The following is a 50,743-nucleotide window of genomic DNA, read 5'->3' as shown; positions in this document are numbered from 1 at the left end:
CCCCGGGTGGGTGCCCCGGGGGGTATTTTTTTTTTTATTTTTTTTTTTGCCCCCGGGCCCCCCCCCCACGGGGTGACACGGTATATGTAATCATGATAGTACTTGGGATTGATCCGGCACTTGGGAGTCTTGGATGGGCGGTGGTTGCAAGGCAGTCGACAAAACTGAAATATTTAGCTAGCGGTCTTATGAAAACAAATAGTAAAGATGAAATTCATAATAGACTTGCCTTTATTAACAGTACATTAGAAAAAGTAATATTAGAATATCAACCAAATATGGCAGCGATTGAAGAAACATTTGTTAATACTAATAGCATGACTTCGTTAAAGCTCGGCTATGCTAGAGGTGCGATAATGTCGCTGTTCGGTAGGTATAATTTGGACATGCGGGAATTTAAACCAAATACGGTAAAAAAAACTGTGACCGGTTATGGGCATGCAGAGAAAGACCAAATTTTGCATATGATAAAGCTTTTGCTGCCCGGCACTTCCTTAATTACTAATTCCGATGAAGCTGACGCTATAGCAATCGCTTATACTTGTCATGTTATGAGAGTTTAAATGAATCCGGTTATAATATTAGTTGTCCCGCAAATGGGTGAGAATATCGGTGCTACTGCAAGAGCAATGAAGAATTTTGGCTTAAGTGAGCTTAGAATCGTAGCTCCAAGAGATGGCTGGCCAAATGAGCAAGCACGTAGTAATGCAGTCGGAGCGGTTAATATTATAGATAATGCAAAAATTTATGATAACCTAGAGGATAGCGTTCAAGACCTTGAATATTTATACGCTACTACTTGTATTAAAAGGGCTATGAATAAAGATTACGTATTTTCACAAAATTTGCCTTTAGATTATCCAAATTCTGAAAAAGTTGGGATAATGTTTGGGCGGGAAAATAATGGTCTTAGCAATGAAGAAGTCGCACTCGCCAATAAGATTATCACTATTAACACAACCGAATTTAGCTCGTTAAATATCGCTCAAGCAGTTATTATTATCTGCTATGAATTGTTCCGTAATTCTAAGCCTAGAGAGGAGATACATAATATTCAAAAATTAGCTACTAAAGAAGAAATGGAGCATTTTTTAATAAATTTATTCGGCAAACTCGATAAAGCCAGATTCTTCAAAGCTCCTGACAAAAAGCCTGCCATGCAGCAAAATATCACTAATATATTTACACGTATCAATAGCCTCTCTTCCCCTGAAGTTCAAACACTGCAAGGTATCATAAAGTCTTTGTATACTCGATGAACTTAAAAAATTGGCGTCGTCGTTCTACAAGAGCTGTGGTACTCACTATTAAGTATACGCTGCGTTCCTCGCCTAGTGAACTCCTTGCTCTTTTTGAAGTTGATTTTCGTCTACCAACTTTTTATTTACTTTAGGTATATTTAGTAATTTCTTAAATTCAGGAACATAATTTCTGATTCGGCTATATATTGGGCAAGCTTTGTATAGTAAGTATGAGATGTCATATTGCGATCAGTAAGCATATAAATCCATAAATCTTCATCATTTATAATTCCAGCTGAGTAAGCTTCTTTAATAACTGCTTTAGGATAGTGAAGAATTGTGCTTTTTTGAGAAAAATATTCTTTTAAAAACTTCCAAGCAAGTTCAAAAGTAAATTCAAATCTTTGAATTGTTGTGTCAATATAAGCTCTATCTCCTATCACCGGTTTTAAATAGATATCTTCAAGCGTCATAAAAGCTTTACGAAACTTTTCAAGTTTAAGGTTTATTTTTGACATATATAATTTTTTTCTCTTTTAATATATTGTCATAAAGTTCAGGACTTATTTTAGTACTTTCAAACCTTACACAATCTATTTTTAAAAGCGTGTCTGCATTCTCTATAATATCCATAACTTTTAGCCATTTTTGATCTGTAATATTAGAGCAGATAATTGCAATATCAATATCGGAACGCTCCTAGTTATCTCCTCTAGTATGAGAGCCGAAAATCCATATTGCGTCGACAAACGGCAAAGATTGTAGCTTCTTCATGAATATATATGATTGTATATCTTTATCCATATAATTACCAGCTTTTGGTTAAAGATTTAATAATTTCAGCTACTCTTTCTGCTTCATTTAAAGGTTTATAGTTATATTCTTCTAGAGAAATAACTGACTCATCAAAAATTCTTGCTATTTTTTGTTCTACTAATTGCTTTACAAAAATCTTATGTTTTGAGGAATTAAAGTTTGGTGGGCAGAATATATAAAGAGGTTTGCCGCTTGATGCTGCTTCACTGCACATTGAAATCGAGTCGACTGTAGAGATTATATATTTTGCATTAGCCAGCATAGCTATATAAGGATTATAGTCCGCTTCTTCATTCGGGTCATAAATAATTGTAGAAGCCGGCATATTATTTTTAATAATTGATTTTACGGCTTGTGGTGTACGTCTGCTGAAACTAATGAAAAACGGTATTTGTTGATTAGTGTATATTTTATTTAATAATGAAGCAAATAAATTTGCTTCATCTTCGTTGAAATTGAATTTTTGATTATTCCCACCGATTATCACGGCAATAAATTGTTTAAGATTGGGATAATGTTTTTGGAGTTCCAAGTTTGCCGCAGCGAACTTTTCGGTTACGTTATTGATAGCTCCGTTGATGGGGATTGTCATTCCACGACTTGATCGCGGAATCCAGTCTTCTTTAATTTTTTTTTGGATCCTGTGGTCAAGCCATGGGACGACATTTTGGCTATTACTTGAATCATGATAAGGCAGAATAACGGCATCAAATGTATTATAGGGAAGATTAGGCTGCATTATTTGTATTAGCTTGATATCTTTAATTAGACCTCTTGCATCACTTGCTTCTAAGGGTAATTTGTGCGTCGATCCGGTGCTCGCATCCTCACGTACTAAAATGTACGCTGCGGTGCTGCGTTCCGTGTATCCTACAAATTCCTCCTTATTAGCTACGTTATGCAAGAGGTCTAATTTCTTTTTTAAATAAAATGCTAAAACTGCTGTTCTTCTTCCGGCAGTAATTATTATGTCAGGCTGGGACTTAGCCAAAATATCCTGTAACAATTCACTTTTTATATGAAGAGGATAATATTTTAGTAAAAAATTCGGTAGTTTAGCTAAGCAATTATATTCAAGCCTAATTGTTGTATATTCTTCTGTTAATTTTTTGGCAAGTGCAATAGCCTGATTTGTGTTGCCTGTTCTATCATCTGCAATAACCCATATTTTCATAATAAATATTCTTTTAAAGGTAATGTTAATAAATTTGTTAGAGGTAGTGATGTATCGCAAGCATCGGCTATTTGCGGCATAATCGGGATTTGAGCGATTAGGGGAATATTATATTTTTGCGATAAATGCCCGCCGCTATTATTTTCAAACATATAACTCATATTCTCAATTATTCCCAAAATAGGTAAGTTAAGTTTTTGATATAAATCTATAGAACGTATTACATCTATCTCTGATATTTTTTGCGGTGTTGTTATGATTATTACGCCATCTAAATGATAATTCTCTAAAAGGCTTAAATGAATATCGCCTGTTCCCGGCGGCATATCGATAATGAGATAATCTAAATTATCCCATTTTGTTACTGATAATAATTGATAAATGGTCTTACTAGCCATAGGACCACGCCAAATAATTGCCGAATGGTCTTTAACAAAAAAGCCTATAGAAACAACTTGGATGTTTTTTACTGTTATCGGTATTATGCGTCCATCTGTTGTTTTCGGTACTTCGTTAATGCCGACTATATGTGGAATTGACGGACCGTAAATATCGGCATCCACTATTCCTACTCGGTATTTTTCTAGACTCAATTGCTGCGCAATAAGAGCCGATATTGTAGATTTTCCGACTCCGCCTTTACCTGATGCTACTAAGATAATTTTTTTTACATTTTCTACAATATGCTTTGGTTTTTGAGTTTTTTGCTCTATCGGTTTACTTTCGGTAAAAACAATTGTTATTTTATTTACTTCCGAAATCTCGCTAAGTTTATTGATTGCCTTAAGTCTGATTTCTTCGGCTTCTAACTTGTTTTTACCTGATATATCTATGGAAAAACCTATATTATTACCCTTCATTATAATATCTGATATAACTTTATTTAAAAAAGTACCGTCTTTAAAGGTAATATGCTGAAGTTTATCAATAATTTGCTTTTGGTGTAAATCTGCCATAATTAAATTTCCTTTTTAAGGCTGTTTAAGTTCGTAACTTGACGTTATATGCTATAATATATATAATCACTTAATCCTTAAAATAATATAAAAAAGCAAATGCTTAGTAAAAAATATAGTTCGATTTTAAAAAAATCCCCATGGAAAGATTTTGATTCTAATAAAGACGATAACATATTCACAAGACCGCGTAAAAATCAATTTAATTTTGATAAATTTCAGTTCCAGTTTAATTTCAATGCTAAAACAATAATTTTAGCTGTTGTCGCAGTGATTGCTTTATGGCTTGCTTCGGGTATTTATGAAATAAAAGAAGGTGAAGAAGCAGCGGTAATAAGATTTGGGCGTTTTGTACGTAAGGGCTACCCCGGGCTTAATTATCATTTACCTGCCCCTTTTGAAAAGATAATAGTTGAGAAAGTTAAACAATCACGCCGAATTGAGATTGGTTATCGTACAAATAGCTCGCGTAGCGGTGGCGATAATATTAAAAATATTGCCAGTGAAAGTATAATGCTTACCGGTGATGAAAATATTGTTGCTTTAAATTGTGATGTAATGTGGCATATTAATAACCTTGAAGATTTTATTTTTAACGTACAAAGACCTGAAGAAACAGTAAAAGCAACAGTAGAAAGTGCTGTTAGAGAAATAATAGGCAATACTCCTATTTCTTGGGTATTATCTGATCAAAAGCAAGAAATTACTTACAAAATAGAAAAATTAGCACAAAAGATACTGGATAGTTATAATGCCGGTGTTATGATTGAGAAAGTACAATTATTAAAAGCCGAGCCGCCTGCCGAAGTAATAGACGCTTATAGAGACGTGCAAACTTCAAAAGCAGATAAAGAAAAAGAAATAAATCAAGCTCAAGCCTATAATAATAAGATTTTGCCGGAAGCTAGAGGAGCGGCCGCAAAGATTATACAAGAAGCAGAAGGTTATAGAGAAGAAGTTATATCAAAAGCAGAAGGTGATAGCCAAAGATTTAATGCTATTTATAAACAATATACTATAGGTAGGCAAGTAACTAGAGATAGGTTATATTTAGAAGTAGTCGAAGAGATATTAGGCGGTGCAAATAAAACTATTATTAATAATGCACTACTACCGCACATGGTTATAAAATAAAGGCGGTTATCACGTCATTGCGAGCAGCCGTAGGCTGCGTAGCAATCTCATGCAATAATAACAAACTCCTGAGATTACCACGTCGATGCATTACCTCTCCTCGCAATGACGGAGCTAATAAAAACACAACAAGGAATATTAAATGCAACAAAAGATTTATTATATAATTTTTACAATTGTTTTTGGGATGATACTGATTTTTAGCTCCTTATTTTCAGTTGATCAACGCCAGTCTGCTGTGGTATTCCAGTTTGGTGAGGCAGTGAGAACTATAGAAAATCCAGGATTAAATATTAAAATCCCATTTATTCAAAATATTGAATTTTTCGATAAGCGTCTTTTAGATGTTGAGGTTGAGGCAAAAGAATTAACGGCTGCCGACGGTAAACGAGTTATTGTTGATGCTTATGCCAAATTCCAAATTAATAATCCCGTAATGTTTTATAAAACGGTACATGATTATCAAGGTGTGAAAATCAGGTTGACTCGTAATCTTGAATCGTCAATGCGTAAAGTGATAGGTAAAATTTCGTTAAGTAATCTTTTAAGTCAGGAACGTAGTAACGTAATGCTAAATATCTTAAATCAAGTAGACGGAGAAGCTAAAAGCTTTGGAATTGACGTTGTAGATGTTAGAATTTTAAGAGCAGACTTACCGAAAGAAAACAGTGCAGCTATTTATCGTCGTATGCAAACGGCACGTGAAAAAGAAGCGACCCAAATTAGAGCCGAAGGACAAGAAGAGAGCGTATGTATTCGTTCAAAAGCAGATAAAGAAAGTAAAATAATACTCGCCAAAGCTTATAGAGATGCACAAATTATTAAAGGTGACGGCGATGAAAAAGCAGCAAAAATATATAATTCCGCTTATTCTGTCGATCCGGAATTTTACAAATTTTATAAATCACTGTTAGTATATAAAAATTCTTTAAAGCAAGAAGATACTAATTTTGTGATTTCACCGGATGCTGAAGTTTTAAAATACCTTAATTTAACTAAGTAGTATGATGACTCTGAAAATAGTGCTTGTTATAATAATTTTAATATCAAGTAACGTTATTCTAGCAAAAGAAAATAATAAGTCTTTAAAATTAGCAGATCAAGAAGAGAATGCATTTACGGCAATCAATTCCGTACCTTTAAAAGTAAGTGAAGCTGCTCGTTATAGTTTTGCTGATATAGTTGAGCCGTTAATTCCCGCAGTTGTTAATATTTCAACAATAGAATATGTTAATAGTAAGTCGGAAAATGCTGAGAAAGATCCGCTGCAAGCAAAAAATCCTTTAGACTTTATTAATGATTTTTTAGAAAAGTTAAATATTCCATTGAGTTTGGAAGAAATCGATCAAACTCCAAAAAGCGTTCCGCTTGGTTCAGGATTTATTATTGAGCCTAACGGTTTAATAGTCACTAACTATCATGTAATTGCAAATGTTGATAAAATTAATATAAAGCTTGCAGATAATGCTGAATTACCTGCTAAGCTAATAGGTAGCGATACTAAAACCGATTTAGCTCTCTTAAAAATAGATAGTGAGGAGCCTTTACCTTTTGTTGAGTTTGGAGATTCAAATGATGCAAGAGTAGGAGATTGGGTTATTGCAATCGGTAATCCGTTCGGTAATCTAGGTGGTACGGTGACAAGCGGTATTATATCCTCTAAAGGGCGGGATATTGATATAGATACAGAAAATATAGTCGATAATTTTATTCAAACGGATGCTGCAATTAATAACGGTAATTCCGGCGGTCCTATGTTTAATTTGGATCAGAAAGTAATCGGCGTAAATACGGCAATTTTTTCACCACTCGGTACTAATATAGGTATAGGTTTTGCTATCCCCTCAAATACTGCAAAGCCTATAATCGAACGTCTTAAGAAAGATGGAAAAGTAAGTAGAGGACGCCTTGGAGTAACAATACAAGATTTAACTGAGGAAATTTCTGAAGGGCTAGGACTGAAAGACACTAACGGTGTGTTAGTAGTTAAAGTACAAGAAGACGGTCCAGGTGATAAAGCAGGTATTAAAACGGGTGATATCATAATAGAGTTTGGAGATATACCGGTTAAAAACACTAAAAAATTACGTGTAATTATTGCAGATACTCTTATTAATCAAGAAGTAAAATTAAAAATACTGCGTGATAAAAAAGAGCTTGAATTGCCTATTAAGATTACTTCAGATAATGAAGAAGTTACCAAGGATTCTACAGAAGAGACCAATAAAGAAGAAATAACAAACAAAGAAGAAAATAGTTTATCTATTACTAAAAATAATATTACTTTTAGTAATATGACTGAAGAACTAAGAAAAAAATATACTATTCCTCAAGATAAAACGGGAATAGTTATAACCAATATTGATGAAGAAGAAAGTAGCTTCAAAATTGGCGATCTGATAACCAATATTAATCAGGAAAGCATAGGCGATATAAGTAAGCTAGAAGAATTATATGAAAATGCTAAAAAATCAAATAAGCAAAATATTTTGCTCTTGATTGAAAGGGGTGATACAAGTGTGTTCGTGCCGTTATCGGTGGTGTAGAGTCCTGTAGTCATTGCGAGGAGCCGTAGGCGACGCGGCAATCCAGTAAAAAATTCTGATTTACAGAATTTTTTACTGGATTGCTTCATCAAAACTTATAGTTTTTCTGCGCAATGACGTTAACAATAATAATACCTAAATAATTTATGAATGAAAAAATAGCAATTTTAAGTGCGTATAGTTTTGTTAATATAGAAGAACCGGCGAATTTGATACCAAAGCTTTTGCTTATCGGTAAAAGAAAATATGTTAGAGGTACTATTTTATTAGCTAATGAAGGCTTTAACGGTTCTTTTTCAGGTTCATACGAAAATGTAAATCTTGTACTTGAAGAACTAATAAAGCTGACAGGTCCCAAAGATGTTAACGTGAAAATAAATTATAGTGATGTTCATCCTTTTCAAAAGTGGAAGGTAAGGCTTAAGAAAGAGATCGTAGCGATGAATGTTGAAGATTTGAATGTTGATTTGTTTAAAGGCGAATATATAGAGCCGAAAGATTGGGACGAATTTATCACAAAACAAAATGTTATAGTAATAGATACCCGTAATGATTATGAAGTAGAGGTCGGTACATTTAAATCGGCAATTAATCCTAATACTAAAACATTTAAGCAGTTTCCTGCTTGGGTTCAGAAGAATCAAGAATTGCTCAAAGGTAAAAAAATTGCTATGGTTTGTACAGGTGGTATTAGGTGTGAAAAATCCACCAGCTTACTTAAAAGCATAGGTTATGATGAGGTGTATCATTTGAAAGGTGGTATATTGCAATATTTAGAAGATACGCAAAATAAGAATAATTTATGGCAAGGTGCATGTTTCGTCTTTGATGATAGAAGAGCAGTAGCGGATGATTTATCGCCCGCAGAAGGGTATTGGTTACAGAGATAGATGTCAGTGACCTAGTGGTGTATGAATGTATAGGATGTCATTCCATACCTAATCGTCATTGCAAGCAGCCATAGGCTGCGTGGCAATCTCATGAAATAATAACAAACTCCTGAGATTGCTTCGTCAAAACTTGCAGTTTTTTCTCGCAATGACGTTATATAAGTTTTATTATTAATATTATGACTAAAACCAAACAAGAAATTTATAATAAGCGTCCGATTTCGCCGCATTTAACTATATATAAGCCGCAAATAAGCTCTACTTTGTCGATTTTGCATCGTATGACCGGCGTAGCTTTGTTTTTTGCAGTGTCAATCTTGGCGTGGTGGTTGATTCTTAGTAAATATGATAATAATTATTTACAACTTGCTAAATGCTGTATTATAAAAATATGCTTAGTAGCAGTAAGCTACGCTTGGTTTTATCATTTATGTAATGGTATTCGTCATTTATTTTGGGATATCGGTTACGGCTTTTCTATAAAAACAGTGAATATCACCGGTTGGTGTGTAGTGGTAGGATCTGTATTATTAACTATGTTACTATGGGTATGAAAGTATACTTGGTGAATTTCAAAAATTAGCTACGTCGTTCTCAAAGAGCTGTGGTACTCACGTATTAAGTATACGTTCCGCTCCTCGCCTTGTGAACTCCTTGCTCTTTGTGAAATTGACCTTCGTCTACCGATGCTTCATTTACTCGGAGTATATAGATGTGATTGTACGGTTTTAAAAAGTTTTTGGTGTCATTCCCGCGAAAGCGGGAATCCAGTAAAACCTAAAAAAACTTGTTTTGTGAGGTTTATTTTGTCAATATTTAATACTATTCTTTAGGATTACCGCTTTCGCGGGAATGACACCAATACAAAATATGTTTAGAGAAAATTAATGGTATATGATTTTAAAGTAGAAATTGTAAAAGCAAAAAATAGCGGTTCTGCTAAAAGTGGTTCTCATCATTGGTTATCGCAAAGAGTAACAGGGATTATATTAGCTTTATGTTCTATATGGTTAATATATTTTACGCTAACTAACAAAAATAATGACATAAATATTATTATGTGGGAGCTTAAAAAGCCTTTTAACGTAGTAGCATTGTTAATTACGGTGGCTATTTCGCTGTATCATGCAATGCTTGGTATGCGTGTAGTGATTGAGGATTATATAAGTTGTCACACATTACATAATATATTGATTATAATAGTGCAATTATTTTGCATTGTGACTATTACTACTTTTGTAGTAGCGATGTTTTATAGGGGATGAATTATAAGGTAATTTATTATGGATATAAACTTAACTCAATAATCTAGAAGAATTAGTAATCGCAAAAGTTAATTCAGGAATGTATAGTAATGCGAGTGAGGTAGTAGCGGAAGCTTTAAGATTGTTAGATAAATTTGCAAAAGCACAAAGTATTAAATTAGACTTGCTGTGTCAAGCTGTAGGTGTAGGAATATATCAAGCAGAGAATAATATATTTAGTGAGCAATCAATTTTAGATTTGATGGATGATGAGTAAGATAATGTCTTACAAATTAACTAAAATTGCTGAAAATGATTTGCTGCAAATAAAGTATTATAGTGAAGAAGTATGGGAGCAAGAGATAGCCAGAAAATATTTAACTCAAATACATAATAAATGTATAGAAATTTGTAATTTTCCAAATATAGGGATAAATCGTCTGGAAATTTTTAAAAATATAAAATCAATAATTTTTAATAGCCATATAATACTTTATTGCTTGATTGAAAATGAAATTAGTATACTTAGAGTGTTGCATAAAAATATGGATATAACTGAAATATATAGTAAAAAATTAATTTAATGACCAAAGCGTATAATATCATACATCATAAATTTGACGTAGTAGTTGTAGGTGCAGGCGGAGCTGGTCTTCGTTCTGCATTTGGTATGGCTAAAGAAGGGCTAAACACCGCCTGTATAACTAAGCTATTCCCGACTCGTAGTCATACTGTGGCTGCTCAGGGCGGAATCAGTGCAGCTCTTGGGAATATGGGCGAAGATGATTGGCGTTGGCATATGTATGATACAGTGAAAGGTTCAGACTGGTTAGGTGATCAGGATGTCATCGAGTATATGTGCAAGAATGCTCCCGATGCGATTTTAGAGCTTGAGCATTACGGAGTACCTTTTTCAAGAACTAAAGAGGGAAAAATTTATCAGCGTCCTTTTGGCGGTATGACAACAGAGTACGGTAAAGGAAAAGCGGCTCAGCGTACATGTGCTGCGGCAGATCGTACAGGGCATGCCATACTTCATACGTTATATCAGCAGTCACTAAAGCATAAAGTGCAGTTTTTTGTTGAGTATTTTGCTATTGACCTATTGATGGAAGACGGCAAATGTAGAGGCGTAGTTGCTTGGAATTTAGATGATGGGAGACTGCATTGTTTTAAAGCTCATAATGTAGTGCTTGCAACGGGAGGATACGGGCGTGCTTATTTTTCAGCAACGTCTGCTCATACTTGTACGGGCGACGGGGGCGGTATGGCGATTAGAGCAGGTTTGCCGCTGCAAGATATGGAGTTTGTACAGTTCCATCCGACAGGCATATATTCGGTGGGCTGTCTTATTACCGAGGGAGCTAGAGGTGAAGGGGGATATCTCGTTAATGCAAACGGAGAGCGTTTTATGGAGCGTTACGCTCCTGCTGCAAAGGATTTAGCTTCAAGAGACGTGGTGTCAAGAGCGATGACTATCGAGATTCGTGAAGGGCGAGGAGTCGGCGAGCATAAAGATCATGTATTCCTGCATTTAAATCATTTATCGCCTGAGATTTTACATAGCCGTTTGCCAGGTATTTCTGAGACGGCTAAAATTTTTGCTGGTGTTGATGTCACTAAAGAGCCGATACCGGTACTTCCTACAGTTCATTATAATATGGGCGGGATACCGACTAATTACCACGGTCAAGTCATAATCAAAGACGGTAAAAATCACAATAGCGTAGTAAAAGGACTTATGGCAATCGGTGAAGCAGCTTGTGTATCGGTACACGGTGCTAACAGGCTTGGTTCAAATTCTTTGCTTGATTTAGTGGTATTTGGTAGAAGCTCTGCATTAAAAGCAGCTGAACTTATCAAACCAGCAAGTCCCCATAAGCCGTTAAAAGAAGAAAGCCTTGAAAAAATTATAAATAGATTTGATAAAATGCGTTATAATAACGGTAATATTTTAACTGCAGATTTAAGGCTTCAAATGCAAAGAACTATGCAAAGCCACGCTTCGGTATTTAGAACTCAAGAGGTACTAGACGCAGGAGCAGGAATGATTAGTGAGATAAGAAGCAGCTATAAAGATATAAAAATTAACGATAAATCTTTAATTTGGAATAGTGATTTAGTAGAAGCCTTAGAGCTAGATAATCTACTTGATCAAGCTTTGGTTACGGTATATTCGGCAGCTGCAAGGAAAGAAAGCAGAGGAGCTCATGCTAGGGAAGATTATCCTGATCGTAATGATGGAGATTGGATGAAACATACTCTTAGCTCTATCGATGAAGCAGGTAAAGTAGTTCTTGATTATAAACCTGTAACGCTAACCACTTTAACCGATGAGATAAGTGCAATTCCACCAGCAAAAAGAGTGTATTAATGTATATACTCGGTGAATTTCAAAAATTGGCGTCGTTGTTGCGTAGATACCAAATCGTTATTGTGAGGAGGTATTGTTGCGTAGACTCCCAGTCGTCATTGCCAAGAAGAATTACGTAGTAATTCGACGAAGCAATCCAGTTAAAAAATACTAATTTATAGCATTTTTTGTTTTTTCCTAGATTTCCATGTTGCTTCGCTCCTCGCAATGACGATAAGGCTGATGCGTATGGGAATAAATCTATAATAATTTATGTTTGAGTATTTAATAAAATTTTATCCAAAAATCCTTTTTATTGTAGAGGGGACTCTAGTAACTTTAAAATATAGCATTATTGCCGTTATATTCGGTTTAGTGATAGGGATGCTGCTCGCTATTTGTAAGGTAAATAAGAATCGTGCTTTAAGGCTTTGTGCAAATTTCTATACTTCTATTTTCAGAGGTACTCCTTTATTAATTCAATTAAGTATTATTTATTTTGCTTCACCTTATATCATAGGCGTTAAATTTAGTGTGTTTATGGCGGGAGCTGTTTCTTTTTCCCTTAATTCGGGAGCATATGTTTCCGAAGTAATCAGGGCGGGTATTAATGCAGTTGATAAAGGGCAATTTGAAGCGGCTGAAGCTCTTGCTATTCCAAAGTTTTTAATAATGAAAGATATAATTCTGCCGCAAGCAGTTAAAAATATCTTGCCGTCATTAGTAAATGAGCTTGTAAATTTGATTAAAGAATCAGCCATTATTTCTATGCTTGGAGAAATGGATTTAATGCGTAGAGCACAAATTGTATCAATTGAAACATATAATTATTTTTTTCCAATGTCTATTGCTGCTTGCTGTTATTATATTTTAGTGATGTTAATCAGCTTTATAGCAAAAATAATTGAGAAAAAAATGATTGTTAATTAAAACATACTTGCTTTTATAGCAAAAGTCATTATAATTTAAATTTAGTGTAATTTACAAATTCTTATAATTTGTATTTAGAAATGATTTAAAATAAAGGGTGGAAGTATTTTACACCCTTTAATTATCGTATATATAAGTTTTTTGGAGTATTTTTTAATGCCGACATATAATCAATTAGTACGTTTTGGGAGAAGGTCAAAAACTCGTAAGACCAAATCTCCTGCCTTAGAATCTAATCCTTTTAAAAGCGGTGTTTGCCTAGTTGTAAAAACCGTTACCCCTAAAAAGCCTAACTCTGCACTTCGTAAGATTGCAACGGTGCGTTTAAGTAATACAAGAACAGTAAATGCATATATTCCCGGTGAAAAGCATAGTGTAAAGGAGCATGATAGGGTATTAGTAAGAGGCGGTCAGGTTCCTGATCTTCCGGGGGTGAAATATCATATCGTACTCGGTGCATATGATATTGCTGGAGTTAAAGGGCGTAAGCAAGGTCGTTCACGTTATGGTGCTCCTCGTAAACAAATTGCAGTTACAAAAAAATAAATTATTAAGTTAGAGAGAAAAAATAAAATGTCACGTCGTCACGCCGCTGAAAAGCGAGTAATTTTACCTGATATGAAATATAACAGTATTTTACTGTCAAGATTTATCAATAATGTTATGAAAGAAGGGAAGAAAGCCCTTGCAGAGAAAATTGTTTATTCAGCCTTTAATAAAATTGAAAAGAAGCATAGAGTCGATCCGTATCAAACCTTTAATAATGCTATGCATAACGTGAAGCCACATTTAGAGGTAACTTCGGTTAGGGTTGGAGGCGCTAATTATCAAGTTCCGACGCATGTTGATGAAAGAAGAGGGTACGCTCTTGCTAGCCGTTGGATTATTAATGCTGCGTCAAAACGTTCTGAAAAAATGATGATTGATAAACTGGCCGAAGAGCTGTTTGAAGCTTCTAATAATAGAGGCATCGCCATTAAGAAGAAAGAAGATACTCATAAAATGGCTGAAGCTAATAAAGCTTTCTCTCATTTTAGCCCTAAAAAAATGAAATAATGTAGGGTATATAATGAGTAAAATAAATAAACTTGAGCATATTCGTAATATAGGAATATGTGCTCACATTGATGCCGGTAAAACCACAACTACCGAGCGTATTTTATATTATACAGGTAAATCACATAAAATAGGTGAAGTTCATGAGGGCGCTGCTACCATGGACTGGATGGAGCAGGAGCAAGAACGCGGTATAACCATTACCTCAGCTGCTACTACTTGTAGATGGCAAGATAAGATAATTAATATTATCGATACTCCCGGACACGTTGATTTTACTATCGAAGTAGAGCGTTCGCTTCGTGTTCTTGACGGTGCGGTTGCAGTATTTGACGGTGTGGCAGGTGTTGAACCTCAGTCTGAAACGGTTTGGAGGCAAGCAGATAAATATAATGTTCCTAGGATGTGTTTTGTCAATAAAATGGACAGAATGGGCGTAGATTTTTATAGATGCGTTGAAATAATCAAAGATCGTTTAGGAGCAAAACCGCTTGTTATTCAGTTGCCTGTAGGGATTGAAGGAGATTTTAAAGGTATAATTGATCTTGTTAAAATGAAAGCAGTGATTTGGCAAGATGAATCACTTGGTGCTGAGTATTGTGAAGAAGATATACCTGCAGATATGAAAGACAAGGCTGAAGAATATCGTGCTAAATTACTTGATATGGTTGTTGAGTTAGATGACGCAATTATGGAAAAATATTTATCAGGTGAAGAAGTAACAGCAGAAGAGATTAAAAGACTAATCAGAAAAGGTACTATTTCAGCAGCATTTTATCCGGTTTTATGCGGTAGTGCTTTTAAAAATAAAGGAGTACAGCCTTTACTTGATGCTGTAGTAGATTTCCTACCTTCGCCTATTGATATAGGTATAGTAAAAGGTATAGAAGTAAATACCGGTGAAGAAAAAGATTTTCCTATTTCGGTAACTGGGCCTTTTGCAGCTTTAGCATTTAAAATTATGAATGACCCGTTTGTCGGTTCATTAACTTTTATTAGAATATATTCAGGTAAAATTGCTTCAGGAACCACTGTTATTAATACCATAAAGAATAAAAGAGAAAAAATCGGTAGAATGCTATTAATGCATGCTAATAATCGTGAAGACGTAAAAGAAGCATCAGCAGGTGATATAGTAGCTTTAGCAGGTCTTAAAGATACTACTACCGGTGATACGTTGTCTGATGTGGATAAGCAAGTAATCTTAGAAAGAATGGAATTTCCGGAGCCGGTTATTGAGCTTGCGGTAGAACCTAAATCAACAGCCGATCAAGAAAAAATGGGTCTCGCACTTTCTCGTTTAGCAGCTGAAGATCCATCATTTAGAGTTTCAACGGATCATGAAACAGGACAAACAGTGATAAAAGGAATGGGAGAACTCCATTTAGAAATTATCATTGATCGTATGAGAAGAGAGTTTAAGGTTGAAGCAAATATTGGAGCTCCTCAAGTAGCATATCGTGAAACTATAACAAAAGCTTGCGAAATCGATTATACCCATAAGAAACAATCCGGCGGTGCAGGACAATTTGCTCGTGTAAAAATTATTTTTGAGCCTCTAAAAGATCTAAAAGATGAATATAAAAATACAACTTTTGTCTTTGAAAGTAAAATCGTTGGTGGTGCCGTGCCTAAAGAATATATACCGGGTGTTGAAAAAGGTTTAAATAATATTAGAGAAACCGGTGTTATTGCCGGTTATCCTATGATTGACTTTAAAGCGACTTTAGTTGACGGTGCGTTTCATGATGTAGATTCTAGTGTACTTGCGTTTGAAATTGCAGCAAAAGCAGCGTTTAGAGAGGGGATGCCGAAAGGTAATCCTAAATTACTTGAGCCGCTTATGAAAGTTGAAGTTATCACTCCTGATGAATATATAGGTGATATTATAGGTGACTTAAATAGTCGTAGAGGACAAATTCAAAACATGGATCCAAGAGGAAACGCTCAAGTAGTTACTGCGAATGTTCCTTTAGCAGAAATGTTTGGTTATGTTAATACGCTTAGGTCTTTATCTCAAGGTAGAGCTCAGTTTAGTATGATATTCTCTCATTATGATCAAGTGCCGAGTCAGGTAGCTGATATTATTAAAGCTAAAAAATAATTGATGGGTCTAATTAGATATAATTAATGTCATATCTTGCAAAGGTAAATGTTGTTTTACTGTGACAGCTTATAAATTAGAAATACTGATTATTATAGTAGTTTTTTAATAATAACAAATATTTTTAATAAATTCATTGATTTTTTATTAAAAATATGATAGGAGTGTAGCTCAATTGGTAGAGCGCCGGTCTCCAAAACCGGAGGTTGCGGGTTCGATGCCTGTCGCTCCTGCCATTATAGGTTTAGAGCTTTTTTGCTATAAAATATAGAATTTTTACAAAATTTGCTTATAGAGAAACATTTGCAAGAGATACTTCACCTAGAATCGCAGCGTACATGCTAGTATGTGAGAATTCCAGTGTTGGATCATTGTCTCTAGAAGTAGAATGTTGTAAGAAGTCTAATAAATTACCTAATAAAAATATGTTTAAAGAATATAAAATTTATAAGTTTTGTGAACAAGTTAAACAAGAAACTTATAAGGTAGTTTGGCCAACTAGAAAAGAGCTTGTTGCTTCAACATTAGTAGTAGTAGCAGCAGTTTTTATTTTTAGCCTAATTTGTTTGGTACTTGATTATAGTATACATAACATAATGCAGCTTTTGCTTAATATCGGCAAACAAATAGTATAAGGAATAAATTGTGACAGAACAGAGTATAGATAATATATTGCCTTCTTCTGAAAAAAATGTAAAGCAGTGGTATGTAGTACATACGGCATCAGGAGCAGAGAAACGTATTAAAGAAGAAATGATGAGAAAAATCGCTAAACAGAAAATGACAGATTTTTTTGAAGATGTATTAATACCTGTTTTTGGAGTTTCTGAAGTTAAACGCGGTAAAAATGTCAAGGTAGAAAAAAAACTAATGCCGAGTTATATCTTGATAAAGATGAATATGACTGATAAATCTTGGCATTTAGTAAAAAATATATCTGGGGTAACCGGCTTTTTAGGAAGTAAAACCACACCAAAAGCTCTTACGGAAAGCGAAATACAGAATATTTTTAACAATCTGGAAGCAGAAGCTAAAGAAGCAAAGAATTCTAAATTATATGAAGTTGGTGAAAGAGTGGCTGTTACAGACGGTCCTTTTGAAACTTTCACCGGTACGGTAGAAGAAATAGATCAAGAAAAAAATAGGTTAAAAGTTTCAGTATCAATATTTGGTAAAGCCACTCCAATAGAATTAAATTTTAACCAAGTAAAGAAAAATGATTAAAAGTAATTAGATTTTTGTACTAATCAGTATATTGTGTTGTATGTTGTTGCTATTGGTCTAATAAAGATCACTGATGTCATTCCTGTGAAAGCAGGAATCCAGCACAACTTATAAAACACTTGTTTTTAAGATATATTTTATTTTAGATTCCTGCTTTCGCAGGCATGACAAATTTATACACTATTAATTTAAGAGAAAAATAAGGATATTTATAAATGTCTCAAAAAGCAATAAAAGGTTATATTAACTTGATAATTCCGGCCGGAGGAGCTACTCCTGCTCCTCCTATAGGACCGGCTCTTGGGCAAAGAAAAGTTAATATTAAAACATTTTGTGATGAATTTAATAATGGTACAAAAGATACGGAAAAAGGAGTACCTTTGCCGACTTTAATTACTGTTTATGAAGATAGGAGTTTTTCTTTTAAAATAAAAACTCCTCCTGCCTCTTATTTTTTAAAGAAATATGCTAAAATTACTAAAGGTGCTAGTGCTACTAAGAAAGAAGCCATAGTAGGTAAAGTTACCATGGATGATTGTCGTGAAATTGCAAAGTTAAAAATGCCTGATTTAAATACACAAGATATTGAAGCAGCAACAAAAATGATTTGTGGTAGTGCTGAATCTATGGGACTTGAAGTGGTAGGGAATTAATTATTATGTTAAATAAGAAAGATGTTGCCGTAAAAATTAGTGGCGGTAAAAAAATCAGAGAAGCTAGAGAAAAAGTAAAATCAGACACTTTATATAATTTAACAAATGCAGTTGAGCAATTAAAATCAGCATCATATGTTAAATTTGATCCAACCTTAGAAATAGTTATGAAGCTTGGAATTGATCCTAGGCATTCCGATCAAATGGTACGTGGTGTAGTTAATTTACCTGCCGGTACAGGTAAAACCATAAGAGTTGCTGTTATTTGTAAAGAAGAAAGAGAAGAAGAAGCTAAAAGTGCCGGGGCAGATTTAGTAGGTTCAACAAATATTATTGATGAAATTAAATCAGGGAACATTAATTTCGATGTATGTATAGCTACTCCTGATATGATGGCAGCTATAGGTTCAGTGGCAAGAATTTTAGGACCAAAAGGTTTAATGCCTAACCCTAAACTTGGTACCGTAACTTTGGATATTAAAAATGCTATTAAAAATGCTAAAAGCGGTCAGGTAGAATATAGAGCAGAGAAAGCAGGTATAATTCATGCAGGGCTTGGAAAATTATCTTTTTCAGACCAAGATTTATTAAAAAATTTAAATGCGTTTATTGAGGCAGTAATTAAAGCGAAACCTGCCGGATTAAAAGGAAGTTATTTCAAAGCAATGTATTTATCTTCTACTATGGGAGCATCGGTACAAATAGATTTAACTAGTATAGCATAATTTTTATAGACGTTTAACGGTAGTAATTAATAATAATAAAAATTTTGTTATTTTAAGCATTTGTATCAGTTTAAATATATCAAACTGTGTTATAAAAGGAGAATTAAAAGGTGTTAAGATCAGAAAAACCGGTAGCAGTAGAGGATATTGTAAATATTTATAAAGAATCGCTCTCCGTAATTGTTACTCATTATCATGGGTTAACCGTTAGTCAACTGAATTCACTTAGAGAATCACTTAAATCTAAAGAAGCAGGTTTTAAAGTAGTGAAAAATACTTTAGCAAAAATAGCTGCAAATCAAACAGGGCTTGATAGTATTGCTAATTTATTTACAGGCCCTACTGCTATTGTTTATTCTAAAAAACCGGTTGAGATGGCAAAATTAGTAGTTAATTTTGCTAAGGCTAATGATAATCTTAAAATTATTGGTGGAATAGTCGATAATCACGTATTAGATGAACATTCAATAAAAGAACTTTCTAAGCTACCTGCACTTAATGAGCTTAGAGGTAAAATTGTTGGGTTATTACAAGCACCGGCTACTAAGGTTGTAGGTGTTTTGCAAGCCCTGTCTTCGAGTATGGCGAGAGTAATACAAGCACATGCTAGTAAAAATTAACTTAAAGGGTTACTGCACTAGGGATTTTAATTGATAATTAAAGAGCTTTTATAGTGAAAATTAATAAGGTTTTTATAGGAAATTGTTCCTTATTTAAAAAAAATCTTATAATTTGCAGCAAAAAAGAATTTAATTAACTTTGAAATACCTAGATGCAGTAATCTCTCAACATAAAAAAAGTAAAAAGGAAAAAATTATGGCAGATTTAGCTAAAATTGAAGAACAATTATCATCATTAACATTAATGCAAGCAGCTGAGCTTGTGAAAATGCTAGAAGAAAAATGGGGCGTATCTGCGGCAGCACCTGTAGCTGTAGCAGCTGCCGGTGCAGCAGCTCCTGCGGCTGAAGCAGCTGCTGAAAAAACTGAGTTTGAGATAGTTTTAATGGCTGCAGGTGATAAGAAAGTTGAAGTAATTAAAGTCGTAAAAGATATTACGGGTCTTGGTTTAATTGAAGCTAAGAAATTAGTTGATGAAGCTCCAAAGCCTATGAAAAGCAATGTGAAAAAAGCAGAAGCTGAAGAAATCAAAGGTAAGTTAGAAGCTGCCGGAGCAAAAGTTGAATTAAAATAATTATTTCTACACTAGGTTCTGTAAAGAAAAATTAAATGATTCGTATTTTTAGATATTTTTAAGTAAAAATTAATAAGCTTCTTGTTGGCACAGTTATCTTTATTCCAAAAAAAATCTTGTGGTTTTCAATCAAAAATAACTAAATATAGATTAATTTTTTACAGGACCTAATATTTTTTGCATTACATGATAAAATATTTTATAGCTTTAAATTAACTTCTTAAACTCTAAAAAGCCTTATTTTAGTAATTAAATTTGAATAAGGCTTTTTTGTTTAAAAATTATTTTAAAACTAATGTAAGTGATTTTTTTGAAATAGGTTAAAGCTATTACATTGAAAATCTTATTGATTAAAATAATTTTGTTAACGTGTACCATACGTCTAGAAATTTAAATATATTGAAATTTTCTAGGTTCTATGAACATTTATAATTGATTTTTAATAAAAATTAATGAGATTGTTGAAGGAATAGTACCTAATTTTAAAAATTTTATAATTTTTTGTAACAAACAAATAACCAAAATCGAATCTTGTGGGAAATGTTCGCAGAGCCTACACAAGATCTAAATAGGAAACTTACTAGGTTTCTTTAATTTAAGTGCTGTATAAAAAAATTTAAAACAGTATATTTTATTTTACTGCAAATTATAAGCATTTTATTGAAATAGGGAGCTATTACAATAAAAATTTTACCGTTTAAAATATAAATAATTTAAATTTTATATACAGAACCTAGGTTTTGAACACTTGTGATTAATGATTATAATTAGGAAATATTTTAAAGCAAAAATTAATAAGATTTTTGAAAGGAGAGTTTATTACTATTTCAAAAAGACCTTATGATTTACAGCTAAAAAGAGCCATAATTATAATTGTTCTATTAAAAATGCATAGGACCTAATCACCTTCAATACGGGCAGTAATTTTATCAGTCAGGAGATTATATGGTTTCATTAAGGGATAATATAGAAGCACAACCCTTGTCACATAATAGAAGAATAAGAAAAAATTTCGGTCACATAAATTTAGTAGCAGATATACCGAATTTGATTGAAATTCAAAAAAATTCATATGAAAAACACTTTTTACAGTTAAATATTAAATATTCTGAAAGAAAAAATAAAGGTTTACAATCTATATTAAACTCAATTTTTCCTATTTCAGATTCTTCCAATATTGCTAATTTAGAATTTGTAAAATATGAATTCGATACTCCAAAATATGATGTAGAAGAATGTAGTCAAAGAAGTTTAAATTATGCTGCTCCTCTTAAAGTGACTTTAAGGTTAAGTATTTGGGATATAGATGAGGATACCGGTACTAGAGAAATTAAAGGGATTAAAGAGCAAGAAGTATATATGGGTGATATCCCATTAATGACTAAAAACGGTACTTTTATCATTAATGGTACAGAAAGAGTAGTTGTATCGCAAATGCATCGCTCACCTGGCGTATTCTTTTATCATGATGAAGGAAAAGTCCACTCTTCCGGCAAGCTTTTATATTCTGCTCGTGTTATTCCATATAGAGGATCTTGGCTTGATTTAGAATTCGACGCTAAAGATGTTATTTATTTTAGGATTGATAGAAAAAGAAAGCTTTATGCTACTACTTTGCTTAGAGCGATAGGTATGAGTACTGAAGAAATTATAAAATTTTATTATAATTCAGTAACTTATAAGCTTGTTAAAAATAAAGGTTGGGTGGTTAAATTTATACCTCAGCATATTACTGCTCATCGTTTAACAAGTGATTTAGTAGATGCAGATACTGGAAATGTTCTACTGAAGGCAGGACAAAAAATTACCCCGAGTTTAGCTCAAAAATATTTTGGTGAAGGTCTTAATAATATTTTGGTAGCTCATGAAACTTTAATCGGCAAATATCTATCCGAAGATTTAAGAGATCCTGCAAGCGATGAAGTATTAGCAAAAATCGGTGAAATGATAACTAGCGATATGCTAAATGTTATTAATGATCTTAAAATTAAAAATGTTAACGTATTAGTAATCAACCCTCAATCCGGTTCATATATAAGAAATACCTTATTTGCTGATAAGAATCAGGACCGTGAGGCAGCATTATGTGATATTTTGAGAGTTTTAAGACCCGGTGAACCTACTAATATAGAAGCGGCTGAAAGCCTGTTTTATAATTTATTTTTTGATGCGGAAAGATATGATCTTTCAGAAGTCGGACGAATAAAAATAAATTCTAGGTTAGAGCTAAATATTTCTGAAGAAGTTACGGTTTTAACAATTGATGATATTAAAAATATCGTAAGAGTTTTAGTAGAGCTTAAAGACGGTAAAGGTATAATAGACGATATTGATCATTTAGGTAATAGAAGGGTTAGATCGGTAGGTGAATTGATAGAAAATCAATTTAGAATAGGTTTAGTCCGAATGGAAAAATCTGTAATTGAAAGGATGTCGGCAGGTGATATTGATACCGTAATGCCTCATGATTTAGTAAATTCCAAGATTTTAGTTTCAGTCGTAAAAGAATTTTTTAGTACCTCCCAATTATCCCAATTTATGGATCAAACAAATCCATTATCGGAAATAACTCATAAAAGAAGGCTGTCGGCACTCGGTCCTGGAGGTCTTAGTCGAGAGCGAGCAGGTTTTGAGGTGCGTGACGTGCATCCGACTCATTACGGGCGTATTTGTCCTATTGAAACACCTGAAGGTCAGAATATCGGGTTAATTAACTCTATGGCTACTTACGCTAGGATAAATAAACACGGTTTTATAGAGAGTCCGTATAGAAAAGTTAAAGATGGGCGTGTAACCGATGAAGTGGTATATCTTTCTGCTATTGAAGAAGGTAAATACAAAGTCGGACAAGCAAATTCTAAAGTTGATAAAGATGGAAAGCTGCAAGGAGAGTTTATTAATTGCCGTGTTGAAGGCGGTAATTTTGTAATGGTAGAACCACATGAGGTAGATTTTATTGATGTGACTCCTATGCAGGTAGTATCGGTTGCGGCTTCTCTTATACCTTTCTTAGAAAACGATGATGCTAACCGTGCTTTGATGGGTTCAAACATGCAAAGACAAGCTGTTCCTTTAATTAAAACGGATGCACCTTTTGTAGGTACCGGAGTTGAAGGGGTAGTAGCTAAAGATTCTGGCGCGTCGGTGCTTGCATTACATGACGGTATTGTTGAGCAGGTAGATTCAAATAGAATCGTGATTAGAACTCTAGAACAAAAGATTGACGGTTCTCCTTCTGTTGATATTTATAATTTATTAAAATTCCAAAAGTCCAATCATAATACTTGTATAAATCAAAAGCCTTTAGTGCAGGTTGGTCATTATGTTAAGAAAAACGATATTATAGCTGACGGTCCTAGTACGGATAACGGTGAGATTGCTTTGGGTAGAAACGTGCTTGTGGCTTTCTTATCTTGGAACGGTGATAATTTTGAAGATTCAATTTTAATATCTGAACGTATAGTCAAAGATGATGTATTTACATCGATTCATATTGAAGAATTTGAAGTAATAGCTAGAGATACACGCCTTGGTCCTGAAGAAATTACCCGTGATATACCGAATGTAAGTGAAGAAGCGTTGCGTCATCTTGATGAAGTCGGAATAATTTATGTAGGTGCAGAAGTAAAAGCCGGTGATATTTTAGTCGGAAAAGTAACACCGAAAAGTGAATCGCCTATTACTCCTGAAGAGAAGCTACTACGTGCTATTTTCGGGGAGAAAGCTTTTGACGTAAAAGATTCATCGCTGCATGTACCTTCTGGAGTTAGCGGAACTGTAGTAGAAGTAAGGGTATTTTCTCGTAGGGGTGTAGAAAAAGACCAGCGCGCTATTGCTATTGAAAAACAACAAATTGAAAAATTAGCAAAAGACAGAGACGATGAATTAGAAATTATTGAGCATTTTGTGTTTAGTGGGCTTGAAAAGCTTTTAGTAGGGCAGGTGATTATTAACGGTCCTAAGCAAGTAAAAGCAGGACAAACTATTACTACTGAAATGCTAAAAGGTTTATCTAAAGGGCAGTGTTGGCAGCTTACCGTGGAAGATGCAAATGTAATGAATGAAATAGAGCAGATAAAGACTCATTATGATGAGAAAAAAGATGCCCTCGATAAAAGATTTGTTACTAAGGTAGAGAAATTGCAAAGCGGTGATGATTTACCTCAGGGAGCTTTAAAAGTAGTAAAAGTATTTGTCGCAACTAAGCATAAATTACAGCCTGGGGATAAGATGGCAGGAAGGCACGGAAATAAAGGTGTTATTTCACGTATCGTACCTGAAGAAGATATGCCATTTTTAGAAGATGGAACTGTGGTAGATATCGTTCTTAATCCTCTAGGTCTTCCGTCACGTATGAATATAGGACAGATTTTAGAAACGCATCTTGGGTGGGCATCAATAAATTTAGCAAAAAAAATATCTACCTTAGTAAAGGAATATAAAAATAAACATGTAGGTATTGAGCAAATTAAGAAATTCTTACTTGAGCTATACGGAGAGAATATTAATTATATACTTGAAAGATCGGAAGAAGAGATTATCTCCTTCTGTAATAAAGTAAGTAAAGGCGTACATTTTGCAACTCCTGTATTTGACGGAGCAAAAGTTCAGGACGTTAAAGATATGTTAAAACTTGCCGATCAAGATCCTTCAGGACAAGTAAAATTAATTGACGGTAGAACCGGTGAATATTTTGACCGTCTAGTGACCGTTGGACAGAAATATTTGCTGAAGCTGCATCACTTAGTCGATAATAAAATTCACTCTCGTTCTATAGGACCTTATAGCTTAGTAACGCAGCAACCGCTTGGAGGTAAGTCTCATTTCGGTGGACAGCGTTTCGGAGAAATGGAATGCTGGGCATTACAAGCTTACGGTGCGGCTTATACGTTACAGGAAATGTTAACGGTTAAGTCGGATGACGTAAACGGTAGGATCAAAACTTATGATTCTATAGTACGTGGTGAAAATAATTTTGAATCAGGCATTCCTGAATCATTTAATGTTATGATAAAAGAATTTAGATCTTTATGTCTTAACGTAAAGCTTGAAGTAACTTCGAGTTAAATGTATACTCGGTGAATTTCAAAAATTGGCTACGTCGTCTAGCAAATTCTGTGGTGCTCACGTATTAAGTATACGCTCCGCTCCTCGTCTTGCGGACTCCTTGCTCTTTTTGAAATTGACCTTCGTATACTTACTATTTATTTACTCAAAGTATATTGTTTTGCATAGTATTGGTCTTGTGTTGCATGACTCGAAAATCGTCATTGCGAGCGAACGAAGTGGGTGTGGCAATCCAGAAAAATAAATTAATGTTATCCTGTGGTCAAGCCACGGAGTGACATTTTAGAGTACGAGTAATTTTTAAGGACAAGTATTTATGAACGTAGTAAATTTTTATGGACAATTAAGTAATACTCAACAATTTGATCAAATAAGGATTAATATAGCAAGTCCTGATCAAGTACGTTCGTGGTCTTTCGGTGAAGTAACAAAACCTGAAACAATTAACTATCGAACTTTTAAACCTGAGAAAGATGGTTTATTTTGTGCAAGAATTTTTGGTCCGGTAAAAGATTACGAATGTCTCTGCGGTAAATATAAGCGGATGAAAAACCGTGGAATTACGTGTGAGAAATGCGGTGTTGAAGTTACGGTTTCTAGAGTAAGACGTGAAAGAATGGGGCATATTGAACTTGCGGCTCCCATTGCTCATATTTGGTTTTTAAAGTCACTACCTTCAAGAATTAGTACGCTTCTTGATATGACAATGCGAGATGTAGAGAAGATTCTTTATTTTGAAAATTATGTAGTAGTTGATCCAGGGTTATCGATTTTACAAAAAGGCGAACTTTTAACAGAGGAAGAATTACAGAAAGCAAAAGATAAGTACGGTGAAGATGCATTTACTGCCTCTATAGGTGCAGAAGTAATACAACAAATGCTTAAAGAGCTTAATTTTTCAAAGTTAAAGCAAGAATTATACGAGGAATTACAAACTACTTCTTCAGAAGTCAAAAAGAAAAAATTAGTAAAGCGTTTAAAATTAGTAGAGGATTTTTTAGAGTCGGAAAACAAGCCGGAATGGATGATTATGGATGTTTTACCGGTTATTCCTCCTGAAATTAGACCGCTTGTTATGCTTGACGGCGGAAGATTTGCTACTTCAGATTTAAATGAACTCTATAGAAGAGTAATTAATAGAAATAATCGTTTAAAGAAATTAATAGAGTCAAAAGCTCCTGATATAATAGTCAGAAACGAAAAAAGAATGTTACAAGAAGCGGTGGATGCATTATTTGATAACGGTCGTCGCGGTAGAGCAGCGAAAAATGCTAATAAGCGTCCATTTAAGTCATTAAGTGACATGCTTAAAGGTAAGCAGGGTCGTTTCCGTCAGAACCTACTTGGTAAAAGGGTTGACTATTCAGGACGTTCGGTTATCGTGGTCGGGCCTGAGCTTAAGCTCCATCAGTGCGGTTTACCTAAAAAAATGGCATTGGAACTATTTAAGCCGTTTATTTATTCTAAGCTTGAGTTGTACGGTATTGCTACGACTATTAAAGCCGCAAAAAGAATGGTGGAAGCTGAAAAGCCTGAAGTTTGGGATGTGCTTGAAGAAGTCATAAGAGAGCATCCGGTTTTACTTAATAGAGCTCCGACATTGCATAGATTAGGTATTCAAGCATTTGAACCACTATTAATCGAAGGTAAAGCGATTCAGCTTCATCCGCTTGTTTGTGCTGCGTTTAATGCAGACTTTGACGGTGATCAGATGGCGGTACATATTCCGTTATCGATTGAAGCACAGCTTGAAGCTAGGGTATTTATGATGTCTACAAATAATATCTTAAGCCCTGCAAACGGACGTCCCATTATTGTACCGGATAAAGATATAGTACTTGGTTTATATTATCTAACCCTTGCATTTGATAATGAAGTAGGCACAGGGATGATGTTCTCAGATTTAGCTGAGATGGAACATGCTTTATATAATAAATTTATAACTATTCATACAAAGATAAAATATCGTAGAAATCAACTAAATGCCGAAGGTAAAATGGTTCCTGTTATCATTGATACTACTTACGGTAGGTTAATGGTCGGTGAATTATTGCCTTCTAATTCTAATATAGAATTCAAGTTTATTAATAAACAACTAACTAAAAAAGATATATCATTAGTTATAGATTTAGTTTATCGCCACTGCGGTCAAAAAGCTACAGTAATTTTTGCCGATCAGCTAATGAAACTAGGTTTTAAATATGCTTGTTCTTCAGGTATTTCTTTTGGAATGGACGATATGGTAGTACCGGAATCTAAGAGTACTCATATCAATGAAACTCAGCTTGAAATAAAAGAATTTGAACAACAATATTCAAACGGTTTAATTACTTATGGAGAGAAATACAATAAAGTAGTTGATGCTTGGTCAAGGTGTACCGATAGAGTAGCAAATGACATGATGAAAGAGATTGCTACGCCGCCGGTTAGTGATGATCCGAATCATCAAAAAATAAATGCTATATATATGATGGCTATCTCCGGAGCAAGAGGTTCTTTCCAGCAAATTAAGCAATTAGGCGGTATGCGAGGTTTAATGACCAAATCAAACGGTCAAATTATACAAACTCCTATTATCTCTAACTTTAAAGAAGGATTAACTGAATTTGAGTGTTTTAATTCTGCTAACGGAATGCGTAAAGGGCAAATAGATACGGCTTTAAAAACGGCAAGCTCAGGTTACTTAACAAGAAAATTAGTAGACGTTGCACAAGATTGTATTATTACCGAAAAAGATTGTGGAACTGATAAAGGGATTGAAGTTAAGAGTGTTATTGAAGGGGGAGAAGTTATAGTACCTTTAGCTGAAAAGATTTTAGGTCGTACTGCTGCTATCAATATATTTCATCCTGTAACTAATGCTCTAATTCTCAATAAAGGCGAGCTTATTAATGAAGCAAAGTTAGAGCAGATTGAGTCGGCTGGACTCGACAGAATTATGATAAAATCCGTATTAACCTGTGAAAGTACTACTGGTATATGTAGCATATGTTACGGTAGGGATCTTGCTACCGGTACGTTGGTGTCGGAGGGTGAGGCAATCGGGGTTATTGCTGCTCAATCTATCGGTGAACCAGGTACGCAGCTTACAATGAGAACTTTCCATATCGGAGGAGCGGCAACAAAAGGTGCTGAAGTTTCTTCCGTAGAAGCTTCCTATAGCGCAAAAGTAAAAATTATAAGTCGTAATGTTGTTATGAATTCCGAAGAACGCAAAATTGTTATGAGCCGAAATTGTGAATTATTATTACTTGATAATAATGATAATGAAAAGGCTCGTCATAAAATTCCATACGGTGCTAGATTACTTGTTGATGACGGTGATATGGTTATTAAAACTCAAAAACTAGCGGAGTGGGATCCTTATACTATACCGATTATCACGGAGAAATCAGGTAAAGTTTTATTCAAAGATATGGTTGATGGTATTTCTATTCGTGACGTAACTGACGAAGCTACTGGAATATCGAGTAAAGTTATTATTGAATCAAAGCAGTATTCACACGGTGCAGAATTACGTCCGCGTATACAGCTTTTAGATGCTAAAGGTGAAGTTATAACCTTATCAAACGGTTTAGAAGCTAGATATTACTTGCCGGTTGGAGCAGTTTTAAGTGTAGAAGACGGAGTACAAATATCTGTAGGTGATATTATTGCACGTATACCGAAAGAATCAACCACTACTAAAGATATTACCGGTGGTTTACCGAGAGTTGCCGAGCTTGTAGAAGCAAGACGCCCTAAAGATCACGCAGTTATTGCTGAGGTTGACGGTAGAGTAGAATTCGGTAAAGACTATAAATCTAAGAGACGTATTATTATACATCCGATTGATGAAACAATGGCTATTGAGTATATGGTACCTAAAGGTAAGCATGTTGTAGTTAACGAAGGTGACTTTGTTAAAAAAGGCGATTTATTGATTGACGGTAATCCAGTACTTCAAGATATTTTAAAAGTAATGGGTGTAGAGGTTCTTGCAAATTATATTGTTAAAGAGGTTCAAGCCGTTTATCGTCTACAAGGTGTAAAGATTGATGATAAGCACATAGAAGTTATTATTCGTCAGATGTTACAAAAAGTAGAAATCACGGATTCAGGTGGAACTACCTTATTAGCAGGTGAAAAAATAGATAGACATGAATTCGAGGAGATAAATGAAAAAGCTATTAAAAACGGTTTAAAACCTGCTGAAGCACAATTAATATTACAAGGTATTACTAAAGCTTCTCTGCAAACTAGATCGTTTATTTCTGCAGCATCATTCCAAGAGACTACTAGAGTTTTAACGGAAGCAGCTATTGCTGGTAAAATAGATAAGTTACGAGGATTAAAAGAAAACGTGATAGTTGGACGATTAGTACCTGCCGGAACCGGTTACTTTATGAATAAAATGCGTAAAGCAGCCGTAAAGCTTGATGAAGGAGAAAATGTATAAATATACTTGATACTTGTAAGGCTTTATTGTGTGTATACTGAAAGTCGTCGTTGCGAACGACCTAAACTGTTGTTGTATGGCTCAATTTCACCACTATCATCCTGTGGCTTGACCATGGGATGATAGTGAAAAGTTCTGATTTACAGAATTTTTTTATTATTTTCTAAATTTGCCACATCGCTTCGCTCTTTGCAATGACGATCTTTAGTATCAACGAGGGGATAACTATAACACAGGACAATTTTTATTCTATGTCATTCCCCATGAAGGCGGGGATGACATAGAGGGCATTTATTAGTTCACGCAATAATGCTTTCCTAGCTAGAAGTGGGAACCCAGAAAAATCACCTTACGCATTATTGACAAAAAAGCCTACAAAAAACTAAGTTTTTATAGGCTTTTTCTTATTTCGTAGGAACGATTTTTTAATAACAAGCAATCGCTGCTGTTAAATGCTCGTAGGTGTGACCTAAACAAGATACTGGTTGTTCAAAGGTATACGTATTATTGTTATCATAGTTATAATTACCGTATAATTGTAATCTTGCTAAAGAATCTTCATATCGGAAGTTTTCAAGTATTGTAGATATCTGAATTTCTGCTACACAATGTGCAACATAAGTTTTTAGTGCCTCTTGACAAATTCCATCATGTAAAGCTTTTAACATGAGTAAGTGTACTAATGGGTTAATACCATTATTTGCATTAGTAGTAATCGTAGCTTCCTCGTGTTTTTGATCAATAGACATCTTCCCAAACGTCGCTTCTAGAGGTAATTTAGACGTCGAGCCTAGACTTGTATCCTCTATATACGCTGCGATGCTGCGTTCCGTATCTCCTTTAAATTCCTCTATATAAGCTGGTTTAAAAAGAGATCTAATAGGCACTTCAGAAATGAAAGGCTCTTCATTGCTTACTTCTACTTTCTCTATTTCAAGCTTTTCTGAATTGATGTTGTCTTCAAAATTTATCTCTGGGAAAAGTGCTTTCACATCCGTTATTTCAAGCTTTTCTCCTTTTTTACCTACTTCATAAGCTTTAGAAACAATTTGTTTATAAATAAAGTCAATTAATGCTCGTTTTGTTTGTATTTCATCAGAATAATTAATTCCTCCTTCATTCCAAAACTTTACTATTTTAGCAAAAGCAGGAATATATTTACCGGTCTTTGCTAAAAATTTTTGTATAAATGTAGGTTCAATAAGAGGGGTTAATTCAGGGTTTTCTTCATATTGTTTAAATACATACTCGACAATTTTAGGTATATTTTGATTTTCTTCTATTTCGTCAGGTAAGCCGTGTAATATTTTTGTGGCTATTGCTTGATCCATCTTCTTGTACAAAATATTAACCCCTATCCATTTCCATACAGGATTAGCCGTAAAACAAAGCTTTGCTACATAAAATGTTAGCGATATAGGTAGAGAAAATAACTGTAAATAGTTAAGGCAAGTATATCGCACTGGATGAGGCGTGAGGCTATAAATCTCATTCATACCTTGGTTTAGTTCACATGATGTTTTAATCATTGTATACTTTTGCTTAATTAAATGAGGAGTGATGTCATGTACTGTCATACTTATTACTTAAATTTAACTAACTCGTCAGCAGGATATAAAAAATATTAACATTTGTCAAATGCTATTTAATAAAAATTTTTATTTTAAATCAATTAATAATACTTGCAAAGTTTTATCAAGATAAATAGAATTATCCAAAGTCAAAAGTAATATAAGGGATAAGTATGCTTAACATAAACTTTGTGAATGAAGAATCATCTACTAATCAAGGTCTAGTAGTTTTTATTGATGAACAGTTAAAGCTTGATAGTAATTTAATAGGACTTGATCAACAACATCATGGATTAATTTCTAAAACTATTCAGAATAAACTGCAATTTACTGGTCAATATGGACAAATCAAGGTGATTCCATCTGTCATTAAATCAGGTAAGGTTAAATATTTGATAATAGCAGGCCTTGGGAATGAAGAAAAATTAACTGAAGCAAAAATCGAAGAGTTAGGCGGCACAATCTTACAGCATGCAACCGGTTGTAAAATTTCTACTATCGGCTTAAAACTTACAAATAAAATTAGTAGATTTACATCTCACATATTTGCATCTTTAGTTGCTAGCGGGGCGTTTCTTGCTTCTTACAGATTTGATAAATATAGAACTACCTTAAAAGAAGCAGAGAAGTTTGCAGTAGAGTCAATTGAAATTTTTACCGATAATAGCACTGAAACAGCAAAATTATTTAAAGTTAAAAAATTAATTGCTGAGGCAGTATTTTTTACAAGAGATATATGTAATGAACCGTCAAATATTAAAACTCCGCAAGTTTATGCTGAAAGAATAGTTGATATACTTGAACCGTTGGGAGTAGATGTTGACGTTATCGGTGAACGTGAGATGAAAAACCTTGGTATGGGTGCATTACTTGGGGTTGGTCAAGGTTCACAAAACGAGTCAAAATTAGTAGTGATGGAATATAAAGGCGGCAGTAAAGAGGCTCCGACTATTGCTTTGGTTGGTAAAGGAGTGATTTTTGATACCGGTGGCATTTCATTAAAACCGTCAAGTAATATGCATTTAATGAGATACGATATGGGAGGTTCTGCAGCGGTCGCGGGTGCTATGATTGCGGTTGCCGGTCAAAAATTACCTGTAAATATAATCGGTGTTGTAGGGCTTGTAGAAAATATGCCGTCCGGTAATGCACAGCGTCCAGGGGATGTGGTAACTACTATGTCAGGGCAAACTGCCGAAGTTTTAAATACCGATGCAGAAGGGCGTTTAGTACTTGCCGATGCAGTTTGGTATGCACAAGAAAAATTTAAGCCTAAATGTGTAATTGACGTTGCAACTCTAACAGGAGCAATAACTGTAGCACTCGGTAGTACATATGCCGGTTGTTTTTCCAATAATGATGAGTTAGCTGATAAGTTAATAAAAGTAGGGAAAGAAGTTAATGAAAAACTTTGGAGAATGCCTCTTCATGATGAGTACGACGCAATGATTAACTCCGACATAGCCGATATGGCAAATATAGGGAACGTACCGGGAGCTGCCGGAAGCTGTACGGCTGCACATTTCATTAAACGTTTCATTAAAGAGGGAGTATATTGGGCTCATTTAGATATAGCAGGTGTTGCAAATAGTAGTAAAGCTTCAGCACTCGGTCCGAAAGGGGCAGTGGGGTATGGTGTTAGATTACTTGAAAAGTTTATCAAAGAATATATTTAACGTTATTCTTGCTTTTAGTGGCGTTGTTGCATGGCTTGTTTTTTTGTTGTCATACAGTGGCTTGACCACGGGATCCAATAATAATTAAGAATTTTATTAGTATTTTTAGTTGTTTTCTGGATACTGTGGTCAAGCCAGGGTATGACACCGAGCAGATTTTGTTTATTCTGAATATAATTATGAACACAATAAATAAACCTTATGTATTTGTTATAGGTAATGAAAAAGGCGGGGCAGGTAAAACTACTTGCTGCATGCATCTGATAATAGCTCTGCTTTATCAAAATTGCTCTGTAGTAAGTATTGATATCGATTCAAGGCAAGGTTCTTTAACAAGCTATTTAAAAAATCGCGATTTATATAATCAACAAAATCCTGATAAAGCCGTATTAGTACCAAAACATTTTCATATATCTGAAGGAGAGATAGAAGAGCAAGCCAAGCATTTTGAGCAGGTACTCACAAATAATCCGGATGCCGATTATATAGTGATTGATACCCCAGGTAGTCATACTCCTTTATCAAGAGTTGCTCATTCTTACGCCGATACAATTATTACACCGATTAATGATAGTTTTCTAGATTTAGACGTAATAGCAACAATTGATAGCAAGGATGAAATTATTAGCCCATCAATATATAGTCAAATGATTTGGGAACAGAAAATGGAGCGTGCTAGTCGTGATAAAATTAGTATAGATTGGGTAATACTTCGTAATCGTTTAAGTAATCTTGATGCATTAAATAAAAGACGCGTAGGGAATGTATTAGCTAAACTTGCTAAAAGAATTAACTTTAAACTCGCAGAAGGATTTAGTGAACGTGTAATATATAGGGAGCTATTTTTACAAGGTCTAACATTATTTGATCTAAAAACTGCAAAATATGATAGAGCATTTAATAGCTCACACGTGCTTGCACGTCAAGAATTACGAAATTTTTTAGCCTTTCTAGGTATTAATGCTACGTTCAAAGGGTAATTTCTATACAAGTTTTTCTTGTATAAAGTTTAAAAAATATATATAATGGGCAAAATTAATATGTTTTAACTTGATAAAAGAAACAAATGCCAAATATTGCTGAAAATATTTCAAAACTACCGGAAGAACAAGAAAAAGTTAATAAGCTTGTTGATCAATACAAAAATTTAACTCCGGAAGAACAAAAAATTGTTGATAGAAAACTTAAGTTGCATTTTACAAAAGAAGAGCTAGAACAAGATGAGCTTAAATCAAGAATGAATAACATACGTAGTAATTTGTCCAATAAAGACCAAGAAAAACTACAAGCAGGTAATAATTCTATAGGTGAAATAGCAAAAGATGTATTATCGTTAGTTAAAGGAATAATAAATCTAGTAGAAAATGTTGCAGAGATAATTAAAAACCCTAAGAAAGCAATATATGACTGGATTAAAGGTGAGTTAAATCAAGTAAAACCTCAACAACAACATTATCCGCAACTCCCATCAAAGCCAAAAGCTGCTGCAATATCAAGATAAAACTTTAGTTTTTATTTGCAAAAATTTGCGATTTTATGTATATAATATAGGGGAAATCGTAATAAAGAAATAAAAATGCATAAATACAGAACTCATAATTGTAGCGAATTACAAATATCTGATGTTGGGAAAGAAGTTAAATTATCTGGCTGGGTACATAGAAGAAGAGATCATGGGCATCTGGTTTTCATAGATTTACGTGATCATTACGGTATAATTCAAATCGTATTTACCGATCAAAATCCACAGCTTATGGAGGATGCTAGCCGTTTGCGTTATGAGTCGGTAATTACGGTAAGGGGTACAGTTGTAGCAAGGTCAGATGACACAATTAATAATACGCTTCCGACAGGTCATGTTGAAGTGCTAGCTGTAGAATTTATTGTTGAGTCAGCTGCAGACACTCTACCTTTTGTTATTAATACTGAAAAAGACGCTCCGGAAGATTCAAGGCTTAAACATCGTTGTTTAGATCTTAGACGTGAGAAATTGCATAATAATATAATACTCCGCTCACAAATTATTTCTCATATTCGTCACTTGATGACGGCAAGAGGTTTTACCGAATTTCAAACGCCAATCCTAACTGCTAGCTCTCCTGAAGGTGCTAGGGATTTCTTAGTACCGAGTAGAATGCATCCTGGTAAGTTCTATGCATTACCGCAAGCACCTCAGCAATTCAAGCAACTCTTGATGGTTTCAGGTTTTGATCGTTATTTCCAAATTGCTCCTTGCTTTCGGGATGAAGATGCAAGAGCCGATAGATCACCAGGCGAGTTTTATCAGCTAGATTTAGAAATGTCGTTTGTTACACAGGAAGATGTATTTAGCACTATTGAGCCTGTGATATATGATTTATTTACTAAATTTACGGATAAGAAAGTATCAGAGACTCCTTTCGTTCGTATTCCATATAATGAATCTATGCTAAAATACGGCTCTGATAAACCTGACTTACGTAACCCTATTATAATTGCCGATGTAACTGAGATATTTAGAGATTCCGATTTTACGATTTTCAGGGAAAATATTAAAAAAGGAAGCATAGTGCGTGCAATTCCTGCCCCTAAGGCAGCTACACTGCCTCGTAGTTTCTTCGATAAAATGATAGAGTTTGCGATATCAGAAGGAGCAGGTGGACTTGGCTATATTCAGTTTAGTGAAACCGGTGAAGCAAAAGGACCGGTAGCAAAATTCTTAAGCCCGCAGCAATTAGAGAGTCTAAAAGCTACAGCTAGTATTAGTAACGGTGATGCTGTATTTTTTGCTAGCGCTAAAAAAGAAAAAGCTACAAAGCTTGCAGGTAAGGTTAGAATAAGACTTGGTGAAGAGCTGGATTTACTTGAAAAAGATTGCTTTAAATTCTGTTGGATTACTGATTTTCCATTTTATGAATTAAATGAAGAAACAGGTAAGATTGATTTTAGCCATAATCCATTTTCTATGCCACAAGGTGGTTTGGAAGCCTTAGACAATGCTAAAACAACTGAAGAACTACTTGAACTTAATGCATACCAGTATGATATTGTTTGTAACGGTATTGAGCTTTCCAGCGGTGCTATTAGAAACCATAAGCCGGAAATTATGTATAAAGCATTTTCCATAGCAGGTTATAGTGAGGAGGAAGTTGATAAGATATTTGGTGGTATGATTAGAGCGTTTAAGTTTGGTGCTCCACCACATGGCGGAATAGCTCCCGGTATTGACAGAATCGTTATGCTACTTGCAGAAGCTACTAATATAAGAGAAATAATTGCATTTCCTTTAAATCAGCAAGCTGAAGATTTACTAATGAACGCTCCAAGATATGTAGAAGATAAAGCTCTAAAAGCGCTAAGCATTATGCGATCACCGTCAGCTAGAAAAAATGCAGAGAAAGAATAAGAATTTATAATTATTGCTTAGGGATATGACATTGTTGATGGCTATCTCAATCGTCATTGCAAGCAGGTGTTGTTGCGTGGACCGGTAAAACCCACTGTGTCACCCCGTGGCTTGCTAACTAGGTCCATAAAAATAATAAACAAATACTAATGATTTTAGTATTTTAACTGGATCCCGTGGTCAAGCCACGGGGTGACAGAGATGAAATTGATCAACGCCTCCTCGCAATGACTTTTAAGGCATATCCTTAACATCTTTGTTTCTTTTGTTTCTGATTTTCACTTTTAGCTTGTAATTTAGAGAATGCAATTTCTTTTACTGCTTCTACTCTTTTTGGCTGAATGCCTTGATTTTCTTTTTGTTTTAATATGTTGCCAATTTTTATACTTTTTGCTATCAGCTTCTGTGTATCATGAATTTTATTTAAATTTTCAGGAGAAATTTTTTTCATAAAATAGTTTGAAATGTTAGATAAACCTATCTGTTCACAAAAATTTCCTACCTTGTAATATATAGTATCTTTGGCATTTAATTTGAAAGCTTTAGCATTTAATAAGTTGGTTGTATTTTCGATATTATCCTGATATTTTAAATCTTTCTTTATACCATCAACATCCTGCTCAGTAAGATAATTTGCTTTTTTTAGCTCTTTCATTATATTGTCGTAGAATTGTGTTACTTTTTTATCGGTTACGTTTTTAGTTATTGCCTGCTTTGTAAAATCAACGATTAGTGACTCCAACTTTTCGCCTGTAGATTTATCTTGTGTACGCATTGATTGTACAGGATCAAAAGTTTCTACTTCTACTTTATCTTTTTTAACCTCAACTTCTTTTTCTTTCCATTTTCCTTCTAAATCTTTGCTCCATTGTTGTTCCTTGATTATTTCTTGTTTCAAGCCTATAGCAGTTTTAATTTGGTAATTATTTTTATACGCCCACTCTTTAGCATCTATGCCTTCAATTTTAATGTGATTATTTATTGCATAGAGTACCGGGTCTTTTACAGGTGAATTAGCGAAAGCCTCTAACCAACCCCCATTGTTAAATTTAGGTAAAACATTACTGAATTTTGTTACTATCTCAGCTCCTTTGGCAACTTCTTGCATATTAATAAGATTTGCTTTTATACTGCCTTTATAGTGTTTCCGCAAATCATCAAAATTTTTAATATTAGTGGATAATGCAATATTTTTTGGATCAAACCCAGCTTTTTTTAATTCATCAATTTTTTGATCAACTATTGCTTCCATCTGTTTCTCATCAAATTGACTTATCATTTGATTTAACGATTCACTATATTTATCAATACTAAATGAGAAATTACCTGCTTTAATAGCAGCACTGTAGCCGACTCCAGGATGTGCAAACATTTCATTTGTTGATTGGATCATACTGCCAAAATCCTTATGAAATGCTAAAAAAGAGCGGCCATGATCAATTTTGGTTATTGTTTTACCATCCTGCACCATTAAATTACCAGCATGATAATCTACTTCCCCTAGCATATGACAAGCAGCTATGGCTTTTTCAAATCCTTCCAGCTTTTTTAAATTTTGATCATTAGCTCTGACTCTAGTTTGACCTGATAAACCGGAAAACTCTGTGAGTGTTACAGCATTATCAAAAAATTTAGAACGTACATAAAGTGAATCAGGGTGTTTTTCATCCGCTTTTACCAGCCCTTCTTTTGGTGCTCGATCATGTAATAAAAATTGATACATGGTGGATCCTATGAATTCTTGTACCCCGTCTCTTCGGTCAGAAATAGCCTGTTTTCGTGCATTATTATCTTGTATTTTTTGGCATGCAGCATGAGTTTTATAAAAATGTTTTAAAATAAAAGTATTTCCTAGTTCATCTTTAGCGACATAACCAGCAGAAACTCCTGCTGCCTTTTTTCCTTTCTCCTCAAACTCAGCTTGCTGTGCCACTCTCTTATCACGTAGCATAGCATCAATTGCTTTTTTAGGATCATTAGGATTTCTTATTTCTTCAAGTTTTCTGTAATCTGCGTCATATCGGCTATCCTCTAATCCAACTTGTCGTTTAATTGCCTCTTCCATAACTACATGTTGTAAAAGAGGTGCATCGATTATTTCTCTGAATTCCCTGTATTTATCTCCTGGAAATGCATTTTTTATTATTGTTGTGACTTTAGCCAAACCACGACCATCCAAATCGGCTAATGCCATTTGATTAACATATGGACCTGCAGTAGTAGGGGATTGGTCCTTAGAAAGATCAATAGCAGATGAGGCAATGGCCTCGCAGGATCTAGATATTTTGGCATTCAATGCTGTATCTTCTGTTCTCAAGGCTTCAAAAAGTTGCTCTTGTAATAATAATTCCTGTTGAGTTTTCAAAATAACCTGCTATATTAATTAATCCCTTCTATTGCCTAAAAATCTTATTAGATATAGGAAAAGATTTATAAACTCTAAGTATAAAGTAAAGGCTGCCATAATAGAAAGCTTTTGTCCTACTTCATCGTTTCCTGCCATGTAATACATAGACTTAATCTTTTGTGTGTCCCAAGCAATTAATCCCATAAATACTACTATTCCAATAAGAGAAGTAGCAAAAGAAAGAGCTGAGCTTTTCAGAAACAAGTTGACTAATGAAGCAATGATAAGACCTATAAGACCCATTGCAAAAAATGAACCCATAGATGTTAAATCTCTACTTGTACTATAACCGTACAAACTCATTGCTCCAAAAACGGAAGAGCAAATAAAGAAAGTACGAGCTATTGAGGTACCGGTATAAATAAGAGCTAAATATGCAAGCGACATACCGGTTAAACCGGCATAAACCCAAAATAATATTTGTGCTGTTTTCAGGTGCATTCGTCCGAAGCCCATAAAGAAATATAAAGCAATACCGAGCGGAGCAAACATTATAATAGTACCGAAACCTGTTTGAAACATTAAATTATAAATAGGTTCAACTGATATAGTCGTTATGGCCGCTACACCGGTTAGTAAAAGTGCCAAAGCCATATAATTATATACTTTAAGCATGTATTTTCTTAAGCCTTCATCAAAAGTTTTATTCTTTGAGGTGGCAGTTAAAGTTTTTGTATAATCGATCATAAGTAACCTTAGGATTATGTTATTTACATTATATAATAAAATATAGTCTGTTAGAGCTGTTTTTGCAAGCTATAATTATAAATATCTTGCATTGAATATAAAGCTGGTGATTTATCTTGTAGCCAAATAGCGGCTTTAATTGCACCAATGACAAAAGAATTTTTATTCAGAGCTTCGTGTTTTAAAGTGATTATTTCATCGTCACCTAGTAAAGATATTTCGTGTATACCGTGAACATTGCCACCACGAAGCGAGGAAATACCTATTTCTTTTTCGCTTCTTGGTCTGTTACCACGATTAAATGCTATATTTAATCCTTTTTCGCTTGCAATCGTTTCAGCAAGCATAATAGCAGTTCCTGAGGGTGAATCTTTTTTATTACGGTGATGGGTTTCTAGAATTTCAATATCGTAATCATCTAGTATTTTTGTTGCCTTTCTTGCTAAATAGCTTAGCAAATTAGCCCCGATACTCATATTTGCAGAATATAAAATAGGTAAAGTTTGAGCTGCTTTTTCTAAAAGCTTAAAATGTTGAGGCTGCAGTCCTGTGGTTCCGATTACTAATTTTGTATTATGTTTGCATGCATAATTAATTAATTTTTCTAATATTTCAGGAGTGGAAAAATCGATGATTACATCAGAATTTTTACAAAAATTATTTAAATCATCTAAATTATTAGTACTATTAAATTTTGCTAAAATTTTGCAATCTTTAAATTTATCTATTCTCTCTAGAATAGTTTTTCCCATTTTACCGGTAGAACCGCTAAGACCGATATTTATCATATTGGTAATAATATATTTCTAATAAATGAAACAAGTATACAATTTATGAAAATATAATAGAGGCTTTAAGTCATTTTTAATAGTAGTATTTATTACTTCACCGATAAATAAAACATGATCACCGGCATCGTAAGAATCATATTTATTACATTCTATATGACAAGTTGCACCGTTTATTAAAGGACAATCAGTTTTATTACCAAGCTCATAAGCAATTTTTGTAAATTTATTAGGTTGTGATTTAGCAAAATGTCTTGAGATATCAATTTGATTCTCTGCTAAAATACTAACTGCAAACTTATCACTTTTTTGAAAACTGTTTATACTAAAAGAATTTTTATTAAGGCAAAATAATATTAACGGCGGTTTTAAAGATACAGAAGTAAAAGAACTAGCAGTAAAGCCAAAAAGCTTGTTGTTACAATTTGTTGTTATAATAGTCACTCCTTGAGGGAATCGGCTCATAGCGTCTTTAAATTGACTTTCTGTTACTGTCCCAGCCATTTTTTTATAATTTTATTAATGGTTCCATCTTTTTTTAATAAATCTATTGCTTCATTAATTTCATTAATTAGTCCTGAGTTTTTAGACATACCTATAGCAAAATCGGATGACAATTCTTCTAAAGTACTGCTTTCTAAATTTGAATTATTTTCTTTTAATTTTTTGCCTTGAAATTCCTCAGAAATAATAGCATCTATGACTCTAGCTTTTAATTCTTCAACTAACATTAAATGATTTGCTAAAGAATGAACTTTAATATTCATCGTCTGTGATAAATCTTGTGCTTTTTTTTCTAAAACACTACCGAGCTGTACTCCTACTATTTTATTCTCTAGATCTTTGCTATTTTGTATATTATCACCTGTTCTATATATTATAGCAAATCTTGCAGTAGCGTAATGATTGGAAAAGCTGATATATTCGGCACGCTCAGGTGTTACGGAAAGCGCCGCCACCGCAACGTCAATATTTTCACTAACTAGAGCTGCAAGTAAACCGTTAAAGTCAAAGTTTTTTATAATAACTTTTTTATTTAGACGTTTGCTTATTGCTTTGATAATATCAATATCAATCCCGACAATCTCTCCATCTTGGATGAATTCATAAGGAGGATTATCTGCGGCAGTACCGACTATTAAAGTTTTTTCAGTTGCTGTTTTTTCACAAGAAACTAATAAGAAAGATAGTAAAAATATTTTCAGAAATTTCATAAAATAATGTTTTAAGTTTGAGTATGTCCTCTAGCGAGGCATTGGTCTTGTTGTATGGCTTAAAAAACCCGTTCGGTGTCATCCGGTGGCTTGACCACGGTATGACATAGGCGAAATTGATCCACGCTGGCAACGCCTTCTCGCAATGACGGTTCCGATATCCGTATCCGTGCAACATTACCAACAAACATCAAGAACTCAATTTCTCCTTTAAAAGCTGATTCACAAGCGTCGGATTAGCCTTACCGCCGGTTTTTTTCATTACTTGCCCTACAAAGAAACCGAATAATTTATCCTTACCGTTTCTATAACACTCTACTGATTCAGGATTTTCAGCTATCACCTCGTCAATTACCGTGTTTAGCACGTTATTATCCGAAACTTGTACAAGTCCTTTTTCCTCTACTATTTTATCAGCTGCTTTACCGGTTTCAAACATAATTTCAAAAACGGTTTTTGCAATTTTACCGGAAATAGTATCATTTTCTATTAATTTTATTAGTTTTGCAAAGTCACTAGGAGTAATTTTGCATTCATTTATTCCGATCGATGTTTTGTTTAATTGTCCGAACAACTCACTGGTTAGCCAATTAGTAAGCATTTTAGGGTTACATTCATTTACTGCTTTCTCAAAATAGTCAGCAACTGATTCATCAGCTACTATTACTTCAGCATCATATTTACTTAAGCCAAATTCCTTCGTATATTTTTCAATCTTTTGATCAGGTAGCTCAGGTAAATTTGTTTTTAGCTCGTCTATTAACTTATCGGAAATAACAAGCGGTAATAAATCAGGATCAGGAAAATATCTATAATCAAGTGCTTCTTCTTTTAAACGCATAGTTCTTGTTTCACCGCTATCGGCATTAAATAAGCGTGTTTCTTGAATTATTGCTTCACCGCTTTCAAGCAAGTCTACTTGTCTTTTAGCTTCAAATTCTATTGCTTTAATAATATTACGAATTGAATTAATATTTTTAATTTCGCATCTTGTGCCGAGTGGTTCACCGCTACGTCGTACTGAAATATTAGCATCACAACGCATTGAGCCTTTTTCCATATCACCGTCGCAGCTGCCAATATAACGTAACAAATTTCTCAGCTTTTTTACAAATTCAGCCGCTTCGTCCGGTGATGATATATCAGGTTCGGTCACAATTTCCATAAGCCCAATACCGGCACGGTTTAAATCGATAAAGCTGTAATGTGGTGATTGATCATGCATAGATTTACCAGCATCTTGCTCTAAATGCAAACGGTTAATACGAATAGTTTTCAGATCGCCGGTACTAGTCGGTATTTCCATAGTGCCGTTTTGTACTATAGGATAGTAAAATTGTGAAATTTGGTAACCTTGCGGCAGATCGGCATAAAAATAATTTTTACGATCAAATACCGAATATTTATTTATTTTAGCTTTAAGCCCAAGTCCTGTTTTAATTGCTTGGTGTACACAGTGCTTATTTAATACCGGTAACATCCCAGGCATTGCTGCATCAACATAGGAAACCTGCGAATTTGGACTTGCTACAAAAATAGTACTACTTCCTGAAAAAATCTTAGATTTTGAAGAAATTTGAGCATGGATTTCAAGTCCTATTACATATTCCCATTTTCCCGTATTACCTTCAATATATGCCATAATTAAAAACCCATATGAATGCCCAGTGAGCAATTACTAAAGTCATTACTAACTGAATAAAATATTTTAGGAATCAAGCTTGGAACACTCCTACGCTTGATTTTAAAATAAAAAATTAATATATAGTAAAATACATTAAATTACTAAAACTTTATAAAATCAATTACTAGCTTTGGTTAAAACCCTGCCGGCTCAAATTTAATATGTTTTACACCTGACTCAATTGTCGATGCTATTTTCAAAACATTATATTCGTCTAATTGTTTACCTATAATCTGCATCCCAAGAGGTAAACCTCGTGCCGATAATCCGGCAGGAACTGATGCACAAGGTAAACCGGCTAAACTTGCAGGAATAGTAAATAAATCGTTTAAATACATAATAGTCGGATCATTTTGTTTTTCACCGATCTTAAATGCTTCAGTCGGTGCTGCAGGTAACAAAATGGCATCAACTTTTGCAAAAGCATTATTAAAATCGTTTGCAACTAAACGACGTACTTTTTGAGCTTTGAGATAATATGCATTCATACAACTCGATGAAAGCACATATGTTCCAATCATAATACGACGTTTTACTTCCTCCCCAAATCCGGCTGATCTAGTCATTTCATACATTTCGTCAAGTGTCATATTTTCATGTTCTACTCGAAGACCGTATCTAACGCCGTCATATCTAGATAAATTTGAAGAAGCTTCAGCCGGTGCTATTACGTAATAAACGGCAACACCGTATTTAGCATGCGGCAAAGTAATATCCACTATTTCAGCACCGGCGTTTTTAAGTAGCTCTATAGTATCCTGCCACATTTTCATAATATCAGGTTCAATACCACCTTCACCAAGGTTAAGAGGTACGCCTATCTTTATATTTTTCATAGAACTTCCGATAGCGGATTGTAATTCTGGAACTTCTGCTTTAATCGAAGTAGAATCTTTTTCGTCAAACCCCATCATCGCTTCAAGCATAATGCTACTGTCTAAAACGCTTCTAGTGAATATTCCTGCTTGATCAAGTGAGCTAGCAAACGATACCATCCCGTATCTTGAGCAACGACCATATGTCGGTTTAAATCCAACTAAACCCGTAAAGCTTGCAGGTTGACGTACCGAGCCACCAGTATCACTACCAAGAGCCGCGGAGGCCATAAATCCACTAACTGCCGCAGCTGAACCACCTGAAGAACCGCCAGGAACTAAATCAGCATTATCATCATTTGTTTTCCAAGGGCTAATTACATTTCCGAAACAACTAGTAATATTTGCTGAACCCATCGCAAATTCATCCATATTGGTTTTGCCGAGCATCACGCCGCCCTTATCAAAAATATTTTGTGTAACGCTTGATTCATAATTAGGTATAAAATTTTTCAGTATATTAGAACATGCCGTAGTTCTAATGCCTTTTGTACAGAAAAGATCTTTAGCGGCGAACGGGATACCCTCAAGTGTTCGCGGTTGATTTTGAGCATAATTTTGATCGGCTGCTTCAGCCTGTTTTAAAGCTAAATCAAAAGTTTCGGTAACATAAGCATTGAGATTTTTATGTTTTTCTATTTGTTTAATATGTGCATTAACTAATTCTTTACTTGTAAAATCTTTATTTTTAAAACCTTTTATACTGTCTGCTACTGTTAATTTGTTTAGTTCTGTCATAATTATTCAACAACCTTTGGAGTGATAAAATATTTTACTTCTTTAGCAAGCTGAGCACTATTTCCGCTTACATTATCAAATAATTTGTTTGATAAATCAGAACTTGTAACGGCGTCCTCTCGCATTCTAGCATTCATATTAGAAACTGAGGTTAAAGGCTCTATATCTTTGCAATCTATTTCATTTAAAATATCGATCATATACATAATAGTACTAAGCTGAGTAGAAAATTTTTCTACAGTATCTTCTTCAAATTTTAATCTAGCTAATTTTGCTATTTTTTGTGCTTCTTCTTTTGTAATCATAGTTTTATTATTTTGAGTAGTATAGTCTAATGTTATTCACGTGCAGTCTTGCTTGCGTAGCTCCGATGTCATGCCTACGACTTGTAAGCTAGATCTTGGATATAGCCTGTGATCCAAGATTCTATAGCCGATTTTATTTCATTAAGTCATAAAAGCTAATTAGTTATTTTTTCTAAAACTATCTTATGATCAAAACCACCATTAACTTTCTTTTTGTTTTTTAATATATCTTTTAGTTTATAGCCATTAATATTATAAATTGTTTCAAGTACTTCTAATATATCAGCAACTTCTTCCATATACTTAATCTTGTAAAAATTCCTCTACTTCTTCTAGTAGTTTATTTTTTAATAATTCTTTATACTCATATGATTCAGCAATATGAGTAACTGGTATCCTACCTGATTTTGAGATAATTTCTGGAATTAAATCTCTAACTAATTTTGTCAGTATAGAGTCAATTTATGTCATTCTCTCTTGGCATTGTTGCGTGGATCGGTAAACCCATTCTGTCACCTAGTTCGCTTGACCACGGGGGTGAATGTGTAACCTTATCAAACAGTCATTATTTCTTGTTCTTTTTGTTTTATTGCCGAGTCAACTTTACTGCTATATTCATCAGTTAACTTTTGTACTTGTTCAGATAAGTTATGATGCTCATCTTTTGCAATAATATTATCCTTTTCTAGCTTTTTAAGTTCTTCATTGCCGTCTCTTCTAATATTACGTAATGAAATTTTAGTATTCTCACCGTATTTATGAGCAAGCTTTACCAGTTCTTTACGTCTTTCTTCAGTTAAAGCCGGTATAGGTAGTCTGATTAATTGACCGTCCGTTGCTGGAGTTAAGCCAAGATTTGCTATAGTAATTCCTTTTTCTACTGAGGATACCATAGATTTATCCCAAACATGCACGTTAATTGTTCGTGCATCAGGGGTGGATAGAGAAGCAACTTGTGAAAGCAGCATTTTACTACCGTAAGCTTCCACGGTTACGTTATCAAGCAAATTAACTGAAGCTCTACCGGTACGTAGCCCTTTAAGCTCATGATCTAAAACTTTGAGAGCTTTATCCATTTTTTCTTGTAAAATTTTCTTTAACGTTTCTGTATCCATATTATTTTATCCGTATATTATTAATTGAGACATTGTTATGTGTATTGGGAATGACATAAAACGAGTCATGCAACAACGCCATAAAAATCATACCACAATTCACACTACTTATTCTTCAATTGTCGTATATTCGCCTTTATCTTGTATTACTCTAGCAAAATTTCCCTGTTTTTTTATCGAAAATATTCTTATAGGTAATTTATTTTCTCTTGCAACTGCAATAGCTGCCGTATCCATGACTTGCAGGTTGTTAGTTATAACATCTTTATAGTTAATAGTGAAATATTTTTTAGCATCAGGATTTTTTTTAGGGTCGGAATCATATACGCCGTCAACCTGAGTTGCTTTTAATAAAATATCGCAATTCATTTCAATTGCACGAAGTACTGCGGCACTATCGGTTGTACAAAACGGGTTACCCGTACCACCGGCAAAAATTACTACACGCTTTTTTTCCATATGTCTTTTAGCTTTACGGCGAATATAAGGCTCGCACACGCTCATCATAGGAATAGCCGATAGAACTCTTGTATAGATACCTAAGCTTTCCATAACGTTTTGTAAAGTTAATGCATTAATCACCGTTGCAAGCATACCTATATAATCCGCTGAAGCTCGGTCCATACCGACGAGTGCTGCATTAATCCCACGGTAAATATTTCCGCCACCGACTACGATAGCGACTTCTACTCCTAAATCAATGACCTCCTTAATATCGCCAGCAATCTTTTTTATTACCTCATATTCATGCCCAAACTGCTTGTCCCCCATTAAAGCTTCTCCTGAAACTTTAAGCAAAACTTTTTTATACTTTAGAGCGTTTATATCTGATATCATTTCCTACTTCAAGTTGTTTTTTATTTTTTTAATCATTCTACCTCTTTGTAGGTCGATAATCGATGATTTATTGAGTGCATGCACTAGTAACATATTATTATTTATATCAAGTGTTACCGTACCAGGTGTTAATGTAATCGAGTTACTATAAATTACTTCACCGATTTCTTCCAGCCCTTCTGCGTCAATCCATTCAAAAATCGGCTCTATCTCTATCTTGCTTTGCCAAATTATTTTGATAACCGAGAAAGCTGATTTCCATATTTCTAATAATAACCAAGGAAAATATAATATAAATTTAATTTTAGTGAGCATTAACATTTTCAGTTAATTTGATATTTGAAGTAAAAGGTATTAGTAGCATTATAAATACAAATAACAGCCCTATCATATTAAATATATTATTTATTGCAATTACAAAAGCATCATTATTTAATTTGTTTGCTAATAACAAATATGATGCTTTTTCAGGATTAAGAACTTTTTCGCTTAATAATTCAGTATAAGAATCTAGCTGTTCTAATGCCATTATAGAAGTAGATGAGATATTTTCCAATAAATATTGCATAAAGATTTTAGTATCATTAGTAAGTATAGTGCTGATTATTGCAAGCCCTACTGCTCCTCCTAAATTACAAGTAAGATTATAAAGCCCGCTAGCGTGACCTACTCTTTCTTTTGGCATATTGCCAAGAGCTACATTATTAGTCGGTATAAAACAAAACATTAAGGAAAGCCCTCTAACAACTTGAGGAAGCACAAAGGCAGCAAATTTAGAATCAGGTGTTAGAAAACTATTCAAATGACATCCAAGATCAAACCCTCCAAGCCCTATAATAAGCATAAGGCGTAAATCTACCCCTAGCCCTAACATCCTACCGGCAAGTGGTGCAGATAAAAATTGTGCTCCGCCCGTCACCATCATAGTAGCCACGATTTGTAATGTATCATATCCGGCAATAGTAAAGAGAAATAGCGGTAATATATATACTGCCCCGTATAATCCGATACCCATAACGAATGAATAAAGGCAACCAAAAGTAAAGTCTTTATAAAGGAATGTTTTTAAATCTAAAATTGGATTAATAAAGGTTAGTTCTCTAATGATTAATAAAACCTAAAGCTACTGCAATACTTAAGAATAATATTAAATTATCCTCAAGCCAACCTTTTTTATTGCCTTCTTCTAAAACATACTGTAATAAGCCGAGCGTTAAAGCCATTAATAATATACCGAGAAAATCAAAATTTTTCAGTAATTTATAATTTGGTTTATCAAAATCCCCATATAAAAATACTACCGTGCATACGAAAATACCGGGTATGACGTTTAATAAAAACATAAAATGCCATGATAAAATCTCTGTAATATATCCACCGAGTGTAGGTCCTAAAGTAGAGGCGACAGTTACGACAAGTCCAATTAAGATAGTAACAGTAGGACGTTGTGATGCAGGAAAAATTATAAAAACGGTACTAAAGACCGTCGGTATTATAGCACCGCCAAAAAATCCTTGTAATGCTCTAAAGATAATCATGGATTCAATATTAGTTGCAAGCGAACATAATACGCTCATAACCGTAAACCATAAAGCTGCAATAAAATAAGAAACTCTAGTAGAAAGTAACCTTGCTAAAAAGCCGGTAATAGGAATAATGATAACTTCAGCTATTAAGTAAGATGTTTGAACCCAAGAAAGTTCATCGCTTGAAGCGGCAAGACCTGCAGCTATTACAGATAATGAGCTAGCGACAATTTGAATATCAAGTACCGACATGAACATTCCGACAACCATACCAAAAAAAAGCAAATAATTGCTTTTTAGAAAGGGCAGGCGGTTGTAAATTATCATTTGACATAATGAAATTATACAGTTTAAATTAAATAAAGTTAATAAGTGACATAAAAATATATGTTTAAAATAAAAAATTGTTATATAACTTTTAATTTTTAATTAAACTATTTATTAGGATATAAGTAGACAAGACCTAATATATGGTAATCATTTTATTTATATTTAGCAAATAATAAATATGTGATTGATTTATTAAAAAATATTTACTATAATATCAACATTTGTTAGCTATAATTGATTTATCAATATGCAAAATCCAGCACAAAAAGTTATATCTTTTTCAGAGCATAAATCTGATATAGAACACATAAAGAAATCAATAGAAGAAGGGTGGGTGATAGTAAAGCTAGTACCTAATAAAGACCGTTTTATCGGACTTTTAGAAAAGATTTCGCATGCTGAAGATGAAACAATCTATATTCCTCCAAGAAAAAAGATAATAGTTAATTAATACGAATAGTGAGTTATTACATAATCTGCTATTCGGCTAAAAAGTTGAATATAAAAGGTGAAAAGTAGATTTCATCTTTTATATAAAGCTAAGTATATATTATTTTTTAGCAAAAACTTATAATGCTTTACAAAGTATAATAGAATTGCCTAAAAAGTGATTTTGTTTATACCTCTCTTAAAAAGATTTTATTGTCGTTCTCGTGTAGCATTATTGTGTGGACCTGTAAAACCCATTGTGTCACTTAGTTCGCTTGACCATGTAGTCCATAAAAACAATAAAAAAGACTAAGGCCCTCGCTATCTTATTCTCAATCTTCTGCTCTAACCTCGACAAAGCATTGTCATTTACTGCCTTTACTGCTAGTGCCGTTACTTTCTCTATTGTTATTTAAGGCTTGTATCTCTTTAAATAAGGTGATTTTATTTTTTTAGATAAGGTATTACTTTTTCTCTTAGTTCAGGTATCATAATTGCTATATTAACTAAAAAAGAGTCTGTATAAATATGAACACAACTTTTATCTAGATTTATAAATTTTTTAATAAATGGTAATATAATATCAAAATCTATTTTTTAAATCTGATTACTATATAAATGAATCCTTGAAAAGCAGTTTTATATATTTGCTCACTTTCTGTTTTTTCAAGAAAATACAGGCAAACCTCTAATGCTTCTTTAAATTTAAAGAATTTTGACAGAAACTTAAAATAAACTCTATTTTTTCTTCTTCATTATTTAAGTAGAGCATTAATGTTTTATCTGTATATCTCTTTAAAATTTTTCCAGTAAAAAATCAATTCCATTTTTAAAATATTCCAAATGAATCTTTCTGCTTAATCTTATTACATGGTAAGTAATCTGCTCTAAGGTATCTTTAGTTTCATATAATATTCTCTCATTTTTACTATTTAAGTTGTTAAACAAAATAGGCAATATTAATTTTGCTTTAATATTGCTAAACCTAAAGGCTAAGATTCCTAAAGTTTGAAGTGCCGCAGCTTGTATTAATTCTTCAGGATTATTTAAATTTTTAATAATACAATCCATTGCTTCATCATAATTTTCATAATGCCCTATATTTATTATATAATAGAAAGATTTTTCCCATTTTGGAAGATTAATCACATCAGATTGCTTCATAAATTCTTCTTCGTTCACTATCATAACTAATGTCCTTATTTTATATTTTAATAACCATTCTTTATATTTTGCAGGTAATCTAGCTTGAATCAGCTTGAATCAATTTTTCAAAACTTTTTATTGTTTCTCAGTTAGAAGGATCATACGCGTCAAGTTAAGGAAAGTAAGTAAGCAATTTGCAAGGAATTTGCTAATTGCAACTCTGTTAGCTAGAAAAAATGATATTTAAAAAGGGAAGTGAAGAGTATAAGTATTAGCACTGTAACG

Annotated in this window: 47 protein-coding genes, 1 tRNA gene and 1 pseudogene; 29 read left to right on the top strand and 20 right to left on the bottom strand. The window is 33.8% G+C overall.

Translation table 11 applies throughout. From position 1 onward, the window contains the following. Positions 1 to 92 precede the first annotated feature (92 nt). Both ruvC and ACKTSD_RS07365 read left to right on the top strand, forming a co-directional pair. Positions 93 to 563 (top strand): crossover junction endodeoxyribonuclease RuvC, encoded by a 471-nt coding sequence (gene ruvC, locus ACKTSD_RS07370; RefSeq protein WP_412708667.1) that lies wholly within the window; start codon positions 93 to 95, stop codon positions 561 to 563. Beyond that, positions 564 to 1,259: an RNA methyltransferase gene (locus ACKTSD_RS07365; RefSeq protein ID WP_412708661.1), complete on the top strand. Its 696-nt coding sequence runs from the start codon at positions 564 to 566 to the stop codon at positions 1,257 to 1,259. It abuts the gene before it with no gap. Between the two features lie 140 nt (positions 1,260 to 1,399). Here the strand turns inward: ACKTSD_RS07365 and ACKTSD_RS07360 are convergent, their stop codons facing one another. From ACKTSD_RS07360 to ACKTSD_RS07325, 4 genes are all read right to left on the bottom strand, one after another. Next, positions 1,400 to 1,759, bottom strand: coding sequence for an HI0074 family nucleotidyltransferase substrate-binding subunit (locus ACKTSD_RS07360; protein ID WP_412708660.1), 360 nt, complete (start codon positions 1,757 to 1,759; stop codon positions 1,400 to 1,402). Continuing rightward, positions 1,740 to 1,901 (bottom strand): nucleotidyltransferase, encoded by a 162-nt coding sequence (locus ACKTSD_RS07355; RefSeq protein ID WP_412708666.1) that lies wholly within the window; start codon positions 1,899 to 1,901, stop codon positions 1,740 to 1,742. The genes ACKTSD_RS07360 and ACKTSD_RS07355 overlap by 20 nt, the downstream gene beginning before the upstream one ends. A gap of 148 nt (positions 1,902 to 2,049) precedes the next feature. Further along, positions 2,050 to 3,231 carry an ELM1/GtrOC1 family putative glycosyltransferase gene (locus ACKTSD_RS07875; protein ID WP_456237204.1) on the bottom strand — a complete coding sequence of 394 codons (1,182 nt, stop codon included), beginning with the start codon at positions 3,229 to 3,231 and terminating at the stop codon, positions 2,050 to 2,052. Continuing rightward, complete coding sequence (locus tag ACKTSD_RS07325; RefSeq protein WP_412708659.1) at positions 3,228 to 4,187, bottom strand: Mrp/NBP35 family ATP-binding protein; 960 nt, start codon at positions 4,185 to 4,187, stop codon at positions 3,228 to 3,230. The genes ACKTSD_RS07875 and ACKTSD_RS07325 overlap by 4 nt, the downstream gene beginning before the upstream one ends. A 99-nt stretch (positions 4,188 to 4,286) precedes the next feature. Here ACKTSD_RS07325 and hflK point away from each other — a divergent pair, with 99 nt between their 5' ends. The 22 genes from hflK to rpoC all read left to right on the top strand — a co-directional run bounded on the left by hflK (position 4,287) and on the right by rpoC (position 29,745). Continuing rightward, positions 4,287 to 5,321 (top strand): FtsH protease activity modulator HflK, encoded by a 1,035-nt coding sequence (gene hflK, locus ACKTSD_RS07320; protein ID WP_412708658.1) that lies wholly within the window; start codon positions 4,287 to 4,289, stop codon positions 5,319 to 5,321. Positions 5,322 to 5,463: 142 nt separating this feature from the next. Next, complete coding sequence (gene hflC / locus ACKTSD_RS07315) at positions 5,464 to 6,324, top strand: protease modulator HflC (protein WP_412708657.1); 861 nt, start codon at positions 5,464 to 5,466, stop codon at positions 6,322 to 6,324. A gap of 1 nt (position 6,325) precedes the next feature. Beyond that, positions 6,326 to 7,867, top strand: a complete 1,542-nt coding sequence (locus ACKTSD_RS07310) for a Do family serine endopeptidase (protein WP_412708656.1) — start codon at positions 6,326 to 6,328, stop codon at positions 7,865 to 7,867. Positions 7,868 to 8,013: 146 nt separating this feature from the next. Further along, complete coding sequence (gene trhO, locus ACKTSD_RS07305; protein WP_412708655.1) at positions 8,014 to 8,757, top strand: oxygen-dependent tRNA uridine(34) hydroxylase TrhO; 744 nt, start codon at positions 8,014 to 8,016, stop codon at positions 8,755 to 8,757. A gap of 179 nt (positions 8,758 to 8,936) precedes the next feature. Beyond that, the gene (gene sdhC, locus ACKTSD_RS07300; RefSeq protein WP_412708654.1) at positions 8,937 to 9,311 is read left to right on the top strand and encodes a succinate dehydrogenase, cytochrome b556 subunit; all 375 of its coding nucleotides are present in this window, start codon (positions 8,937 to 8,939) and stop codon (positions 9,309 to 9,311) included. 333 nt (positions 9,312 to 9,644) lie between these two features. Beyond that, a complete protein-coding gene (sdhD, locus tag ACKTSD_RS07295) occupies positions 9,645 to 10,022 on the top strand; it encodes a succinate dehydrogenase, hydrophobic membrane anchor protein (protein WP_412708653.1) in 378 nt (125 codons plus the stop codon). A 79-nt stretch (positions 10,023 to 10,101) separates the two neighbouring features. Next, positions 10,102 to 10,278 carry a type II toxin-antitoxin system ParD family antitoxin gene (locus tag ACKTSD_RS07290; protein ID WP_412708652.1) on the top strand — a complete coding sequence of 59 codons (177 nt, stop codon included), beginning with the start codon at positions 10,102 to 10,104 and terminating at the stop codon, positions 10,276 to 10,278. Next, on the top strand, positions 10,268 to 10,585 hold the full coding sequence (locus tag ACKTSD_RS07285; RefSeq protein WP_412708651.1) for a type II toxin-antitoxin system RelE/ParE family toxin: 318 nt from the start codon (positions 10,268 to 10,270) through the stop codon (positions 10,583 to 10,585). Before ACKTSD_RS07290 ends, ACKTSD_RS07285 begins: the two co-directional genes overlap by 11 nt. After that, positions 10,585 to 12,375 carry a succinate dehydrogenase flavoprotein subunit gene (sdhA, locus tag ACKTSD_RS07280; protein ID WP_412708650.1) on the top strand — a complete coding sequence of 597 codons (1,791 nt, stop codon included), beginning with the start codon at positions 10,585 to 10,587 and terminating at the stop codon, positions 12,373 to 12,375. Before ACKTSD_RS07285 ends, sdhA begins: the two co-directional genes overlap by 1 nt. 252 nt (positions 12,376 to 12,627) lie before the next feature. Continuing rightward, positions 12,628 to 13,284: an amino acid ABC transporter permease gene (locus ACKTSD_RS07275; RefSeq protein WP_412708649.1), complete on the top strand. Its 657-nt coding sequence runs from the start codon at positions 12,628 to 12,630 to the stop codon at positions 13,282 to 13,284. Positions 13,285 to 13,440: 156 nt separating this feature from the next. Then, positions 13,441 to 13,830 (top strand): 30S ribosomal protein S12, encoded by a 390-nt coding sequence (gene rpsL / locus ACKTSD_RS07270; RefSeq protein WP_412708648.1) that lies wholly within the window; start codon positions 13,441 to 13,443, stop codon positions 13,828 to 13,830. A 27-nt stretch (positions 13,831 to 13,857) separates the two neighbouring features. Further along, complete coding sequence (gene rpsG, locus ACKTSD_RS07265; RefSeq protein WP_412708647.1) at positions 13,858 to 14,340, top strand: 30S ribosomal protein S7; 483 nt, start codon at positions 13,858 to 13,860, stop codon at positions 14,338 to 14,340. A gap of 13 nt (positions 14,341 to 14,353) precedes the next feature. Beyond that, a complete protein-coding gene (gene fusA / locus ACKTSD_RS07260) occupies positions 14,354 to 16,444 on the top strand; it encodes an elongation factor G (protein ID WP_412708646.1) in 2,091 nt (696 codons plus the stop codon). Between the two features lie 160 nt (positions 16,445 to 16,604). Continuing rightward, positions 16,605 to 16,680 (top strand) — tRNA-Trp (locus ACKTSD_RS07255). Between the two features lie 189 nt (positions 16,681 to 16,869). Then, on the top strand, positions 16,870 to 17,079 hold the full coding sequence (secE, locus tag ACKTSD_RS07245) for a preprotein translocase subunit SecE (RefSeq protein ID WP_412708663.1): 210 nt from the start codon (positions 16,870 to 16,872) through the stop codon (positions 17,077 to 17,079). A 10-nt stretch (positions 17,080 to 17,089) separates the two neighbouring features. Further along, a complete protein-coding gene (gene nusG / locus ACKTSD_RS07240) occupies positions 17,090 to 17,668 on the top strand; it encodes a transcription termination/antitermination protein NusG (protein ID WP_412708645.1) in 579 nt (192 codons plus the stop codon). Positions 17,669 to 17,883: 215 nt separating this feature from the next. Continuing rightward, positions 17,884 to 18,321 (top strand): 50S ribosomal protein L11, encoded by a 438-nt coding sequence (gene rplK, locus ACKTSD_RS07235; protein WP_412708644.1) that lies wholly within the window; start codon positions 17,884 to 17,886, stop codon positions 18,319 to 18,321. Positions 18,322 to 18,326: 5 nt separating this feature from the next. Then, complete coding sequence (gene rplA, locus ACKTSD_RS07230; RefSeq protein ID WP_412708643.1) at positions 18,327 to 19,046, top strand: 50S ribosomal protein L1; 720 nt, start codon at positions 18,327 to 18,329, stop codon at positions 19,044 to 19,046. Positions 19,047 to 19,156: 110 nt separating this feature from the next. Then, complete coding sequence (gene rplJ / locus ACKTSD_RS07225; RefSeq protein WP_412708642.1) at positions 19,157 to 19,666, top strand: 50S ribosomal protein L10; 510 nt, start codon at positions 19,157 to 19,159, stop codon at positions 19,664 to 19,666. Positions 19,667 to 19,862: 196 nt separating this feature from the next. Further along, positions 19,863 to 20,240, top strand: coding sequence for a 50S ribosomal protein L7/L12 (gene rplL / locus ACKTSD_RS07220; RefSeq protein WP_011271456.1), 378 nt, complete (start codon positions 19,863 to 19,865; stop codon positions 20,238 to 20,240). Between the two features lie 945 nt (positions 20,241 to 21,185). Further along, positions 21,186 to 25,307, top strand: coding sequence for a DNA-directed RNA polymerase subunit beta (gene rpoB, locus ACKTSD_RS07215; RefSeq protein ID WP_412708641.1), 4,122 nt, complete (start codon positions 21,186 to 21,188; stop codon positions 25,305 to 25,307). Between the two features lie 316 nt (positions 25,308 to 25,623). After that, complete coding sequence (gene rpoC / locus ACKTSD_RS07205; protein ID WP_412708640.1) at positions 25,624 to 29,745, top strand: DNA-directed RNA polymerase subunit beta'; 4,122 nt, start codon at positions 25,624 to 25,626, stop codon at positions 29,743 to 29,745. 425 nt (positions 29,746 to 30,170) lie between these two features. Here rpoC and ACKTSD_RS07200 read toward each other — a convergent pair whose 3' ends face one another. Then, complete coding sequence (locus ACKTSD_RS07200) at positions 30,171 to 31,322, bottom strand: palindromic element RPE1 domain-containing protein (protein ID WP_412708639.1); 1,152 nt, start codon at positions 31,320 to 31,322, stop codon at positions 30,171 to 30,173. 167 nt (positions 31,323 to 31,489) lie between these two features. Between ACKTSD_RS07200 and ACKTSD_RS07195 the strand changes: the two genes are divergently transcribed. The 4 genes from ACKTSD_RS07195 (at position 31,490) to aspS (ending at position 36,377) form a co-directional block, all read left to right on the top strand. Further along, positions 31,490 to 32,992: a leucyl aminopeptidase gene (locus ACKTSD_RS07195; protein ID WP_412708638.1), complete on the top strand. Its 1,503-nt coding sequence runs from the start codon at positions 31,490 to 31,492 to the stop codon at positions 32,990 to 32,992. A gap of 179 nt (positions 32,993 to 33,171) precedes the next feature. Then, positions 33,172 to 33,972, top strand: a complete 801-nt coding sequence (locus tag ACKTSD_RS07190; RefSeq protein ID WP_412708637.1) for a division plane positioning ATPase MipZ — start codon at positions 33,172 to 33,174, stop codon at positions 33,970 to 33,972. Positions 33,973 to 34,058: 86 nt separating this feature from the next. Continuing rightward, the gene (locus ACKTSD_RS07185; protein WP_412708636.1) at positions 34,059 to 34,493 is read left to right on the top strand and encodes a DUF3106 domain-containing protein; all 435 of its coding nucleotides are present in this window, start codon (positions 34,059 to 34,061) and stop codon (positions 34,491 to 34,493) included. Between the two features lie 75 nt (positions 34,494 to 34,568). Next, positions 34,569 to 36,377: an aspartate--tRNA ligase gene (gene aspS / locus ACKTSD_RS07180; protein WP_412708635.1), complete on the top strand. Its 1,809-nt coding sequence runs from the start codon at positions 34,569 to 34,571 to the stop codon at positions 36,375 to 36,377. Between the two features lie 247 nt (positions 36,378 to 36,624). On the opposite strand, the gene risK1 is transcribed toward aspS, so the two are convergent. From risK1 to ACKTSD_RS07115, 14 genes and pseudogenes are all read right to left on the bottom strand, one after another. Further along, a complete protein-coding gene (gene risK1, locus ACKTSD_RS07175; RefSeq protein ID WP_412708634.1) occupies positions 36,625 to 38,742 on the bottom strand; it encodes a T4SS effector phosphatidylinositol 3-Kinase RisK1 in 2,118 nt (705 codons plus the stop codon). Positions 38,743 to 38,760: 18 nt separating this feature from the next. Beyond that, on the bottom strand, positions 38,761 to 39,471 hold the full coding sequence (locus ACKTSD_RS07170; protein ID WP_412708633.1) for a Bax inhibitor-1/YccA family protein: 711 nt from the start codon (positions 39,469 to 39,471) through the stop codon (positions 38,761 to 38,763). 50 nt (positions 39,472 to 39,521) lie between these two features. After that, a complete protein-coding gene (gene dapB, locus ACKTSD_RS07165; RefSeq protein ID WP_412708632.1) occupies positions 39,522 to 40,259 on the bottom strand; it encodes a 4-hydroxy-tetrahydrodipicolinate reductase in 738 nt (245 codons plus the stop codon). A gap of 18 nt (positions 40,260 to 40,277) precedes the next feature. Further along, on the bottom strand, positions 40,278 to 40,763 hold the full coding sequence (locus tag ACKTSD_RS07160; protein WP_412708631.1) for a flavin reductase family protein: 486 nt from the start codon (positions 40,761 to 40,763) through the stop codon (positions 40,278 to 40,280). After that, positions 40,748 to 41,473: an ABC transporter substrate-binding protein gene (locus ACKTSD_RS07155; RefSeq protein ID WP_412708630.1), complete on the bottom strand. Its 726-nt coding sequence runs from the start codon at positions 41,471 to 41,473 to the stop codon at positions 40,748 to 40,750. Before ACKTSD_RS07155 ends, ACKTSD_RS07160 begins: the two co-directional genes overlap by 16 nt. Before the next feature lie 190 nt (positions 41,474 to 41,663). After that, complete coding sequence (gene gatB / locus ACKTSD_RS07150) at positions 41,664 to 43,115, bottom strand: Asp-tRNA(Asn)/Glu-tRNA(Gln) amidotransferase subunit GatB (RefSeq protein ID WP_412708629.1); 1,452 nt, start codon at positions 43,113 to 43,115, stop codon at positions 41,664 to 41,666. 176 nt (positions 43,116 to 43,291) lie between these two features. Continuing rightward, positions 43,292 to 44,770: an Asp-tRNA(Asn)/Glu-tRNA(Gln) amidotransferase subunit GatA gene (gene gatA, locus ACKTSD_RS07145; protein ID WP_412708628.1), complete on the bottom strand. Its 1,479-nt coding sequence runs from the start codon at positions 44,768 to 44,770 to the stop codon at positions 43,292 to 43,294. Positions 44,771 to 44,772: 2 nt separating this feature from the next. Then, positions 44,773 to 45,075, bottom strand: a complete 303-nt coding sequence (gene gatC / locus ACKTSD_RS07140) for an Asp-tRNA(Asn)/Glu-tRNA(Gln) amidotransferase subunit GatC (RefSeq protein WP_412708627.1) — start codon at positions 45,073 to 45,075, stop codon at positions 44,773 to 44,775. A 155-nt stretch (positions 45,076 to 45,230) separates the two neighbouring features. Beyond that, on the bottom strand, positions 45,231 to 45,374 hold the full coding sequence (locus ACKTSD_RS07135; protein WP_412708626.1) for a hypothetical protein: 144 nt from the start codon (positions 45,372 to 45,374) through the stop codon (positions 45,231 to 45,233). Between the two features lie 4 nt (positions 45,375 to 45,378). Continuing rightward, a complete protein-coding gene (locus ACKTSD_RS07895) occupies positions 45,379 to 45,525 on the bottom strand; it encodes a nucleoside triphosphate pyrophosphohydrolase family protein (protein WP_490337788.1) in 147 nt (48 codons plus the stop codon). 104 nt (positions 45,526 to 45,629) lie between these two features. Continuing rightward, positions 45,630 to 46,190 (bottom strand): ribosome recycling factor, encoded by a 561-nt coding sequence (gene frr, locus ACKTSD_RS07130; RefSeq protein ID WP_412708625.1) that lies wholly within the window; start codon positions 46,188 to 46,190, stop codon positions 45,630 to 45,632. Between the two features lie 108 nt (positions 46,191 to 46,298). Continuing rightward, positions 46,299 to 47,027 (bottom strand): UMP kinase, encoded by a 729-nt coding sequence (pyrH, locus tag ACKTSD_RS07125; protein WP_412708624.1) that lies wholly within the window; start codon positions 47,025 to 47,027, stop codon positions 46,299 to 46,301. A 3-nt stretch (positions 47,028 to 47,030) separates the two neighbouring features. Beyond that, positions 47,031 to 47,348, bottom strand: a complete 318-nt coding sequence (locus tag ACKTSD_RS07120; RefSeq protein ID WP_412708623.1) for a monovalent cation/H+ antiporter subunit E — start codon at positions 47,346 to 47,348, stop codon at positions 47,031 to 47,033. Continuing rightward, a pseudogene (locus ACKTSD_RS07115) lies at positions 47,332 to 48,887 on the bottom strand (DHA2 family efflux MFS transporter permease subunit). Before ACKTSD_RS07115 ends, ACKTSD_RS07120 begins: the two are co-directional and overlap by 17 nt. A 243-nt stretch (positions 48,888 to 49,130) precedes the next feature. On the opposite strand from ACKTSD_RS07115, the gene ACKTSD_RS07110 reads away from it, so the two are divergent. Beyond that, positions 49,131 to 49,334, top strand: a complete 204-nt coding sequence (locus ACKTSD_RS07110) for a DUF2674 domain-containing protein (protein WP_412708622.1) — start codon at positions 49,131 to 49,133, stop codon at positions 49,332 to 49,334. Positions 49,335 to 50,107: 773 nt separating this feature from the next. Here ACKTSD_RS07110 and ACKTSD_RS07105 read toward each other — a convergent pair. Next, complete coding sequence (locus ACKTSD_RS07105; RefSeq protein WP_412708621.1) at positions 50,108 to 50,500, bottom strand: hypothetical protein; 393 nt, start codon at positions 50,498 to 50,500, stop codon at positions 50,108 to 50,110. Between the last annotated feature and the right edge of the window lie 243 nt (positions 50,501 to 50,743).

The organism is Candidatus Rickettsia kedanie (assembly GCF_045865205.1).
GTDB classification, from domain to species: Bacteria; Pseudomonadota; Alphaproteobacteria; order Rickettsiales; family Rickettsiaceae; genus Rickettsia; species Rickettsia australis.
The sequence above is the reverse complement of the archived record's forward strand: the minus strand, read 5'-3'. Positions and strand labels throughout refer to the sequence as shown.

Bases quoted from the DNA above. Each gene is read 5' to 3' on its own strand.
- pyrH (WP_412708624.1), bottom strand. From the start codon at position 47,027: ATGATATCAGATATAAACGCTCTAAAGTATAAAAAAGTTTTGCTTAAA.
- ACKTSD_RS07135 (WP_412708626.1), bottom strand. From the start codon at position 45,374: ATGGAAGAAGTTGCTGATATATTAGAAGTACTTGAAACAATTTATAAT.
- hflC (WP_412708657.1), top strand. From the start codon at position 5,464: ATGCAACAAAAGATTTATTATATAATTTTTACAATTGTTTTTGGGATG.
- sdhC (WP_412708654.1), top strand. From the start codon at position 8,937: ATGACTAAAACCAAACAAGAAATTTATAATAAGCGTCCGATTTCGCCG.
- ACKTSD_RS07325 (WP_412708659.1), bottom strand. From the start codon at position 4,187: ATGGCAGATTTACACCAAAAGCAAATTATTGATAAACTTCAGCATATT.
- sdhA (WP_412708650.1), top strand. From the start codon at position 10,585: ATGACCAAAGCGTATAATATCATACATCATAAATTTGACGTAGTAGTT.
- ACKTSD_RS07160 (WP_412708631.1), bottom strand. From the start codon at position 40,763: ATGGCTGGGACAGTAACAGAAAGTCAATTTAAAGACGCTATGAGCCGA.
- ruvC (WP_412708667.1), top strand. From the start codon at position 93: ATGATAGTACTTGGGATTGATCCGGCACTTGGGAGTCTTGGATGGGCG.
- ACKTSD_RS07110 (WP_412708622.1), top strand. From the start codon at position 49,131: ATGCAAAATCCAGCACAAAAAGTTATATCTTTTTCAGAGCATAAATCT.
- aspS (WP_412708635.1), top strand. From the start codon at position 34,569: ATGCATAAATACAGAACTCATAATTGTAGCGAATTACAAATATCTGAT.
- rplL (WP_011271456.1), top strand. From the start codon at position 19,863: ATGGCAGATTTAGCTAAAATTGAAGAACAATTATCATCATTAACATTA.
- rpsL (WP_412708648.1), top strand. From the start codon at position 13,441: ATGCCGACATATAATCAATTAGTACGTTTTGGGAGAAGGTCAAAAACT.
- ACKTSD_RS07185 (WP_412708636.1), top strand. From the start codon at position 34,059: ATGCCAAATATTGCTGAAAATATTTCAAAACTACCGGAAGAACAAGAA.
- fusA (WP_412708646.1), top strand. From the start codon at position 14,354: ATGAGTAAAATAAATAAACTTGAGCATATTCGTAATATAGGAATATGT.
- gatC (WP_412708627.1), bottom strand. From the start codon at position 45,075: ATGATTACAAAAGAAGAAGCACAAAAAATAGCAAAATTAGCTAGATTA.
- rpoC (WP_412708640.1), top strand. From the start codon at position 25,624: ATGAACGTAGTAAATTTTTATGGACAATTAAGTAATACTCAACAATTT.
- sdhD (WP_412708653.1), top strand. From the start codon at position 9,645: ATGGTATATGATTTTAAAGTAGAAATTGTAAAAGCAAAAAATAGCGGT.
- rpsG (WP_412708647.1), top strand. From the start codon at position 13,858: ATGTCACGTCGTCACGCCGCTGAAAAGCGAGTAATTTTACCTGATATG.
- rpoB (WP_412708641.1), top strand. From the start codon at position 21,186: ATGGTTTCATTAAGGGATAATATAGAAGCACAACCCTTGTCACATAAT.
- hflK (WP_412708658.1), top strand. From the start codon at position 4,287: ATGCTTAGTAAAAAATATAGTTCGATTTTAAAAAAATCCCCATGGAAA.
- rplA (WP_412708643.1), top strand. From the start codon at position 18,327: ATGTTAAATAAGAAAGATGTTGCCGTAAAAATTAGTGGCGGTAAAAAA.
- ACKTSD_RS07310 (WP_412708656.1), top strand. From the start codon at position 6,326: ATGATGACTCTGAAAATAGTGCTTGTTATAATAATTTTAATATCAAGT.
- rplK (WP_412708644.1), top strand. From the start codon at position 17,884: ATGTCTCAAAAAGCAATAAAAGGTTATATTAACTTGATAATTCCGGCC.
- ACKTSD_RS07285 (WP_412708651.1), top strand. From the start codon at position 10,268: ATGATGAGTAAGATAATGTCTTACAAATTAACTAAAATTGCTGAAAAT.
- ACKTSD_RS07290 (WP_412708652.1), top strand. From the start codon at position 10,102: ATGTATAGTAATGCGAGTGAGGTAGTAGCGGAAGCTTTAAGATTGTTA.
- ACKTSD_RS07120 (WP_412708623.1), bottom strand. From the start codon at position 47,348: ATGTTAATGCTCACTAAAATTAAATTTATATTATATTTTCCTTGGTTA.
- frr (WP_412708625.1), bottom strand. From the start codon at position 46,190: ATGGATACAGAAACGTTAAAGAAAATTTTACAAGAAAAAATGGATAAA.
- gatB (WP_412708629.1), bottom strand. From the start codon at position 43,115: ATGGCATATATTGAAGGTAATACGGGAAAATGGGAATATGTAATAGGA.
- ACKTSD_RS07275 (WP_412708649.1), top strand. From the start codon at position 12,628: ATGTTTGAGTATTTAATAAAATTTTATCCAAAAATCCTTTTTATTGTA.
- secE (WP_412708663.1), top strand. From the start codon at position 16,870: ATGTTTAAAGAATATAAAATTTATAAGTTTTGTGAACAAGTTAAACAA.
- ACKTSD_RS07200 (WP_412708639.1), bottom strand. From the start codon at position 31,322: ATGACAGTACATGACATCACTCCTCATTTAATTAAGCAAAAGTATACA.
- gatA (WP_412708628.1), bottom strand. From the start codon at position 44,770: ATGACAGAACTAAACAAATTAACAGTAGCAGACAGTATAAAAGGTTTT.
- ACKTSD_RS07365 (WP_412708661.1), top strand. From the start codon at position 564: ATGAATCCGGTTATAATATTAGTTGTCCCGCAAATGGGTGAGAATATC.
- ACKTSD_RS07195 (WP_412708638.1), top strand. From the start codon at position 31,490: ATGCTTAACATAAACTTTGTGAATGAAGAATCATCTACTAATCAAGGT.
- ACKTSD_RS07190 (WP_412708637.1), top strand. From the start codon at position 33,172: ATGAACACAATAAATAAACCTTATGTATTTGTTATAGGTAATGAAAAA.
- trhO (WP_412708655.1), top strand. From the start codon at position 8,014: ATGAATGAAAAAATAGCAATTTTAAGTGCGTATAGTTTTGTTAATATA.
- ACKTSD_RS07155 (WP_412708630.1), bottom strand. From the start codon at position 41,473: ATGAAATTTCTGAAAATATTTTTACTATCTTTCTTATTAGTTTCTTGT.
- ACKTSD_RS07170 (WP_412708633.1), bottom strand. From the start codon at position 39,471: ATGATCGATTATACAAAAACTTTAACTGCCACCTCAAAGAATAAAACT.
- ACKTSD_RS07875 (WP_456237204.1), bottom strand. From the start codon at position 3,231: ATGAAAATATGGGTTATTGCAGATGATAGAACAGGCAACACAAATCAG.
- dapB (WP_412708632.1), bottom strand. From the start codon at position 40,259: ATGATAAATATCGGTCTTAGCGGTTCTACCGGTAAAATGGGAAAAACT.
- ACKTSD_RS07360 (WP_412708660.1), bottom strand. From the start codon at position 1,759: ATGTCAAAAATAAACCTTAAACTTGAAAAGTTTCGTAAAGCTTTTATG.
- ACKTSD_RS07105 (WP_412708621.1), bottom strand. From the start codon at position 50,500: ATGATAGTGAACGAAGAAGAATTTATGAAGCAATCTGATGTGATTAAT.